The organism is Thiomicrospira sp. ALE5 (genome assembly GCF_900112445.1).
GTDB lineage: Bacteria > Pseudomonadota > Gammaproteobacteria > Thiomicrospirales > Thiomicrospiraceae > Thiomicrospira.
This window is the reverse complement of record NZ_FOYY01000003.1, coordinates 1-57,671: the sequence shown is the minus strand read 5'-3', so window position 1 is coordinate 57,671 and position 57,671 is coordinate 1. Positions and strand designations below refer to the sequence as shown.

Below are 57,671 nucleotides of genomic sequence, written 5' to 3'. Positions count from 1 at the left end.
GTTCATCGCCGCTTCAATAATCTTGCGCACCGCATTACGGCCTTTTTGATGGCCGACATAACGTGGCAAAAACCGTTTTTTAGCCCAACGACCATTACCATCCATAATAATGCCGATATGCTTTGGCAAGTGCACGTTCTCGTCAGATAAGAACTGATTGGATTGATTAGTCAAACAATGTCATCCTCGTTAACTAAATAAAACAACGGCCCAAATTTGGGCCGTTGTTGATTACGAACATAAGGATTATGCCTTAATTAGGCACAAAATTCGACTTAAATTTCTAACAAGGAGGCTTCCTTATCCGCAAGCAAACCATCCACTTCACCCACGTATTTATCGGTTAACTTTTGAATGTCGTCATCCGAACGGCGTGCTTCGTCTTCGGTAATTTCTTTGTCTTTTAACAAGTCTTTAACACTCCCGTTGGCATCGCGTCGAATATTGCGAATAGCAACCTTGGCATTTTCAGCCTCAGAGCGCGCCAACTTCGCAAATTCTTTACGGCGCTCTTCCGTTAACATCGGCATGGGAATCCGCATCATATTGCCGGTAGTGACCGGATTAATACCTAGGTCAGACATCATGATCGCTTTTTCAATTTTTTGTAACATTGGCTGCTCCCAAGGTTGAACAGCCAAGGTCCGTGCGTCTTCCACATTAATATTGGCGACTTGGCTCACCGGCACTTCAGTGCCGTAGTAATCAACCTTAACCGTATCTAAAATACTCGGGTGGGCACGGCCAGTACGAATTTTGGCAAAGTTACCAACCAGTGTTTCAACACTTTTTTGCATGCGTACTTCGGCATCTTGACGAATTTCCGACAACATTTAAACCTCTCCTTTTGACACCAAGGTGCCTTCATCTTCACCTGCCACAATACGCTCTAACGCACCTGGCTTTAACATATCAAAAACACGAATGGGCATAGCATGCTCACGACAAAGCGCAAAGGCCGCCAAATCCATTACCGCAATATCTTGTTGAATAACCTGCTCATAAGTAAGTGTCTGCAAGCGTTCTGCATCGCTATACTTATTTGGATCCCGAGTATAAATACCGTCTACCTTGGTCGCTTTTAAAACAACATCGGCCTGTATCTCAATGCCACGTAATGCCGCCGCCGTATCGGTGGTAAAAAATGGATTACCAGACCCCCCAGCAAAAATCACCACATCGCCGGCAGCCAAGGCTTTTTTAGCCAGATCCGCATTAAAGGTTTCGGCAAGTGCCTCCATCGACCATGCACTCATTAGTCGTGCCTGCACACCGTGCGCTTGCAACACATCACGCAACGCTACGCCATTCATTAAGGTTGCTAGCATCCCCATTTGATCTGCCGTGCTGCGCGCAATTTTGGACGATTGCACTTGTGCGCCTCGAAACACATTACCGCCGCCAATGACCAGACCCACCTCGACGCCCTGAGCTCGAATCGCCTTGACTTGATCAGCCACCTGCTCAATCACCTGCATATCCCAACCAAAATCCTGACGACCCATCAGCACTTCGCCACTAAACTTCAATAAGATACGCTGGTAAGCAGACATACTTGATCCTTTTATCTTTAATTCTTAACCCGTTTCTAAATCACTACAGCTAAATGCACGACACTAACCGCGCCTATCATTTAGCTTTAACGACTTTACAAAGTTGATTACTAAAAATGCGCCAAGTACAGAGCAACAAAAGCTGTTGCAACGACTCAGCGCATTCAAACTAGAAAAAATTAACCCTGTACAGCTTTAGCAGCCAAGGCAACTTCTTCTGCAAAGTTAACTTCTTGCTTCTCAATACCCTCACCCACTTCTAAGCGAATAAAGCGAGTCACTGAGGCACTATTTTGCTTTAAAAGCGCTTCAATTGTTTGATCTGGGTCCTTAACAAACGGCTGACCCAACAATGTAACCTCTTGCAAGAACTTGCGGATACGACCATCAATCATTTTTTCAATGATTTCCATTGGCTTACCGCTTTCTTTTGCTTGATCGGTTAAGATTTCGCGCTCTTTTTGCACCACAGCCTGGTCAAGATCATCAGCAGAAATAGCTTGCGGCTTAGTAGCCGCAACATGCATAGCCACATCGCGAATCAAGGTTTCATTACCCTGATCCATTGCGACAACCACACCAATTTTCTCACCATGCTGGTAACTGCCAATTTCGCCCGAATCCGTTGCAACCAACTCAATTCGACGAACTTGCATGTTTTCACCAATCTTCGCAACCAACTGACGACGTGTTTCGTCAACTGTTTTACCTGAAGCCATGTTTAGATTGGCTAGCTCATCTGCCGATACAACCTGATTGGCCAACGCGATCGCCGCCACTTCATCAGCAAAACCTTTGAATTCATCACCTTTAGCAACAAAGTCAGTTTCGCAGTTAACTTCAACAATGGCTGCCGATTTTTTATCGTCAGCAATGGCAATCGCAATCACACCTTCTGCAGCAACACGACCGGCCTTTTTATCAGCACCCGCCATACCCTTAACGCGCAAAAACTCATTTGCTGCGTCCAAATCACCCTGCGTTTCATCTAGGGCTCTTTTACAATCCATCATACCGGCACCGGTACGCTCACGTAGTTCTTTAACTAAAGCGGCAGAAACAGCCATATCTCTTCCTTTTCGATTTGATTATTAAAATGGATTAAGCGGTCGCTTCCGCTTCTTCAGTCGCTTCTACAAATTCATCCGCTGCACCTGTAGTAATAGACGCTTTTGCTTCCAATACCGCGTCTGCCATTGACTCTAGGTACAATTTGATCGCACGGATCGCATCATCGTTACCTGGAATAATATAATCAACATTATCAGGATTGTTGTTAGTATCAACCACACCAATAACCGGAATACCTAGTTTCTTAGCTTCTAAAATAGCGATGTCTTCATTACCTGTGTCGATAACAAAAATGGCATCAGGCATAGCGCGCATGTCTTTGATACCGCCTAAAGACAACTCTAATTTTTCCATTTCACGGGTTAGGGTTAACACTTCACGCTTGGTAATTTTCTCAAACGTGCCATCTTGTGACATAGCTTCAAGTTCTTTCAGACGCTTGATTGACTGCTTGATGGTTTTAAAGTTAGTTAACATACCACCTAACCAACGGTGGTTAACATAAGGCATACCACAACGAGTCGCTTCTTGAGCAACGACTTCACGCGCAGCGCGCTTGGTGCCAACAAATAGGATTTTGCCTTTGTTTGCGACCACTGAACCTGCAAAGTTCAATGCATCGTTAAACATAGGTAAGGTTTTTTCTAGGTTAACAATATGAATTTTATTGCGCGCGCCAAAGATATACTGGCCCATTTTTGGGTTCCAGTAGCGAGTTTGGTGTCCAAAGTGACACCCAGCTTCTAACATTTGACGCATAGTAACTTTTGCCATGATTTTCTCCAATTTGGGGTTAGGCCTCCGTGCTTCCATCTTGCTCGAACTTCAATCAGCACATAACTGAATTTAAGCACCCCGAACAAGGTTACAAAACACGTGTGTTTTAAAATTAAGAATACGCTTACAAAGCGCGGCGCATTTATACCACAACCTCCCAATTTAGGCAAGGAATCTGCTAGACTTGGCGGATAAATTAATTCATGCCGTTGCATGCGTCATCGCACTGACACGGCACTCAGACTTAACATACAGACTTAAGGGACCAAGATAGGATATGTCGATCAAGTTAAAATCTGCCGAACAACAAGCCAAAATGCGCACAGCCGGACGCCTCGCCGCCGAAGTTTTAGAATATCTAACCCCGTTTGTAAAAGTGGGCGTGACCACAGAAGAACTTAACCAACTTGCCCATAACTATATGATTGATGTTCAAGACAGTGTACCTGCAACGCTCGGCTATCATGGTTACCCCAAATCCATTTGCACCTCTATAAATCATGTGGTTTGTCATGGCATTCCGAACGATAAAAAGCTTAAAAAAGGTGACATTATTAATATAGATGTCACCATCATCAAAGATGGCTTTCATGGCGACACCAGTAAAATGTTTGTTTTAGAAGGTGCCAAACCCTTTGCCCATCGCATCTGCCAAGTCGCTTACGAATGTTTGTGGAAAGGCATTGATCAGGTTAAACCCAATGCGTCACTTTATGATGTAGCGAAAGCCATAGAGGACCACGCCCACCGAGCCGACTGCTCGGTGGTAAAAGATTACTGCGGTCATGGCATTGGTGAAGACTTTCACGAATCCCCCCAAGTATTACACTATGCTGCAGAGGAACTTAAAGACATTATTTTAAAACCAGGCATGACCTTTACTATCGAACCGATGGTTAACCTTGGCAAGCATGAAGTCAAACTACTTGGTGACAACTGGACAGTCATCACCAAAGACCGCAAACTATCAGCACAATGGGAACATACACTGCTCGTCACACCCGAAGGTGTTGAAGTTTTAACTCTCCGCCAGCACGAGCAACGCCCCTCATTTAACTAAAAGGTTAATAAATGACATCGTCCAATCCACCTGTTAGTTTCATGCAAGCACTCAACGATCCACAGCATGCCGCTAAAGTGGGGCGCGACATGCTAAAACAGTTTAACGACACCCAGTTTGAACGTTTTGATCAAGGTCAACCCGTATCGGCACTCGTACTGGAACGGGCTACCTTTATTGATCAAATCCTCAAGAAAATATGGCACCATTATTTTAATGACGCGCCCTATGCCTTACTGGCTGTTGGCGGCTATGGCCGCGGTGAACTCCACCCCTATTCTGATGTCGATATTCTTATCCTCAGACCGCCGCTCGACGCTGACCCTGCACAGCTAGAACAGCAAAACGAACAACTCAGTGACTTTATCCGTTTTTTATGGGACCTCGGCCTTGAAGTTGGCCATGCTATTCGTACGCTCGAAGACTGCTACAACGAAGGCCTAAGCGATATTACCACGGCAACAAACCTGTTAGAAGCGCGCTGGATTACAGGGCATTACTCGCTTTTTGAACAACTACAAGACCTTTGGCATGATAAGCAGTTTTGGCCCAGTCAAACCTTTTATCAAGCCAAAATTGATGAACAAACTGCACGACACCGCCGATTTAACGACACGGTTTACCAACTTGAACCCAATCTAAAAGAAAGCCCGGGGGGGCTGCGCGACATACAAACCATTATTTGGGTCGCAAAACGCCATTACCATGCCTCTAGCCTGCATCAGTTGGTACAAAATGCGTTTATTACCCCCGAAGAATACCGCGAATTAGATGCCGCTTACAAGTTCCTAAATCGGGCTCGCTTTATCCTGCATCGACTGAAAAAACGACGCGAAGACCGACTGTTATTTGACAACCAACAACAAATAGCGCAGGTGCTCGGTTACGAAAACACCGACGAAAAGCTAGCTGTTGAACAATTTATGAATAGCTATTATCGCAATGTCCAAGTCGTGGTCAAACTCAATGAAATTCTACTCCAACACTTTTTAGAAGACATTTTTAATGACACCTATGCCCGTATTGTCGCCATCAATAGTCGCTTTCAATTACGCAACGGCTATTTAGATGTTTGTTACGATCAAGTATTTAATGAATTTCCCACCGCTCTGCTCGAAATCTTTATCATTCTAGAAGACAATCCCTCCATTCAAGGGATTCGAGCACGCACCATTCGACTATTACGCAACGCCCTCCATTTAATCGACCCATCCTTTCGCCAAGACCCGATAAATAAAGCGCTATTTATGGCGATTTTTAGACAACCCAAGGGAGTCAATGCGGCGTTAAAACGCATGCACAGTTACGGCTTATTGGCAGCCTACATCCCAGCTTTTCAAAAGATTAGCGGCCTGATGCAATTTAATATTTTTCACGCCTATACGGTGGACGAGCACACACTATTGGTGATCCGCAACTTACGTCGTTTTTTTATAAAAGACTATGCCTACGAATTTCCAACCGCCCACCAAGTTGCCAACAATATTGCCAAACCGGAAGTGCTCTTTTTAGCGGCACTCTTTCACGATATTGCCAAAGGCCGCAAAGGTGCCCATGAAATCTTGGGGGAAGTCGATGCACGCGAATTCGCTGTAGCACATAATCTACCCGAACGCGACACGGAGCTTATTGCTTGGTTAGTTCGCTACCATCTAGAATTTTCAACTATTGCGCAACGAAAAGACCTAACCGACCCCGAAGTCATTGAAGGATTCCGTCAGTTTGTTGGCACACAAGAACGTCTCGATTATCTATATCTACTCACCCTTGCTGATGTGCGTTCAACATCGAAAGAAGTCTGGAATGACTGGAAAAACGTGCTGTTTTTGGAACTCTACAACGAAACCGCCACAGCCCTTGATAAGGCCGAAGAAATTCCGCGTGATAAGGCCAAAAAAGCACTGATTCATCAAGAGCGCGCTAGGGAAATGCTGCACAAACAAGGCTTAAAACCACAAGATTACCAAGGCTTGTGGCAAGCACTTAAAGACACGGCCTTTTTTAATCGCCACTCGCCAAAAGACCTCACCCGACTCACCAGTTTACTTGCTGTTCAAATTGACCAAGCAACCATTATTGCTATTAATGGCACCAGTCATCGCGGTGCATCCGAATTAATACTCTTAGCTAAAAATCGAGACTTTATGTTTGCCCAAATCACCCAAGTATTTGAAAGCTTGGGTTTAACGGTTGTTGAAGCAAAAGTCTATACTAGTAACGACAACCGCACCCTTGTACTGTTTTATTTTTTAGACCGCCACAATCAACCTGTTCAATCTGAAGAAGACCTAGCCCGCATTCGTTACAGCCTAGAAGAACAATTGGCAACAGAAGGCGGCTTATCACCGGTTGTCAACCACAGTCACTCGCGGCGCATAAAATACTTTAGCACCCCCACCGAGATTCACTTTAAAGCCCTGTCCACACAGCTGACCGAACTCACCGTGATTACTAAGGACATACCAGGCCTGCTATCGAAAGTGGGACGAGCCCTGCGAGATGGCAAAATACGTCTGCACGACGCAAAAATTGTCACTATCGGAGAAAAAGCCGAAGATATTTTCCTAGTCAGTGATATTAACAACCAAGCCTTGGGGGCAGCACAGCAAAATGCCTTCACTGAACGGTTAATGGAATATCTAGGATAATAAATCGCGCGTAGGGCGAAATGAGAAATACAGAAAGGCTAAAACAAAATTGGTCGGGACAGTAGGATTTGAACCTACGACCCCCGCCACCCCATGACGGTGCTCTACCAGGCTGAGCCATGCCCCGAACGTGCGTGAATTATAACGACTTTAACCTGAATAGCAAGCCTGAGGTGATCGTTTTTACAATTTTGGTGCATCATAATCCTGCGGCTCATCAGAATAAACACACACATTCCAGTCCGCCGCTAAGCCATCCTCCGCCAAACAGTATGTAGCAAAAAAATCCTGAATCTCATTACGCTGGCAATGGGCTTCAAAACATGCCATATCAGACCAAATCTCATTAAACACAATCGGAAAACTTTTGCCCTCAGCAAACGGACTCGTAATTTGACGCGTGACTCGATATTGAATACAACCCTCTTCACGTAGCGTATTCGGTTCAAGCTGTTGCAACACACGAAACAACGCCGCCTCTTTACCGGGCTTAGGTAAAAACTGCGCAATACAATAAACTCGTTTAGACATTTGCTCTCCTGTTAATTTGTTAATTTTTAATTTTTGCTAGTGTCCAAGGCGTTCGCGTTGATAACTACCATCTTGGACACGCTGGCACCAGGCCTGGTTATCAAGATACCATTGCACGGTTTTGCGAATGCCTGATTCGAAAGTTTCTTGCGGTGTCCAGCCGAGTTCACGCTGGATTTTACTGGCGTCGATGGCATAACGCATATCGTGGCCAGGTCTATCGGTAACGTATTTTATCAAAGCTGCGTAGCTGTCAGCATTGCCCGGCTGGCACGAATAACTGTCAATATTGGGATTATTTTCGCTGGGATACAATTCTTCTAGCACCGCGCAAATGGTTTTAACCACTTCGATATTTTGTTTTTCATTATGGCCACCGATGTTATAGGTTTCGCCTATTTTACCTTGGGTAGCAACGAGGACTAGAGCACGGGCATGGTCTTCGACATACAGCCAATCACGAATTTGATTACCTTTGCCATATACGGGCAGGGGTTTGCCTTCAAGGGCATTCAAAATGATCAACGGAATCAGTTTTTCTGGGAAATGATAAGAGCCATAGTTGTTAGAGCAATTGGTCACCAGAGTTGGCAAATTGTAGGTTCTAAGCCAAGCGCGCACCAAATGATCCGAGGCGGCTTTGCTGGCACTGTAGGGCGAGCTGGGCGCGTAGGCGGTGGTTTCCTGGAACAACGGCAGTGGTTGTTCTTCAGAGGTTGCTTCGCTGCGCTCGCAATGACCTCCGCTTTCTGTCGCGAGCACAGCGTGGCGATCTAACTCGTCAGGGTGGGGTAAATCGCCATAAACTTCATCCGTCGAAATATGATGAAAACGGAAATGGGCTTTTTTATCACCTTGCAGGCCTGCCCAATAAGCCCTAGCCTGCTCCAACAAGGTATAAGTACCAACAATATTGGTTTGAATAAACGCGCCCGGCCCATCAATAGAACGGTCAACGTGCGACTCCGCCGCCATGTGCATCACAATATCAGGTTGGTGTTGGCTGAATACGCGCTTAAGTTCTGCGGCATCGCAAATATCCACCTGTTCAAAGGCGTAACGCTCATGATCACTAACGCTTTGCAGTGATTCGAGGTTGCCAGCATAAGTCAATTTATCAACATTTACCACAGAATGATCGGTGTCATTAATAATATGACGCACCCCCGCACTACCAATAAAGCCGGCACCGCCAGTAACCAAGATTTTGATACTCATATTCTTGCTCTCATGTTCAAATAGCCCATTAAGACTATACAGAAATCAATTTTTCTATCTCAGCAACCTTATGCCAAACGAGAGCTTGGTCACCCTTGCTTTCCACATTCAAACGCAGTAAGGGTTCAGTATTCGAAGCCCGAATATTCAAACGCCAATGACCAAAATCCAATCCCAAGCCATCGGTATCATCTTGTACCGGATTCAAGGCGGCAAAATGCGCCTGAACGCGGGCTAACACCGCTGCCACATCAGCCACTTTGTAATTCAATTCGCCACTACAGGGATAGGCCGCGACCCGTTCAGCCACTAACGCGCTGAGGGGTTGGCCGGATACCGACATCAACTGGGTAATCAATAGCCACGGAATCATCCCCGAATCGCAGTAGAAAAAATCCTTAAAGTAATGATGCGCGGACATCTCGCCGCCATACAAGGCATCTTCCAACCGCATCCGCTCTTTAATAAAAGCATGGCCGGTTTTAGATTGAATCGGCACGCCACCGGCATCCGTTACCTGCTCAATGGTGTTCCAGGTTAAACGCGGATCATAAATAATCTTGGCACCGGGCTGTTTGGCCAATAACGTTTTAGCTAACAGGCCGACCAGATAATAGCCCTCAACAAACTCACCGGTTTCATCAAACAAAAAACAGCGATCAAAATCCCCATCCCACGCAATGCCAAGATCGGCGTTATGCTCACGCACTGCGGTTGCCGTCATCTCACGCATAGTAGGTAGCAAAGGATTCGGCACGCCGTTAGGGAAGTTGCCATCCGGGGTGTCATTCACAAACACACACTCAAACGGCAACTGCGCGGCAATATCTCGGATGACCGCCCCTGCGGCACCATTACCACAATCCATCACCACTTTGAGCGGCTTTAAACTGGTCAAGTCAACATAACTAATTAAATGATTAATATAGCGCGCTTTACTGAAATAAGGTGTCACCAGGCCTGGTTGTTCGGCCGCGTCGCCCAAATCATCGGCCAAAATCCGCGCGGCAAAGCGTGCCAAGCCCGAATCGCGCGAAATCGGTTGCGCGTCCTTGGCTACCAACTTCATACCATTATAACCCTTAGGGTTATGGCTGGCGGTGACCATAATGCCACCATCGGCATTAAAATCCACGGTATTAAAATAGACTTCCTCGGTGCCACACAAACCCAGCGACAACACTTCTGCGCCAGCCTCCGTTAAGCCACGCGTTAACGCTGCCGCTAAACCTTCACTTTCCAAACGAATGTCATAACCCAGCACCACGCGCTTGGCCTGCAATTCATCAGCAAATACTCGACCCAACTTATAAGCCATGTCTTCATTTAAATCCTCAGGCACTTTGCCTCGAATATCATAAGCCTTAAATGCACATAAATTCTTCATTACAACTCTCTAAACTAGACTAGTGATTTCAAGTATAAAGACAATTCGCAAGATATGAAACAAGCTAAATGGATTAGCCAAGTTTAACAAAATTAAACAAAAAAACCGGCACCTTTAAAGGATGCCGGTTTTTTAAGATTGGTAGCGGGGGCAGGATTTGAACCTACGACCTTTGGGTTATGAGCCCAACGAGCTACCAGACTGCTCCACCCCGCGTTAATTGATGTGCGTATTATAGGGGATGAAGCAGAGATTGCAACCCCTATAATGAATTTAATTTATGATTGGCTTTCTGCCTGCTTGCGAGCTGCTTTTTGGTGTTTATCTAGGTACATCTTAAAATTGAAACGATAGATAAATCCTGGGAAGGCAAAAATCATAAACAAAAATAGGTTTACGACATAAAACTCCCATTCTTGTGGTGCAATATTGCCCATCGCTGCATATTCAATCATATAGGCGAAGCCACCCATTACTAAAAACAATACAAACCACTCAGCAATGTAGACTGGAATTGTTTTTTCGTTTTTTAACGGTATAGCTAAAAATAGTCGCTGAGTAAACAGGAACGGCAGATTAGCCATCACGATTGCTAAAACTAATAATATCCATACTGATTGTTCTAAGCTCATCTAATGGTTCCCTTTTATTTAACCCAAAACGCTATTGTAGGCGACACCCATTAACAATGCAGGCATTAAACCTAACAATAAAAGTGAAACCGAATAGGCACTGACACCAATAGCCACATCCTTAGCGGCTACAGGAAGCAATGACTTATCTTCGTTACTGTCAAAGTACATCGCTTTAATCACCTTCAAGTAATAGAAGGCGCCGATAACGGCAGTCACTACACCTATAAGAGCTAACCACAAGAAGCCTGCTGAGATCACTTCTTCTAACACAACAAGTTTAGCATAGAACCCAATAAACGGTGGGATACCAGCCATAGAGAACAAGACTATCAACATCATAGCGGCTAACCAAGGATTGCGCTGATTTAAACCTTTAAAGTCGGCAATCTCTTCAAATTGGTTGCCGGTGCGCGCAAGGGCTATTATTAGGCCAAAGGCCGCCACACTACTAATTGCGTAAACCAATACATAGAACATAGCCGCTGAATAGCCTTCTGGGGTCGCTGCAATAAAGCCCATTAATAGAAAACCAATATGCGTAATACCAGAGTAGGCTAGCAGACGCTTGAAATTAGTTTGCATAAGCGCAATCAACGTACCAATGACCATCGAAAGCACCGACATGATGATTAACAGTTGTTGCCAATCGACTACCAAGCCTGGTAAACCATCTACCAGCAAGCGATACACAATGGCAAATGCGGCAATTTTTGGTGCCGAGGCAATAAATAGCGTCACCGCGGTGGGTGAGCCTTGATACACATCGGGTACCCACATGTGGAAAGGAACCGCGCCTAACTTAAAGCCTAAACCTATCACAATAAACACGACACCAAAGGCTAATACGGTTGCATTTACGTCTCCCGATGCAATTACTTCTTTAACGTCTGGAATCGTTAGCGTGCCAGTGGCACCATAAATCATTGATAGACCGTATAGTAATAAGCCGGTTGCCATTGCACCTAATACAAAATACTTGAGGGCGGCTTCAGTGGCTGCTGAAGAATCACGCTGCATAGCAATCATTGCATACATGGCTAATGACATGATTTCTAGGCCTACAAATAAGGTAATAAAGTTGTAGGATGAAACCATGACAAACATACCTAGTATGGCAAATAAACCTAGCGTGAAGAATTCACCTTTATAGAAGTTATTAAGACGCATGTAATCGCGTGAGAATAAAAACACGCCAAGCGAAACAATCACGATAAATAGCTTGAGTACATCACCAAAGGCATCACGAATAAAGCTGTCATGGAAGGTAACCTGCGTTTCGGTTGTGAAACTGAACAGAATCAGGATGCCGACAATAACCAAAGCAATCTGGGATGCCCAATAGGTTGCATTAGGGTGTTTTTTTGACCAAAAGGTATCGGCGATCAAAATAAACGAGGCTAATGCCAGAAGCACCATTTCAGGGATGGCGGGACTAAATGCTGGAATTTCAAAATGCATAGTGACGTTACCTAATCTTAGTGTTCTGTTAAATTAAAGCTTACTGGTTGTTGCCTGGATAAGCAGGTTATCAACCGAGGCATGCATGACTTCAAGTAATGGATTTGGCCAAACACCCAGCAGCACAATCACAAATGCTAGGGTGGCCATAATCGCAAACTCACGGCGGTTAAGATCTTGTAGCTGGGCGACGTTATCATTCGCCACCTTGCCAAACACCACACGTTTTATCATCCACAAGGTATAGGCCGCGCCCACAATCAAGGTGGTTGCCGCTAATATGCCAAACCAAACGTTTGCTTTGAATGCACTTAGGATAACCATAAATTCCCCGACAAAACCAGAGGTACCTGGTAAGCCGGCATTGGCCATGGCAAAAAGGACTGCAAAGAAAGCGAACCACGGCATGGTGTTAACAACCCCGCCATAAGCACTGATATCACGTGTGTGCATTCGGTCATAAAGCACCCCTATCGCCAAGAACATCGCGCCAGAGATAAAGCCATGCGAAATCATCTGCACCATCGCCCCTTCCATACCCAAGGCGGCACCTTGGGTATCACCGGTTTTGGCCACGATTGAATACACCAGGAACATACCGAGGGTAACAAAGCCCATGTGTGCAATCGAAGAATACGCAACCAGCTTTTTCATATCTCTTTGGATAAGTGCAATAAAGCCGATATAGACGATAGCAATTAATGATAACAGGATGATTAACCAATCAAGTGTGGCTGAGGCATCCGGGGTAATCGGCAAGCTGAAGCGAACAAACCCGTAACCACCCATTTTCAGCATAATTGCGGCCAGTACCACCGACCCTGCCGTAGGTGCTTCAACGTGCGCATCGGGTAGCCAGGTATGGACAGGGAACATAGGGATTTTGACTGCAAAGGCAACCAAAAAGGCCAAGAATATTAGGATTTGCGCAGTAATGCCTAGTGGCATCGCATGGAAATCAAGAATCGAGAAGCTTCCGATTTGGAAGTACATATATAGGAATGCGATGAACATAAACACCGATCCCAAAAAGGTGTATAGGAAAAACTTCATCGTAGCGTATACACGATTTGGACCACCCCAGATACCAATGACGATGAACATTGGAATCAACAAGGCTTCCCAAAACACATAGAACAAAATCGAATCTAGTGCTGTAAATACACCTATCATGATACCTTGCATAATCATGAAGGCACCCATGTACTGTTCGACGCGCGTTTTAATAACAGACCAGGCTGATGCTATGACCAGTATTTGGGTAAAGGTAGTCAATAGCACCAATGGCATTGATAAGCCATCGACGCCTAGAAAGTACTGGATGTTGTATTGTGGGATCCAGTCCATGCGCTCAACAAACTGCATGTCTGCAGTCGTCATATCAAACGCAAAATACAGCGGTAAGGATAAGATAAATGTGAGTACAGCCGCGCCAAATGAAAACCACTTGGCAAAGTTTGGATTATTCCGACCCGCAAACAGGACAATAAGCCCGGCGATGATCGGAAGCCAAATCAGCGTACTAAGAATTGGGTAGCCTACAGACATGAATACGATTTCCTTTTCTTATTCTTATACTTACCAAAGAGCCCAGATCAGCAGACCTAACAGGCCAAAGATCATAACAAACGCATAATGATACATATAACCCGTCTGCGACTCACGTGACATAGTTGCAAGGTTTGCAATGTGTTTAACGGTACCATTAACCATACCCGTATCAATCACTTTGGTATCGATTGATTTCCATAAATAATGTCCCAGCTTAATTGACCCTTTAGTGAACACTATGTCGTTAAAGCGGTCAAAACCATAGGCATTTTCCAACATACCCTTAGCACGCGGTAGGCTGGCAGCTATCTTCGCTGGAATATCTGGACGCTTCAGATAGAAGAACCATGCTAATGCCACACCGGCAAGGGCCAGCCAGACTGGCACCGACATAAAGCCATGCAAGATAAATCCAACAACAGAATCAAAATACTGATCATGGACACGTGCCAGTACATCGTTTTGTGCCAAGACGAAAATGGAGTCTGAGAAGTAGCTACCATCGAGTATCGATTCAACCATAAATAGACCAAGCAATACAGAGGGGATCGCCAACAGAATCAATGGCACTGTTACAACCTTCGGTGATTCATGGATAGTGTGCGTACGTACATACTCACTTTCTTGACCGTGGAAGACAAGGAAGAACATTCTAAAGCTGTAGAAGGCCGTAACAAACACACCCATTAAGAGCAAGGCATAAGCAAACCCGGAGCCGGCGATGTCACTCTCACCTACTGCAAGCAGTATGGAGTCTTTTGAGAAGAAGCCAGCGAACCCAGGGAAACCGATCAATGCCAAAGATCCGATGAGCAACGCAAAATAGGTGATTGGCATGTGTTTTCTTAGCCCACCCATTTGACGAATGTCTTGGATATGGTGCATGGCGATAATAACAGAACCTGCCGCCAAGAATAACAAGGCTTTAAAAAAGGCATGGGTTAATACATGAAACATAGAAGCCGCATAGGCTGAAGCACCTAACGCCGCTGTCATGTAACCTAGCTGTGACAAAGTTGAATAGGCAACCACCCGCTTAATGTCGTTTTGAATAATACCTAACAAGCCCATCATAAAGGCGGTTAACGCGCCGACAATTAGAATGAATTGTAGTGCCGCCTCAGACATTTCGTAAGCAGGCGACAAACGAGCAACCATAAAGATACCTGCGGTTACCATGGTAGCGGCATGAATAAGTGCTGAAATTGGTGTTGGGCCTTCCATTGATTCAGGCAGCCACACATGTAATGGCATTTGCGCTGATTTACCCATGGCACCAATAAATAGCAAAATCACCATCACTGTAATAACAGACCATTCGACGCCCGGGATAAACTGCACCATGGTGTGTTCATGTTCGGCTAGGCGATCAAAGAATTCTTGATAATCCATGGTATTGAAGTATACGAATACCATCGCAATACCCAAAATGAAACCAAAGTCACCCACGCGGTTTACAAGAAAAGCTTTAAGGTTTGCTGTAATAGCCGATTCGCGCTTCATGTAGAAGCCAATCAATAGATAAGAGACTAGGCCTACTGCTTCCCAACCAAAAAATAACTGTAAGAAGTTATTGGCCATAACCAATGACAACATTGAGAAGGTAAATAGCGATAAATAACTAAAGAAGCGCTGGTAGTAAGGGTTGTCATGCGGATAGTCTTCATCATGATCCATGTAGCCAATAGTGTATATATGCACCATTAAGGATACAAAGGTGACCACCAGCATCATGGTCGCACTGAGTTTGTCAATCAAGAAGCCGATTTCAAAACGGATACCGTCACTGACCATCCAGGTATAAAGCGAGGCATTATAGGGGTCAGCACCCTGGAATATATAGAGGTAAAAAACGTAAACAGACAAAACTGTTGATATTGCCACCGAGCCGATGGTGACGCTTTGTGCACCCACTCGACCCACTTGGCGACCAAACAAGCCTGCTACTGCCGCACCAAATAAAGGTGCTAGCAGAATAATCGTTAATATGGTATGTAAATGCTGTTCCATGCTCTACCCCTTCAATGAACCTAGATCGTCAACATTGATACTATTTCGATTTCGAAACACGAGGACGATAATGGCAAGGCCAATAGCTGCTTCGGCAGCGGCGACCGTAAGAATAAAGAACACGAAAATCTGTCCTGAAATATCATTCAAGAAGAAAGAAAACGCGATAAGGTTTGTATTCACAGCAAGTAGCATTAACTCGATAGCCATTAATAACACGATGACGTTTTTACGGTTAAGAAAAATACCTGCTAGGCTTAATGTAAATAAAATGGCACTAAATACCAAATAATCGGACAATGCGACCATCTTTATTCATCCCCTTCTTGTTTTGGTGCAACAGGTTTTTCTTTAACAGCGTTCATCTTGACCATCTCAAAACGCTCTTTTGGATTGACACGAACTTGCTTATCTATGTTTTGATACTTCACTTCATGTGGTGGGCGACGACGAATAGTCAGGGCAATGGCCGCAACAATCCCGACTAATAACAATACCGCTGCTAATATAAATGCATAAGCATGTACGGTATAAAGCTGTAAACCAAGTGCTTCGGTATTACTATAGTCGGCTGCAAATCTAACTGGTTCACCGGTTTTATCCAAACCAAACTGATGTGGGCCTAACACCATATACAACATGGCGAAAATGGCCACTGCCGCTAACACACCTATTGGTAAATAACGTGTAAAACCTTCTCTTAGTTTGACAAGGTTGACATCCAACATCATTACCACAAAGAGGAATAAGACCATTACCGCACCGGCATAAACTAGTATTAATACAATACCGAGGAATTCGGCCTGCATCATTATCCACACTCCGGCTGTCGCGATAAACGTTAACACAAGCCACAAGGCCGCTTTGACAGGGTTATTCACTGAGATCATCATAATAGATGCCAGCACGGCTATTCCGGCCAGTACATAAAAAATTAACTGTTCAAATGTCATATATTATTTTTCCTATTCCTCACCAGGCCTGCTTAACGGAATTTCGCATCAGCTTGACGATCCGCTGCAATTTGCGCTTCATACTTATCACCAAAAGCAAGTAACTTGTCTTTGGTCATAATATTTTCACCACGCTCATGAAACTCATATTCAAATACGCGTGTTTCTACAACCGCATCTACCGGACAGGCTTCTTCACAAAAACCACAGTAGATGCACTTGAACATGTCAATGTCATAACGCGTTGTGCGACGAGTCCCATCATCACGTTCTTCCGCTTCAATTGTTATGGCGTTGGCCGGACATACGGCTTCACACAATTTACAAGCAATACAGCGCTCTTCACCGTTAGCGTAGCGACGCAATGCATGATGGCCACGAAAACGAGGTGATAAAGGGGTTTTTTCTTCTGGGTAACGTACGGTGATTTTCTTTTTAAAGAAATATTTACCCGTTACGGCGAGTCCCTTAAAGAGTTCGGTTAAACCAAATGTTTTCACCTGATGTTTTAAGAATGCAACCATGGTAACCCCCTATTAATTGAACCAAGGACCGATGCTGAAATAGTGCATGATCGCAACAACGAATACCCAAACTATGGTCAGTGGAATAAGCACCTTCCAACCTAAACGCATTAGCTGGTCATAGCGGTAGCGCGGAAAAGTTGCACGGAACCACAAGAAACAGAACATTAAAAATGCTACTTTTAAGAACAACCAAATGAAACCCGGTATCCATGCGGTGAGTGGATCGAGTAACCAGATACCTTCAAAAGGTGAATACCAGCCACCTAGGAACATAATAGCGGTCATAAAGGCAATCAATAACATCATGGCGTATTCGGCTAACATAAATACACCAAAGCCCATTGATGAATATTCAACATGGAAGCCTGCCACAATTTCTGCTTCACCTTCAACGACGTCAAACGGGGTACGGTTGGTCTCAGCTAAGCCGGAGATAAAATAAACAGCCAACATAGGTAATAATGGGATCCAGTACCAGTTCCAGAACCCCCCTTGCTGACCATGAACGATTTCGGTTAAGTTCATTGTTCCGGCTACCATTAATACAGTGACGAGCGCAAAGCCCATCGCAATTTCATAAGAGACTTTTTGGGCCGATGCACGAAGTGCGCCTAGGAAAGCGTACTTTGAGTTGGATGCCCAACCTGCAATAATCACGCCGTAAACTACGATAGAACTCACGGCCAGCACGTACATCACACCGACATTGATGTCAGATACGACGACGCCTTCATCAAACGGGATAACCGCCCAGGCCGCAATAACAGGTGCCAGTGCTAGCACTGGTGCGACTAAGAATAAAAATAGGTTGGATTGGTGCGGGCGAATAAATTCCTTCATGATAAGTTTTAATGCATCCGCAAAGGGTTGCAAAATACCATAGGGTCCAACACGGTTCGGCCCCATTCGCACCTGCATAAAGCCGATTACCTTTCGCTCTGCCAAGGTAATAAATGCTACCGCTATCATGATGGGCATAATGACCACAACGACTTGAATGACCAGCGTAATTAAGATGGCCAACCAATCGTATAAAAAAAGACTTAGCCAATTTTGAATCGCATTAAACATGTAGGTGTCCTTTTATTAGATTGTACGCACCGGCGCTTGCGCATCCGGTGTCGCTTGCAGTGCAGGGGCACGACGCACCATGCTGTCAATCGCATAACAACCCATGTAAGCCGGCGTTAAATTCATAGTCGGTTCCGGCTTGGTTAGGTCAATTTGACTAGAGTCTACCGAGCTTGGTTCTGGCATCTTGGTACTCAGCTCATCCAAGACTTCTTGACTTGATACATAGTCAAACCCGTCAAGTTGGCATACATTGCCGAGTACGCGCAGAATTTTCCATAAGGGTTTTGATTCAGCTGTAGCATTTGCCACAATCTTAAAGCTTTGCTGGTCGCCTTGTAGATTAATATAAGAACCCGCATTTTCTGCAAATACCGCCATAGGTAGCTGCAAACTAGCATGATGTTGAGACGTTTCACTACTGAAGGGGCTGATGTGAATCCAGTCTTCAACTTGCTTAACAAGCGCCATGGCCGCATTCGGATCTATGGCATCCGCTTCTGGCTCAACACCCAAGGTAACAAGTAGTTTTTTATTAGCAAATCGATCAGTAAGCGTTGTTGCTTGATGCGGTTGCAAATCGCCAAGTAGTCGATGTGCACCTTGTGTATTTGCAAACATGGCTAAATCAGCCAGCGCAGTACCGGTTAAATCAGTCAGCATACTGGCGAGTTTAAGTAGTAACGCATAATCTTTATCTGACTGTGCCATTTGACCCAGCATAATCATGCCATCTTGGGCAGCATCAAGTTGCTCAACAGCCTTGTGCATATCATCTGTCACGGGCACATCGCCAATTTCGGCCGGTACCGCTTGGTTTTTACGTTCACAAGCGGCTTTAACCAGGCCTGCTAGTCCATTAAATAGTGATGGATCAACCATGTCTGCCGATACGACCATATTTTGATCTAGTTTAGTGGTTGCCAAGCAACTGACCTTAGCGCCCGCCAACTGGGCTTTTCGTAAGCGGTTGTTTAACAATGGTAATTCTTTGCGTAAATAGCATCCCACTAGTAATGCCGCATCAAGTTGCTCAATGCTAGCGAAGCTGCGGTTCAAGCCTTGGTTAAGCCCCGCTTTATCCGCACGGAAATCCTGCTGATTTAAACGATATTCGATTTGATTCATCCCTAAACCAGTAAAGAGCTTACGGGCAAGATACATCTCTTCTAATGTCGCACTTGGGGATATAAGTACCACAACATCTTTTGATTGATTTTTGTATTTAGATAAAGTTGTGACTGCTTTTTCTAATGCCGCTTCCCATTCTAGGGCTTGCCATTCGCCCTGCTCTTTTGTCGTGGGCTGTAGCATGCGGTCTTGATGTGCTATGGCTTCATAGGAAAAGCGATCACGGTCCGAAATCCAGGTCTCGTTAATCGCCTCATTTTCTTGAGGAACTACGCGCATCACCTCACCATTACGCGTGTGGACTAGAATGTTAGAGCCAATAGAATCATGCGGTGCGATTGACGGAGTGGCTTTCATTTCCCAAGAACGGGCTTTATAGCGGTAAGGTTTTGATGTAAGCGCACCCACGGGACAAAGGTCAATCATGTTCCCAGACAATTCTGAGGAAATAGACTTTTCAATATACGTGCCAATTTCCATCCATTCAGATCGTCCGGTTGCGCCTAACTCTTTTAGACCGGCAATTTCTTGACCAAAACGTACACAACGCGTGCAATGGATACAACGTGTCATATCTGTTTGAATTAACGAGCCGACGTTACGATCACCAACAATGCGTTTACCCTCAGAATATTGGGATACATCATCACCATAATCCATCGCAACATCTTGCAGCTCACATTCACCACCCTGGTCGCAGATTGGGCAATCTAATGGGTGATTAATAAGCAAAAACTCCATCACCGCTTTTTGTGCCGCCACGGCTTTGGGTGATTTAGTATTGACTTTCATACCATCCGCTACAGGCGTAGCACAAGCTGGGACAGCTTTGGGAGCCCCTTCTACCTCGACGAGGCACATACGACAGTTTGCCGCGATGGACAGTTTCTTGTGATAGCAAAAACGAGGAATCGAAATTTTCGCGCCATCTGCGACATCGATGAGCATATCACCTTCGCTCGCATTAACAATTTGACCGTTGATTTCAATTTTAATCATAGTAATTAACCTGTTAGTGAGTCTGCTCTTACGTTATGCGCGATCAAAAATACTGCAACCATGATCAATGTAATGGCGGAATTCATGCTCATAGTGCTCTAGAAAACTCGCCACTGGAATAGCCGCCGCATCGCCGAGTCCACATATTACGCGACCCATAATTTTTCCTGACACGTCTTTTAATGTTTCGATATCTTCAGGTCGGCCTTTACCCTGTACGATACGATGAACCATACGATACATCCAACCTGTGCCTTCACGACACGGCGTACATTGACCACAAGATTCATCATAGTAGAACCAGGTTAAACGTTCGAGTGCTTTAACCATATCGGTATGATCATCCATAATAATCACTGAACCGGCACCCAAAAAAGAACCTGCTTTGGCAATGGAGTCATAATCCATTGTCATAGCTAATGCCTTTTCAGCCGGTAATACTGCCGTCGATGATCCTCCAGGGATAACGCCCTTGAGTTGACGGCCTTTCCACATCCCGCCCGCTTCTGCTAGCAAATCTTTAAAAGGCGTACCCATTGGGATTTCATAGTTACCCGGTTTATTAATGTGACCAGACATAGAGAAAAGTTTGGTTCCTCCTGCATTGGCAACCCCAATATCACGGAACCACTCACCACCTTTGGCCAGGATCATGGGTACAGATGCCAAGGTTTCAGTGTTATTGATGGTGGTTGGTTTGCCATACAAACCATAGCTAGCTGGGAAAGGGGGTTTAAATCGGGGCTGACCCTTTTTACCTTCGATCGATTCAATTAACGCCGTTTCTTCGCCACAAATATAGGCACCTGCACCTAAGTGTGCATACAAGTCAAAACTATGGCCTGAGCCTAATATATTTTCGCCAAGCAGGCCTGCTTCTCTTGCTTGATCAACCGCACCGGTAAAACGCTTGTAAGGCTCCCAAAACTCACCACGAATATAGTTATACCCGGCATTCGCACCTATCACATACCCTGCGATCATCATACCTTCGATAAGTTGATGAGGGTTGTAGCGCATAATGTCACGGTCTTTAAAGGTACCCGGCTCACTCTCATCGGAATTACATAATAAGTATTTAGGGCCAGGCGCATGGCGATTCATAAAGCTCCACTTTAGCCCTGTTGGAAAGCCTGCCCCACCCCGACCACGCAGGTTGGACGTTTTAACCTCATCAATAATTTCTTGTGGGGTTAAATCACCGGCTAGTACGCGCTTCCATACTTCATAACCGCCCTGTGACATATACACATTAATATCCCAAGATTGGTCAAGGTGATTATTTCTGTAACAACATTGGTTTAGTTCAATACTCATCACTTACTCCAAATTGTCCAGGATTTCATCTACACGGGCTTCGGTTAAGTCTTCATAGAAGACCTTGCCAATTTGCATCATTGGCGCACCACCACAAGCACCCAGACATTCAACTTTCTTGATTGAAAATTTGCCGTCTGGCGTGACTTCACCGACTTTGACATTTAACTTATTTTCGAGGTAATGCAACAACTCATCTGAGCCGCGCAACATACACGAAATATTGGTACACAAACAAATTTTGTGGCGTCCCACCGGCTTGTGTTCGTAGTTGGAGTAAAAGGTTGCTACTTCGTATACCGAAATAGGCGTCATGTCGAGATAGTCGGCGACCTGATCCATCATGTCTTTGGTTAAGTGACCGCCTTGCGTCTCCTGCACAATACGAAGTGCGGCAATGACGGCTGATTGTTTTTGATCATCAGGATAGCGTGCTAACCAACGGTCAATACGCGTTTTAACCTCTCCTTGGATCACATTATCTGTTGTTGCTGCTGCATGAGTTTGGCTCATCGGTCAATCTCTCCAAATACAATATCCTGGGTACCAATGATAGTAACAACATCGGCAATCATGTGGCCTTTAGCCATTTCATCGAGCGCCGCAAGGTGCGGAAAACCCGGTGCACGTATTTTTAAGCGATAAGGTTTATTGGCTCCGTCGGATACCAAATAAACACCAAACTCACCTTTTGGATGTTCTACAGCACTGTAAACTTCACCGGGGGGTGTAATAAAGCCTTCGGTAAAGAGTTTAAAGTGATGAATCAACGCTTCCATATTCGATTTGGCGTCAACGCGTGAGGGGGGTGTAACTTTATGATTATCAGCAATGACAGGACCAGGGTTAGCCTTTAGCCACTGCACACATTGTTTAATGATTTTATTTGACTCGCGCATTTCTGCAACACGCACTAGGTAGCGATCATAGCTGTCACCTGTTTTACCAACAGGGATATCAAAATCTAGCTTATCGTAGACTTCATAGGGTTGTTTTTTGCGCAGGTCCCAAGCAATACCTGATCCACGTAGCATTGGGCCAGAAAACCCTAATTGTAATGCACGCTCAGGTGAAACAATACCGATATCAACGGTACGCTGCTTCCAGATACGGTTATCCGTTAATAGGGTTTCATATTCATCAACATAACCCGGAAAACGTTCTGTAAAGGCTTCAATAAAGTCAAGCAGGCTGCCTTCACGTGTTTCATTTAGCTTATCAAGGTCTTTACCCTTGTGCCACGGCGATTCCGAGTACTTTGCCATGGTTTCAGGAAGGTCACGATACACACCACCAGGACGGTAGTAGGTCGCATGCATACGTGCACCTGATACGGCTTCATAGCAATCCATTAGGTCTTCGCGTTCACGGAAAGCATATAAAAACACTGTCATTGCGCCTATATCAAGGGCGTGAGCCCCTAGCCACATTAAGTGGTTTAGAATGCGGGTAATTTCGTCAAACATGACACGAATATATTGCGCTCGCTCGGGCACTTCAACGCCTAATAGTTTCTCGATTGCGAGCACGTAACCATGTTCGTTAGCCATCATCGAAACATAATCTAAGCGATCCATGTAGCCAATAGATTGATTATATGGTTTGTATTCTACTAGCTTTTCCGTTCCACGATGTAGCAAGCCAATATGCGGATCTGACCGTACGATTGTTTCACCATCAAGCTCAAGAACAAGTCGTAATACACCATGAGCTGATGGATGTTGCGGGCCAAAATTTAGCGTATAGTTTTTAATTTCAGGCATTGATAATTCCCTTGCAATTAATGGCGAACGACACGAGGAACGTTGACACGGTTTTCAATCGAAACCGGCTCATAAACAACACGCCCTTTTTCACTGTCATAACGCATTTCAACATGACCGACCAAAGGGAAATCCTTGCGTAACGGATGACCAACAAAACCATAATCTGTCAAAATACGACGCAAATCAGGGTGACCGACAAAAATAATACCGAACAGATCAAACGCTTCACGTTCAAACCAATTTGCTACATTCCAGATATCTGACACTGTATCCACCATAGGCTGAGTTGAATCTGCTGGATAGGTTTTGACGCGAAGTCTGAGATTGTCATTAATAGATAATAAATGATAGACCACGCAAAAACGTTTAGGAGCATCCAAACCTTCGGGTTGATGAATAGGTTCAAAATCAAACACCCCACGGCTAAAACCCGTGTTTACAGCCTGATCAGACTCCCAATTTGTCTGGCCAAATGACAGGTAATCTACACCACACACATCCATTAGCATCTCAAAACCAAGCTGATCACGTAAACTAAGCATCACTCTGTGTAGGTTTTGCGGACTAACCGTCAGGGTTAACTCGTCAAATTCATGATTAAGCTGTTCGTATTGTTCTGCCAGAGTTTCTTCAATGCGCGTTTGCAAATCTTGAACGGATTGTTTCATAAGCTTACCTAAGGTGAGTACTTGAATTGCTAGCGAGCAATCGTATTAGTCTTACGGATTTTTTTCTGCAACTGCAAAATGCCGTACAACAAGGCTTCCGCTGTAGGCGGACAGCCCGGGACATATACATCCACAGGTACGATTCGGTCGCCCCCTCTTACACCCGCATAGGAATAGTGATAATAACCACCGCCATTGGCACAGGAGCCCATTGAGATAACCCAACGCGGCTCAGCCATTTGGTCATATACCTTGCGTAAAGCAGGCGCCATCTTATTAACCAGTGTGCCTGCCACTATCATGACATCAGATTGACGAGGACTGGGTCTAAAAATGATCCCAAACCGATCTAGATCGTAGCGCGATGCACCGGCATGCATCATTTCAACTGCACAACAAGCGAGACCAAATGTCATTGGCCATAGGGAACCTGTTCGTGCCCAGTTGATGAGTTTATCGGCAGATGTTGTTACAACGCCTTCCTTTAATACGCCTTCTATTCCCATTCTAGCGCCCCTTTTCTCCATTCATAAATAAAGCCGACCACCAACAGGGTTAAAAACACCCCCATTGATAACAGACCAAACAGACCAATGTCATCAAGCACAATAGCCCATGGGAACAAGAAAGCGATTTCGAGGTCGAATATTATAAAAAGAATGGCAACGAGGTAAAAACGCACATCAAACTTCATGCGCGAATCCTCAAAAGCTTCAAATCCACACTCATAAGGTGAGTTTTTTTCAGCATCTGGCTTATTTGGCGCTAACACAAAACTCATCACTAGTGGGCCAATCCCAAAAAGAATCCCTACTACGGCAAACACCAAAATAGGTAAATAATTTTCTAGCATAGGTTGTTCACCTCTTCTAGTTTATATGAAAGGCATAAGCCCAAAAAATGGTGCCGATGGCCGGACTCGAACCGGCACAGCTTTCGCCACTACCCCCTCAAGATAGCGTGTCTACCAATTTCACCACATCGGCATGTTTGTAATGTTTAATCTGGTACAACTGGCCCACGATCAGCCGGGCGCTCTTGTGAAGCAGGTTGTTCAGTTACCACGCTTTGGTAACCTTTTGCTTGTTTGCTTGCAATGTAGGCAAGAGACAAACTGGTAATAAAGAACAGCGTAGCAAGTACGGCTGTCATTTTGGATAAAAAGGTCGCACTGCCACGGCTACCAAAAACAGATTGAGAGGAGCCACCAAAATTGGCGCCTGCATCTGCACCTTTACCGTGTTGCAGCAACACTAAAACGATGAGCCCAAAAGCTAAGACAATATGGACTGCAAGTACTATTTCAAACATGATTGCGCGGCCGCCTTACAAATTGCAAAAAAATCATTAGGATTAAGAGATGCGCCACCAATCAAACCACCGTCAATATCCGGCTGTGCGAACAATGTTTCCGCGTTATCAGGTTTAACACTGCCACCATATTGGATAATAACCGCGTTAGCGACATCAGCATTATGTTGTGCTAGTTGATGGCGAATAAAGGCGTGTACGGTTTGCGCTTGATCAGGTGTTGCTGTTTTACCCGTGCCAATGGCCCATACTGGCTCATAAGCAATGACGATATTTTTGAAAGCCTCAACACCAACCTTATTAATAACCGCATCTAACTGGGTTTTAACAACTTGTTCAGTTCGATCGGTTTCGCGCTCTGCTAAGGTTTCTCCAACACACAAAATAGGTGTTATATTGCTAGCCAACAAGACAGCCACTTTATCTGCAATCTGCGCATCGGTTTCATCGTATATTGCACGACGCTCTGAGTGGCCAACAATGGCATAAGAAATCATCAGGTCACTCAGCATATCTACCGAAATTTCGCCTGTGAAAGCACCAAAGCCGGCTTGATCACAAACATTTTGAACACCGACCTTAACATCAGATGACGCTAATAGGGATTGTACTGTGCCGACATATAGACTTGGTGGACAAATTGCAATCTGCACATTATTTAACGACTGAGCTTTCTGTGTAAACTGCCCCAAGTGGTCTTGAATCATAGCTTTGGAGCCATGCATTTTCCAGTTTCCTGCTACAAATGGGATTCTCACGCATCCATCTCCAATTTAAAGGTTGCATAATATTACTGGCTTTGTTGTTAAATTACAATCTTGACAACTTATGAAAAACCTTTTTCAACACAATTTGCCAGCAATCTTGCCTGTTTATCCACTAAATCTGCGTTCTGACCTTCGACCATTACTCTAACCAATGGTTCTGTTCCGGAAGCACGAATGAGTAAACGTGCCTCATACTGATATTGCTTTTCAAAACCCGCTATTGCTTGCAGTAGCGGTGGATAGGATTCGGGGTCATATTGATTTGAAACCTTTACATTGATCATTCGCATCGGGAATTTTGTTAAGCCATCCAACAACACACCCCAACCACCTTGTTCACAGTAAATAGATAAGAATTGCAATGCCGCAATAATCCCGTCACCTGTTGATGATTTGTCGAGACATAATATATGCCCTGAACCCTCGGCACCTAATAACAATGACTGCTCCTTGAGCTTTGCCATGACGTATCGGTCACCTACGTTAGCGCGATGCAGTTTTTTACCTATTGCCGCGAGTGCTTGCTCTATACCCAAATTTGTCATAAGCGTACCTACCACTGCTCGATGATCGGGGTACTTGTATCGCGCTAACAGATAAAGGATGTCATCACCGTCCACGATTCGACCTGTATTAGTGACCAACATAAGACGATCACCATCTCCGTCTAATGCAATACCTATATCGGCCCCGGACACTTGCACCGTTTCAACCAGCTTATCAAGATGGGTGGCACCACATTGTTGATTTATGTTTAACCCATTTGGTTCCACACCTATTCGGGTTACTTTTGCACCCAGTTCTTCAAACACAGCCGGCGCAATGTGGTAGGTCGCTCCATGCGCACAATCAACTACTAGGTGCAAACCTTCTAACGAAGCCTGCCCGTCAAAGGTACTTTTACAAAACTCAATATAACGTCCAGGTGCATCATTAATACGTTGAGCCTTGCCTAACTCAGCGAGGTGTGTTGCTTGCTCGGGATGACAAATAGACTGACCAAAAGCCGCTTCAATTGCTAATTCCAGCTCATCAGATACCTTCAATCCCTGTGCGTCAAAGAATTTAATACCGTTGTCGTAATGTGGGTTATGAGATGCACTGATTACAATACCCAGATCAGCACGAAAGGTTCGCGTTAAATAGGCAATCGCAGGTGTTGGCATAGGGCCAAGTAGCAAAACATCAATACCCGCATAGATTAACCCTGCTTCAAGAGCGGATTCAAACATATAGCCTGATATGCGCGTATCCTTGCCAATCAACACACGGCTTGCGCCACGTTGCTTTAGAACTTGCCCTGTTGCCCAGCCAAGTTTTAGCACTTGATCTGGCGTCATTAAACCTTGACCTACGCGACTTCTTATACCGTCCGTACCAAAATAACGTTTTTTCATTGTAAACCTTCCTGATCTAGCCATGGCGTTAGCGCTGCAACCAACTGCCAGGCCTGCTTTGTTTCCACCACATCATGCACCCGGATAATATGTGCTCCTTGCGACAACGCAATGACGGCCGCAATAACACTTGGCAACATTCGCTGCTCAACCGGCAGGCCATTAAGCAACCCACCTAGCATTGACTTGCGAGAAACACCTACTAGCAATGGCCGCTGCAATCCATGCAGCTCTTTGAGGCGTCTAAAGAGTTGCGTATTATGCTCTAGGGTTTTACCAAAACCAAACCCTGGATCCAAACAAATACGTTCAGCATTTATACCATACTGATCACACGCCTGCATTCGTTCAGCTAAAAATTGATAAACATCGGATACGACATCCTGATAGCTTGGAGACTGCTGCATGGTTTTTACTTCGCCCTGCTTATGCATTAGACAAATTGCCGCATTTGGGTACTCACTTAATGCCATTAACGCACCTTCAGCTTGCAGTGCATTCACATCATTAATCATATCTACCCCTAAAGCTAAACTTTGACGCATAACCTCAGGCTTATAAGTATCCACTGAGATATAGCAACTTGTCATTTCTTTGGCCATTTCTATAGCAGGCAACACGCGATCAAGCTCAGCATTCAGACTTACCGGCTCGGCACCAGGCCTGGTAGACTCGCCACCGATATCAATAATATCAACACCCTGACTGGCGCATAGCTCAAGCTGTCGCTTTAATTGATCTTGTTGTAATAACTTACCACCGTCACTAAAAGAGTCTGGCGTGACATTCAAAATCGCCATTAACATTGGCTTAGGGGCGTTCAGTTTTTTAATCAGTGACATGTTTAACTCCATAAAAAAATAGCCCTCGACAAGGAGGGCTATTTTAAACCAGCTTAGCAAGATGCACTACTAGGTGTGCTTAGGATGCCCTTCTGGATCACTTGACGAATCAGAAGATGAATCTAGGGTATCATCCAACTTTGCTTCTACCGCTTCATCAGTAGACGCCTCGGCTACTTCACCTTCAAGCGTATCGTCAGATGTATCTGATTCAGTCCAATCCGCAGGCTTACCTGGTTCTCGTCCTTCCATTATGTTTTTAATTTGTTGTGCATCTATTGTTTCGTATTGCATCAACGCATCAGCCATAATGTCGAGCTTATCTTTATGCTCAGTCAGAATACGCTCTGACCGTTTATAGTTTTCGTCAATGACACGACGCACTTCGGCATCAATAACCTTTGCGGTTTCATCAGATACAGCCGTAGTACGACTTGAACTGCCCAAAAAACCATGCTGCTCTTCTTCTTCATACAGCAATGGCCCAAGCTTATCTGATAAGCCCCATTTCATTACCATACTGCGAGCAAGCTTGGTCGCACGCTCAATGTCATTCGATGCACCAGTAGTCACTGCGTCATGGCCAAAAATCATTTCTTCGGCAATTCGACCACCATAGAGACTTGAAAGTTGGCTCTCTAGTTTGCGCTTAGAATAGCTCCACGAGTCTTCTTCCGGAAGGTACATCGTGACACCCAAAGCACGACCACGAGGTATGATAGATACCTTGTAAACAGGATCGTGCTCTGGCACAAGGTAACCTACAATGGCATGACCTGCTTCATGATAGGCAGTAAGGCGTTTTTCATCGTCACTCATCACCATTGAACGACGCTCAACACCCATTAAGATCTTGTCTTTTGCTTTTTCGAAATGACCTTGCGTGACTAAACGATCACCTAGACGTGCTGCAAATAAAGCCGCTTCGTTGACTAGGTTAGCCAAGTCTGCCCCTGAAAAACCAGGTGTGCCGCGCGCTATTAGTGCTGGTTTAACATCTTCTGCAACCGGTACTTTTCGCATGTGTACTTTCAGGATTTGTTCACGACCACGAACATCAGGTAAACCAACGGTTACCTGACGGTCAAAACGGCCTGGACGTAACAATGCTGGATCGAGCACGTCTGGGCGGTTCGTTGCGGCGATAACAATGATACCTTCATGCCCTTCAAAACCATCCATTTCTACGAGCATCTGGTTAAGGGTTTGCTCACGTTCATCGTTGCCACCGCCCATGCCAGCGCCGCGACTACGACCCACTGCATCAATCTCATCTATGAAAATAATACAAGGCGCATGCGCTTTGGCTTGCTCGAACATATCACGAACACGTGAAGCACCCACACCAACAAACATTTCAACGAAATCCGAACCAGAGATCGTAAAAAAGGGTACTTTTGCTTCGCCAGCAATAGCTTTTGCCAGCAACGTCTTACCCGTTCCAGGCGGGCCAACCATCAATACTCCACGCGGTATTTGACCACCAAGATTTTGGTATTTTGTCGGATCACTTAGAAAATCTACTAACTCTGCCACTTCCTCTTTCGCTTCATCGGCACCGGCTACATCGTTAAAGTTAACTTTAACTTGGTCTTCAGAAAGCATTCGTGCCTTACTTTTGCCAAACGACATGGGGCCACCTTTGCCACCAAGTCCACCGCCCATCGAGCGCATGAAAAATATCCATAGTGCAATTAAAAGTAACATTGGGAACCATGAAATGAAAATTTGCAACAACAAACTTTGCTTTTCAGGCGGCTGTGAACTGACCGCAACCTTGTTTTGTAGCAGATCGCCCATTAAGCCTGGATCACCTGGGTTATAGGTCGTGAAAGATTCACCATTGATATAAACACCGCGAATTGTCGACCCTTCGATATTGACACGACTCACCTCACCATTACGCACTTGATCTATAAATGCTGAATAATCGAGGCGGGTGTTATTTTTCTGTGTATTTTCCCCAAAATGGTTGAACACAGACATTAACACGAGTGCAACCGCAGCCCATATTAGAATGTTTTTTAGCATATCGTTTTTCATTAACTATGTCCTTAGGTGCCGATATAGGGCGTTCTTAACGCTTTTAAGTTTTAAATGATAGCATGAGCAGAGACGCCCCGCAAAAACTAAAGGGTGTAAACTTAGCGCAATTAACGTTTTTTTTGACCCAATAAATAAATTTCACTACTACGTGCCCTTGATGCTTGAGGCTTACGCGTAACCACTTTAGTATATTGTTGGCGCATTTGTGCCAGGAGCAATTCATATCCCTCACCCTGAAAAACCTTCATAAGAACATTGCCACCCGGTTTCAATACTCGGTCTGCCAAATCAAGCGTTAACTCCACCAAATACATGGCACGTGGAATGTCCACCGCCTTATTGCCACTAAAATTGGGGGCCATATCTGACATAACCAAATCTACAGGACGATTTTTAATCAAGGTCAATAATTGCTCAAACACCGCATCATCAGTAAAGTCACCTTGTAAAAAAGTGACACCTGCATAGGGCTCTACTGGCAAAATATCAAGCGCTAATACCTCACCACCAGGACTGATATGCTGGGCAGTGTATTGCGACCAACCACCCGGCGCTGCGCCTAAATCTAGCACTAACATACCAGGCTTAAGGAGCTGGTCTTTCTCGTTAAGTTCTTTTAGTTTGAAAATAGCACGTGAACGCCAACCTTCTTTTTGCGCCTGCAAAACATAAGGATCATCAAAATGTTCTTGCAGCCAGCGTGAGCTTGATTTTGATCTAGCCATAAAATTCCTATTTGCAATATCAATTTAGATTAAGATTTTTAAGACAATTTGCTATAAGATAACGACAATTTTTACGAAAGGTAACCTAATGACAACTCTTACTAAAACACAAGTCAAATATCTTAAAGGACTGGGACATCATCTAAATCCGGTTATTTTGGTTGGCGCGCAAGGCATCACTGAGAACCTACTTAAAGAACTTAACAATGCATTAAATCATCACGAGCTGATTAAGGTTAAGATCGCTCATGACGATCGAGAAGCACGACGCGAGATGAACGATGAAATTCTTAAAGCAAGTAAAGCGGTATTAGTGGGCGCGATTGGTAAGACATTTATTTTGTACCGCCCCCACCCTAAAGAACCCAAGCTATCCCTGCCTCGCTAGACTATCGCTAAGCTATTTTGCAACCAATGCATCCAATCCGCGTGACAAATCGGCCTTGATGTCATCAAGGTCTTCTAACCCGACTGAAATACGTACAAGATTATCAGTAATACCGGTTGCTAAGCGTTGAGCGGGTTCAACTCGACAATGTGTTGTCGTCGCTGGATGGGTGATACTGGTTTTAACATCACCTAAATTTGCGGTTATAGATAAAAACTGTGTTGCATCTATCACTGACCAAGCCGCGGCCTGATCTCCCGTAACCCTAAAGCTCAACAAACCACCACCACCTGACTGTTGACGCATTGCGAGTTCATGCTGCGGATGTGACGCTAAGCCAGGATAGAAAACCTGCTCTACTGCGGGATGTTCACTTAACCACTCCGCCAAAGACTGTGCCGCTGCGCTATGGGCTTTCATTCTAAGAGAAAGTGTTTCTAAGCCTTTTAAAAACACCCATGCATTAAACGGGCTCATACTTGGACCAGCCGTGCGAATGACTCCCCGCACCGCTTCACCCACTGCGTCGTGACTCCCTATAACCGCACCGCCCAAGCAACGACCCTGCCCATCTAAAAATTTGGTGGCAGAATGAATAACAATGTCTGCCCCCAGTGCTATCGGGCATTGCAAAATAGGCGTACAAAAACAATTATCAACCACCAGCAAAGCTTGGTGTTGCTTAGCCAGGCCTGCTAAAAAGCCAATATCGGCCACGTCGGTCAGCGGGTTTGAAGGGGTTTCTAAAAATAGCATTTTGGTATTCGGCTGAATCGCAGCCGACCAGGCCTGCTGATCCGTTTGAGCTACAAACGAAACCTCGATACCAAAGTTAGCTAGGTATTTGGTAAATAGCACTTTAGTAGTACCAAAAATACTGCTCGATGACAGCAGATGATCTCCCGCTTTTAACAACCCCATGCAACAGGCCAAAATTGCCGACATCCCTGATGCTGTCGCAACACAGGCCTCGCCTCCTTCTAAAACCGCCAGTTTATTTTCAAAGGTACGCACGGTTGGGTTGGTAAAACGTGAATAAACATTACCTGGCGTGTCTCCACTAAATCGCTGCGCCGCTTCTTGAGCACTGCGATAAACAAAGCTTGAGGTCGGAAAAATAGCTTCTGAGTTCTCTTGCTCATGGGTTCGCTCATAACCCATGCGAATAGCCAGTGTATCTAAAGACCAGTCTTCCATCTAACCCCCTTGATTGTGTAGGCCAATTGCCTCTGGGGTGGGCGTTTTTTGCTGTGTTTTAGCATCGTCATTACGGCTTTTGTCAATCGAGGCTAAGTACTCTGGAGTGATGTCGCCGGTGACATAAACGCCACTAAAACAAGAAGTATCAAAGGATGAAATTAATTCACTCCCTGCACCGACAGCTTCAACCAGATCGTCTAAATCTTGGTAGATTAGTTTGTCTGCGCCAATGAAGGCGGCCACTTCTTCAGTACTGCGGTTATTTGCCACCAGTTCTGAGGCCGAAGGCATATCAATACCATATACATAAGGATAACGCACCGCAGGCGCTGCAGAAGCAAAATAGACATTTTTAGCGCCTGCATCACGTGCCATTTGGACAATTTCACCCGATGTGGTGCCACGCACAATTGAATCATCAACCAACAACACATTCTTACCCTCAAATTCAAGGTCAATCGCATTGAGCTTTTGTCGAACTGATTTTTTACGTTGGGTCTGACCCGGCATAATAAAGGTTCGACCAATGTAGCGGTTTTTAATAAACCCTTCACGATAAGGCACATTTAACATTGCAGCCAGTTGTAAAGCGGATGTTCGACTGGTATCGGGGATGGGCATGACGACATCAATATCATGACCCTGCCACTCACGCTGAATTTTTTCGGCAAGCTTTTCGCCCATGCGCAACCGAGATTTATAAACTGAAATATCGTCAATCATTGAATCTGGGCGGGCAAAATAAACAAACTCAAAAATACAGGGGGAATAAACCGGCTTATCATGGCACTGTTCAAAAAAGATCTGCCCGTCAGGTGTCACCACTACCGCTTCGCCTGGCGCCACATCACGATAGCGAGTAAAGCCAAGCCCATCAAGCGCGACACTTTCTGATGCGATCATATAGTCCATACTACCAGCGGCATTAACGCGTTTACCCACAATCAACGGTCGTAACGCATAAGGATCGCGGAAGGCAAGCAAACCTACACCCGATACAATACCGATTGCGGCATAACCCCCTCTCACTCGCTTGTGTACAGTTCGAACTGCATTAAAAATATCTTTTTGATCAACAAACAATTTCTTTTGGTTCATCAATTCGTGCGCAAATACGTTCAACAACACTTCTGAGTCAGAATTGGTATTAAGGTGACGTAAGTCTTGCTGATAAATTTCTTGGCTTAATTGTTCTGCATTGGTCAAATTACCGTTATGACCCATCACAATCCCATAGGGAGAGTTGACGTAAAAAGGTTGTGCCTCAGAACTTGATGACGAGCCAGCCGTCGGGTAACGTACATGACCTATCCCCGTGCTACCATGAAGATCACGCATGTGACGGGTGCGAAAAACATCTTTTACTAGACCGTTGTCTTTTCGCTGATAAAAACGTCCGGCTTGATGGGTGACAATGCCTGCCGCATCTTGTCCACGGTGCTGCAATATGGTTAGTGCATCATAAATCTCTTGATTGACTGGCGCACCCGCTGCTGAAACGATCCCAACTACTCCACACATTTGTCCTGCTCACTTGCTTGAAGATTAAAAATTATGGCGTGCATTTTACTTGATTATGATCACACCCGGCTTACTGATTTGTTCGATCTAAAATAATAGACTCTACCCGCAATTCTACATCTAAGATGGCTTTTACCCTTTCTGCTTGGCTACGGCTCTGATAGGGGCCAACACGTACCGTGTAAAAGCGACCTGATGAGGTGGTAAAGCTACCAATCGATGTTGGGTAACTTGTTTGCAGGCGTTGCTCTAGGCGCACGGCATTGTCTGGGTTTTGATAACTAATGAGGCGCACATAAAATCCTGGTTCGGTAATGTCGGTTATCCTAGGGTCGGCCAGATTCGGCGTTGAAGTGGTCGGCTTATTTGAACGGGTGCGAGTGCTGGTTTCGGTGACCTCAGCCACTTGAGCAGACTCGGACGGCTTGGTCGGGGTAGCCGTCATGCTAGAAGGCGTAACAAGTTGGTCAAAATCAATATCGTCAAGGCTATCGACGGTTGCTTTAGTGCCAGCGTGAGCTAAGCTAGGATACTCTACTGGGTTGGCATACCATTGTGGCACCCACCATATCAGCGCCCCTAACCAAATCACCGCACCCGTTAAACGATTCTTTGTCAACTTATCCACTTTGCTGAAGCTCCGTCATTAAGGCGCCTACCGTAACAAATGAACCAAAGGCTACCACACGCGTTTGAGCTAGGTTTTGCACCATCGTTATGGCTTCGCTAGCTGTTTTGGCTATTGTGCAAATAGCTAGCTCATCGCCCTGGATAACAGCCGTATCATTTAAGTGTCGCTGCATGACACTTGGTTCGAGTGCTCTAGGCTCTGGTGAAAGATCCAATAAAACCCATCGATCAATATGCGACCACATTTGCGCAATCATACTTTGTACATCTTTATCAGCTAACGCGGCAAAAACACCAATAGGCTTAGTTAAAAGCTGGCTATTTTGCTGTGACACTTTGCGTGCAAGCTGCGCAACGGCTTGCGGGTTGTGAGCCACATCAAATAACCAGTCCTGGTGACCTAGCCGCATAAACTGCATACGACCCGGGTGTGTTACCGCTTTTAAACCAGCTTCAATGGCAGACCTACTAATGTCAAATGCTGTTTGCGCTTGTAGCCAAGCTAGCACGCCAGCCGCATTTTGTAATTGAAAATCACCCGCTAGCGCGGGTAAGATTAAATCAACATCATTGTAAGATTTTTGTGAACTGGCATCGCATAGGTCTTTAAAACGCCAGTGCGCTTCGCGCGGCTGAAAACTAAAATCCCGGCCTAAACATTTTAAATAGACCTGTTGTTTTTTAGCCTGCTCCAATAACCGTTTTGGCGGTTGTGGATCCGAACAAACGCATAGTTTATTTGCTCGCATAACGCCGGCTTTTTCATAGCCTATATCTTCGCGATTATCACCTAAATAGTCTTGATGATCCAAATCAATAGCGGTGATAATGCAACTTGAATTATCGACCGCATTAACTGCATCCAAACGCCCCCCTAAACCTACTTCTAGAATGACTAAATCGAGTGGCTGTTGATGGAAGTACCATATTGCGGCCAAGGTGGTGAACTCAAAAAAACTTAATGATATGTCTTGGCGTGCTTGTTCAACAGCAACAAAAGCAGCAACCCACTCTTCATCACTCAAGCACTGGCCATTCACTTGTGCACGCTCATTAAAACGAATCAAGTGTGGCGAGGTATAACAGCCAACACGATACCCAGCCGCCTGCATAATGGCACTTAGCATTGCGACACTTGAGCCCTTGCCATTTGTACCCGCAACGACCACTCGTTGTGTACCAGGTTTAATTTCGACGACACCTAGGTTATGCGCAACCTGCCCCACCCGAGCCAATCCCATATCAATGGTTTTGGCATGAAGCTGCATAAGATAATCTAACCACACCGATAATGATGATGTGGCATCCGCTACACTAGGCGCATCGGCAGACACTTTCATCTATCGATTTAGCAACATTCTAGCTTGAGTTGCAATAGTTTTTGCCAGTTTATGGCGGTGAACAATTTTATCAATTGCACCGTGTTTCAATAAAAACTCACTCCGCTGAAACCCTTCCGGCAAGGTTTCTCGCACCGTTTGCTCAATAACACGTGGCCCAGCAAAACCAATCAGCGCCTTAGGTTCAGCAATGTTAATATCTCCTAGCATTGCAAAACTAGCTGACACGCCCCCCATAGTTGGGTCAGTAAGCACAGAAAAATAGGGCAGTTTTTCTTCTCGAAGTTTACCCAGAGCCGCACTGGTTTTTGCCATCTGCATCAATGAAAACAAGGCCTCTTGCATACGTGCGCCACCGCTGGCCGAAAAACAAACCAAGGGGGCTCGACGATTAATCGCTTCCTCAACGGCCATAACAAACTTGTGCCCCACAACCGAACCCATCGAGCCACCCATAAATTGAAAATCAAACGAGGCGGCCACCACATCTAAACCATCAATTTGACCTACCTGTACAATGAGGGCATCTTTTTCACCGGTGTTCTTTTGTGCTTGCGTGAATCGATCTTTATATTTTTTTTGATCTTTAAATTTAAGCGCGTCTACTGGACCAATTTGTGCCCCCAACTCTGTTACTGGACTGCCCTCATCAAAAAAATAAGTTAGACGTTTACGACCAGAAACACGCATGTGATGATCACATTTTGGACAAACCTGTTGATTTCTTTCCACCTCGCTGCGGTAAAGCACACTTTCACATTTTGGGCATTTAACCCACAGCCCTTCTGGTACAGATTTTTTACGTTCCGCTACCTGCTTGATACTAGGTAGGATTTTTTCAAACCAACTCATAGCGATTCTCCTTTGTCGGCTGCATCAATCGCTTGACGAAATTCAGCCATCTTAGGTGTTAGGGCGGCGAGGACCTCATCTAAGCCAGCTTGTTGATATTGCTCAATAATATTCACTAAAACAGATCCTATAATGACCGCTTCACCGTGCTGCGCCATTTTATATGCCGCTTGCGCATCCCTGACACCAAAACCGATGCCAACAGGCAAATCCACATGCTGCTTAAGCGCTGCTACATGCGAAGCAACATCACCCGCATCTGCTTGACCCACGCCCGTGACACCCTTTAATGATACATAATATACAAAACCTTTACCTTGTTCAGCAATTGCGCCAAGGCGAGTCGAAGGTGTTGTCGGCGACACTAAAAACACACAAGCTAAGCCTTGTTCTGCTAGGGTTTGATGATAACCCACACTCTCTTCGGGCGGCATATCAACCGTTAAGACTCCATCTAAACCCGCCGCAACGGCTGACTTGGCAAACTCAGCCTCTCCCATCGCCTCGATGGGATTTAAATAACCCATTAAGATAACGGGCGTTTGATCATCTCGTTCACGAAACTTGGTCACCATCGCCAAAACATTGCGCAAAGTAACGCGGTGTGCTAGCGCTCTTTCTACAGCTTTTTGAATAGTTGGACCATCCGCTAGGGGATCAGAAAAAGGCACACCTAACTCAAGCAGGTCGGCACCTTGGGCAACTAGATGGTGCATTAAGGCAACCGTCATATCCGGATGCGGATCACCCGCTGTTATGTACGGGATTAGCGCAGTTTTTTGTTGTGCTTGCAGAGATGCAAAGCGTGCTTCAATTCGATTCACAAACAGTCCTTTAAAATTCAAAACCTTCGATCTTGGCAATCGTATTCATGTCTTTATCGCCTCGACCGGATAAATTGATAATAATCCGTTGAGTCTTTGCCATGGTTGGTGCCAATTTCATCACGTAGGCTAGCGCATGGCTGGTTTCTAATGCCGATATGATCCCTTCCATTTGCGTGACATCACGCCAACCAGCCATGGCCTCGTCATCGGTGGCTGCAACAAACTCTGCGCGGCCAATATCTTTTAACCATGCTAGCTCTGGTCCCACACCGGGATAATCCAAGCCTGCTGAAATGGAATGTGTGCCCATAATTTGACCCGCCTCATCTTGCATCAAGTAAGTTCGGTTACCATGAAGTACACCCGGCGTGCCTTTACAAAGCGGCGCAGCATGACGTTGTGTATCTAAACCATCACCACCAGCCTCTACCCCAATAATCCGTACCGATTCGTCGGGTAAAAATGCATGAAATAAACCCATAGCATTGGAACCGCCCCCAACACAAGCCATGACTACATCAGGCAAAGCGCCTTCTTGATCAAGCATTTGTTGGCGAGCTTCTTGGCCAATAATAGCCTGAAAATCCCTCACCATCATTGGATAGGGGTGCGGCCCTGCAACCGTGCCAATAATATAAAAGGTATTGTCAACATTCGTTACCCAGTCGCGCATCGCTTCATTCAAAGCGTCTTTTAGTGTACGCGTGCCCGACTCTACTGGAACCACTGTAGCACCCAACATTTTCATACGCGCGACATTCGGTGCCTGTCGAACAACATCGTCAGCCCCCATATAAACCACACACTCTAAACCCAGCCGTGCTGCAACAGTGGCACTGGCCACACCATGCTGCCCCGCACCTGTTTCAGCAATAATGCGTGTTTTTCCCAAACGTTTAGCCAATAGTGCTTGGCCAATCGTGTTATTAATTTTATGCGCACCCGTATGATTGAGGTCTTCGCGTTTTAAAAATATTTGTGCGCCACCTAAATGGTCTGACCAGCGTTTAGCGTGATACAACGGGGTCGGCCTACCAATGTAATCCTGATAGTCTTTTAATAATTCCGCTTTAAAAGCTGGATCGTCTTTGACCATTTCATATTGATCACGTAACGCTTCAAGTGGCGCCATCAATGTTTCTGGTGCAAAAATACCGCCAAAAGGACCAAAGTGTCCGTGCTTATCTGGATATTGTGAAAAATCAATCGTTTGTATATTTGAATTACTCACCTACAGCCCCTAAACATTTACATTACTGATAAATTGTTGCATCTTTTCCGCTGACTTTATACCTTTACTTGCCTCGATACCACCACTAACATCGACGCCATATACGTTTGTTTGCCTAATGGCCATTTGAACATTACCTGCGTGCAATCCGCCAGCAAGTATTATTGGTCTCGTTTGCTGCTCAGAACTAGGCAACCAATCCCAATTAAAGGTTTCACCGGTTCCTCCCGGCACACCTGGTTTGTAGGTATCAAGCAACCATGCTCGTGCATGTTGATACTCATTATTTAACCTTAACCAATCCATGCTTTCATGCATCGCTAAAGCTTTAATGTATGGACGGCTAAACTGATGACAAAAGTCACCCGACTCGTCACCATGAAACTGTAATAAATCTACACCGACATGATCAACCACCTGCTGGACTAAATCTATCGAAGGGTTTACGAACAATGCCGTGGTTGTAACAAAGGCTGGCAGGCTACTAATAATATCCTTGGCCTGGTCAGGTGTCACTGCTCTAGGACTAGGCGGATAAAAAACCAAGCCTAGTGCATCAACACCGTATTGCGCGGCCAATAATGCATCTTCTGTACGCGTAATACCACAAAACTTAACCCGAGTTCGCTTAGCTACCATAACACCTCACCAAGGGATAATTGCGGTAAAGAAAATGATTGTGGATAAAAGGCTTTTATAAAATACAAACCTTCTGCTGGAGCGGTGGCATAGGCTTTAGTTCTATCTTTCATAGCTAAAAGCTCCCCGGCCCACTCTATGGGCTTCTCACCCCGCCCAATTTGCATTAGGGTCCCGGCAATATTTCTAACCATGTGATGCACAAACGCATTTGCTTTTATATCGATATGCACAAAATCTTGATGCCTCGACACGCTAAGCATTTGCAGCTCTCGTCGTCCATGTCGAGCTTGACATTGCGATGCCCGAAAAGAGCTAAAATCCTGCTCCCCTATAAGAGCGGAACCCGCATGGTGCATCGCTTGCTCATTTAATGGGTGGCGCTCCCAATACACACGCCCATGTAATAAAGCACTGGGCTGTAACCTATTGTAGATCACGTAGCGATACTGGCGCGCTTGTGCACTAAACCGAGCATGAAAATTTTCATCCACCTGCTGAGCCCAAACAACCCTAATATCTCTTGGTAACAGGGTGTTGGCACCTTGCATCCATGCCGTTTTTGGTCTTTCACGATCTGTATCAAAGTGCACCACTTGACCGAAGCCATGAACGCCAGCGTCTGTTCGACCGGCACAATGAACATCAATCTGGGCATGAGCAATCTGACCCAAGGCTTTTTCAAGCTGTCCTTGTACCGAGTTACAATGGCCTTGGCGCTGCCAGCCACAATAGTCTGTACCGACATACTCCACCCCTAAGGCCCAGCGATTCATCACAAATAATGCGCTATGAGTAATTCTGCAATTTGTACGGTATTAGTGGCGGCACCCTTACGGACATTATCAGCCACAACCCAGAGATTGATGCCTGTATCAATCGTAATGTCTTCTCTAATACGCCCAACATAGACTGGGTTAGTATTAGCTGCATCGGACACCGCCGTTGGATACCCTCCATCTTTATGCTCGTCAATGACAACAACACCCTCGGTTTGCTGAAATAATTCACGTACTTGAGCTGCGGTTATTTTTGCTTTGGTTTCGATATGAACTGCTTCACTATGACCATAAAAGACTGGCACACGCACTGCAGTAGGATTAACTAGGACTGACTCATCACCCAGAATCTTCCTCGTTTCCCACACCATCTTCATTTCTTCTTTGGTGTAACCGTTATCCATAAATACATCAATCTGAGGGATACAGTTAAAAGCGATTTGTTTTGGGTATACGTCCGTTGTGATAGGTTTGAGATTAAGCAAATTAGCTGTTTGCGTTGCAAGTTCTTCAATCGCTTCTTTGCCTGTACCCGATACGGCCTGATAAGTCGCGACATTGATACGCTCAATTCCAACCGCATCATAGATAGGTTTTAACGCAACTAACATCTGGATGGTAGAGCAGTTTGGATTAGCAATAATGCCACGCGTTTTGTAATCCGCAACCGCATCAGGGTTCACTTCTGGCACAACAAGTGGAATATCGTCGTCATAACGGAACTGCGATGTATTATCGACCACAACACAGCCAGCTGCAGCGGCTTTTGGGGCATAAATAGCGGAAACACTTGCACCAGGTGAAAACAGACCTATTTGAGCTTGACTAAAGTCAAATGTCTCTAAATCTCTAACCGTATACCATTCGCCTTTAAATTCGATACGCTTTCCTACAGAACGTGCACTTGCCAACAAATATAGTTCACCAACGGGAAAATCACGCTCTTCTAACACTTTTAGTATAGTTTCACCCACTGCACCTGTCGCGCCAACGACCGCAATATTATATTTTTTCATTTTGAATCCTTTTCATCTTGTACTTCTGTATCCTGATTAACATGGGGCAGTAACTTAGCTAGATCCTCAGTGGCTTCAGCTTCTAATCCATGACTGTTGCCTAGAAAGCGGCCGCCCTTTTCAATGATTAAATCGCCACTGAGAAGATCGCCATAGAGTTGACCTTGGCAGAGCACTTCTACTTCTTGAGCACTGACAGAGCCTTTTAATATTCCATTTATATAGACTTTTTGCGCATTAATCTGCCCAATTACACTTCCTGATAATCCAATGATGACTTCGTGTTGGCTATAAACCTGCCCTTCGACGACACCATCAATAAGCAAAGGCCCTTTTAGATCAACTAATTCGCCTCGGACTCGAACCCCTTCTGCGATAATAGTCTTTCCGTTTTTTGAACTTGTTGATGAACGGCTTGAACTAAAGATCCCCATGGTACTCCTTCAACTTGCTCAAAGATATTTTCATAATTTTCTAAATTCCACTCAACAAAAGGGGCTGGGTCAAGTTTGCGCTGAATAAAGGTAACTTCATAATGTAAATGCGGCCCTGTTGACACACCTGTATTACCTATCGTACCAATCAAGTCACCACTGTGAACATATTGCCCAGCTCGCACATTCATGGTATCTAAATGCGCATAAAATGTTCTAAAACCAAAAGCATGGCTCAGAATAATCAGGTTCCCGTAGCCACTACCCTTATTATAACTAGCGTACTCTACTATACCATCTGCTGTTGCAATAACACCATCACCACGACTACCCCGATAATCAATACCAGAGTGAAATTCACGCGTGCCTCGCACAGGGTGCTGACGCCAACCATAACCACTTGAAACACCTTGAAAATTACTGACAGGCCTTCCTGTAGGTAGGGCTTGAAGAAGAAATTGCTTCTCCAGTGCGCTAAGTTGAAGCAATTTTACACGCTCTTCAATTGGATATTCGTCTTGCCCATGTGGGGAACCAACCAAATCTTCCAAGCTGCGTAAAGTTTCGTCCAAAAAAACAACCTGCCGCTCCGTGGTGCTGAGCTCATAAAGTAACTGCTGTTTTTGCTCTGCAATACGATCACGCTGTACTTGGTATTGCGCCATCCTAGCTAGATAAGCAGACTCTGATTGATACTGCTGGTATTTAATTTGCTCGTATTGCTGATAAGTCCAAATAAAACCCAACACGACCAATAATGACATGAACAGACTGACCGCAAGCACCAACAAAACGAACTTTTTTAAAAAAGCGGATACCGAATAGTGTTTCGCACCTCGAATATCTGAAACAGTAATGCTGATTCTATTTTTCATGCGACCGACTTAAATGCGCTCAAAGCTTGGCAACGACTGCATCACCCATTTCTGAAGTTGATACGCGCGTCATACCCTTTGAATAAATATCACCTGTTCGCAATCCTTGATCTAATACAGCACTTACGGCTTGCTCTATTTTTACAGCCAAATCTTCACGCCCTAAACTATAGCGCAGCATCATGGCAGCGGATAAAATGGTAGCTAATGGATTGGCAAGATTTTGGCCTGCAATATCTGGAGCCGAACCATGGCTTGGCTCATACATACCCTTATTGTTTGCATCTAACGATGCCGATGGCAACATACCAATTGAACCAGTCAACATTGAAGCCTCATCAGATAAAATATCGCCAAACATATTGCCCGTTACAATGACATCAAACTGTTTTGGGTTACGCACAAGCTGCATGGCCGCATTGTCAACATACATGTGTGACAGTTCAACTTCAGGGTACTCTTTAGCAAGATCTGTCATCACTTCACGCCAAAGCTCAGTCACCTCAAGTACATTGGCTTTATCCACAGAGCAAACCTTCTTGTTTCGCTTCATCGCCGCTTGGAAAGCAACATGACCAATACGCTTAATTTCAGATTCAGAATAGACATAGGTGTTATAGCCTTGACGCTCGCCGTTTTCCAAAGTTCGTATACCACGAGGTTGACCAAAATAAATACCCCCTGTTAACTCGCGCACAATCAAGATATCAAGTCCGCTGACCACGTCTGGCTTTAACGTCGATGCATCAGCTAACTGTGGATACAAGAACGCAGGACGCAAATTGGCAAATAACTCCAAGTTGGATCGAATGCCAAGTAGGCCTTTCTCAGGACGTACCGAAATATCCAACGATTCCCACTGATAACCCCCTACTGCACCCAACAAAATAGCATCTGCCGCCAACGCTGCTTTTAAAGTTGCATCAGGAAGCGGATGACCATGCACATCATAAGCAGCGCCACCCACAAGGCCCTCGGTCATAGCGATATCTAAATTGTGATGCTGTTTAAGCGCATCCAGCACTTTAACCGCCTGAGCAACAATCTCTGGACCAATGCCATCACCTGGCAACAATAAAACTTGCTTTGTCATATCAACCTCAAAAATTTAAAAATTAAGATAAGTTTGGCGTTACAAATAGCCATGGTGCCTGCTGTTGACGCTTCGCTTCATATTGAGCTATTTCATCACGGTGAACTAAGGTCAAACCAATATCATCTAGGCCGTTTAATAAACAGTGTTTACGAAAACTGTCTACCTCAAAACCAATTTGCTGCCCTTTAGGCGTGGTAATGGTTTGGCTCGCCAAATCAACGTCTAATTGATAACCTTCATGTGCTTCAACTTCATTAAATAGTTGCTCGACGTGATCATCTGACAAAACAATCGGCAAAATGCCGTTTTTAAAACTATTATTAAAAAATATATCAGCAAAACTGGGGGCAATAATGACATCGAATCCATAGTCTTTTAATGCCCAAGGAGCATGTTCGCGACTTGATCCGCAGCCAAAATTCTCTCGCGCCAAGAGAATTTTAGCCCCTTGGTAACGCGCTTGGTTTAAAACAAAATCGGGGTTGACTGGACGCGCTGCACAATCTTGCTCAGGCTGTCCTACATCCAGATAACGCCATTCATCAAACAAGTTAGGCCCAAAGCCACTGCGCTTAATAGACTTTAAAAACTGTTTAGGGATAATCGCATCCGTATCAACATTGGCACGGTCTAGTGGTGCCACAATCGCATTCAAATGGGTAAACTGAGTTAAGCTCATTATTTTCTCCTAGACCATCTCTCTAACGTCAACAAAATGTCCGGCAATCGCCGCAGCCGCTGCCATAACAGGGCTAACTAGATGGGTTCGCCCACCCGCACCTTGGCGTCCCTCAAAATTCCTGTTAGAGGTTGATGCACAGTGCTTCTGAGCAGGAAGACGGTCGGCATTCATCGCTAAACACATTGAGCATCCAGGGTTTCGCCACTCAAAGCCTGCATCGATAAAAATCTTATCCAAGCCTTCTTGTTCAGCTTGTTGCTTAACCAGGCCTGATCCCGGCACAACAAGTGCCTGCTCAACAGTTGTTGCCACTTTTTTACCTTTTACCGCCGACGCCGCGGCACGCAGATCTTCGATGCGCGAATTGGTACAGGAGCCAATAAAAATATAATCTAATTGAATATCTCGAATGGGTGTATTGGCGGTAAGACCCATATAATCAAGGGCACGCTGCATTCCTTTTGCTTTGACAGGATCTGCCTCCGTTGCCGGATCAGGCACCTTATCATTTACACCCACTACCATCTCTGGTGAGGTGCCCCATGATACCTGGGGTTGAATCGCTGAGCCATCTAGTACTACGACTTTGTCAAAGTGTGCCCCCTCATCTGAATGCAGCGTCTGCCAATGCGCAACGGCCTCATCCCAGTGTTCATCTGCCGGTGCAAAAGGCCGTCCTTTTACATATTCAATTGTTTTGTCATCAACCGCGACCAGGCCTGCTCGTGCGCCGGCCTCAATCGACATATTACACACAGTCATTCGCCCTTCTATTGACATATCACGCAATACTTGGCCACCAAATTCCATGGTATAACCTGTACCGCCGGCTGTGCCAATTTCACCGATAATCGCTAATACCACATCCTTAGGCCCAACACCTGGCTGCAATTGACCATCAACGCGTACAAGCATGTTTTTATTTTTCTTTTGAATGAGGCATTGTGTTGCCAGTACATGCTCAACCTCAGATGTACCAATACCGTGAGCCAATGCGCCAAGCGCCCCGTGAGTGGACGTATGAGAATCACCGCAGACAATTGTCATGCCTGGAAGCGTAGCACCATTTTCAGGCCCAACAACATGCACAATCCCCTGACGCACATGCCCCATACCAAACTCTGTAATACCAAACTCCTGGGTATTACGATGCAATGTCTGTACTTGAATACGCGAAATAGGATCAACAATACCCTCTGCGCCACCTGCTACGGGCGTGGTTGGCACATTATGATCGGCTGTTGCCAAATTCGCACTGATACGCCAAGGGGTGCGACCTGCCAAACGCAGCCCTTCAAAAGCTTGAGGCGACGTCACCTCGTGCAACAATTGGCGATCGATATAAATTAATGCCGTTCCATCTTCTTCTTGACGCACAACATGCTCGTCCCACAACTTATCGTAAAGTGTTTTTGCAGACATAACCTATTCCCATCTTGACTTGTGCGATCTATCGCCGCGTTGTGTATAGCTTAAAAGTTAACTATTTATTATAACATTTTGTGATTTCAGCAAAAGATTAAAATATAATCCTTAGCCTTAGTTATTGGGCTGTTATTTATGAGTTATCAAATCAAAGAAGCATTTTATACTTTGCAAGGTGAAGGCTTTCACAGTGGACGACCTGCGATTTTTTGCCGCTTTACGCAGTGCAATTTGTGGACAGGGCGCGAGATTGACCGCGCACAGGCTGTTTGTCAGTTTTGTGATACGGATTTCATTGGTACTGACGGGCAAAATGGCGGGCGTTTCGACACCCCCTCTGCGCTTGTAAATCACTTACTCACATTATGGCCCCAAACCGCAGCAGCCAAACCCTTTATCGTTTTAACAGGTGGAGAGCCTTTATTACAAGTTGACCAACAACTCATCGACGCTTTACACCAACGGAACTTTGAAATTGCCCTGGAAACAAATGGTACAAAAACACCCCCTAAAGGCATTGATTGGATTTGCGTCAGCCCTAAAGCCAATGCGCCATGGCTGCTAACTGAAGGCGATGAGCTTAAGCTTGTTTTTCCACAACCCAATCTTATGCCAGAAGACATTGCCTATACAAGTCACTTCAAATATTGTTACTTACAACCCATGGACGGTGTAAACACCACTAACAATACCCGCTTAGCGGTTGAATACTGCTTAAACAACCCTTCATGGCAACTCAGCCTACAAACCCACAAAATACTCGGCATAGACTAGTCTACGCCAAAACATCAAGCAATATAATGGAGGCATCCTAGATGGACTGGAATCAAAAGTACCAAGGGCAAGACTACTTTTACGGCACTAAACCCAACGACTTTTTAAAATCCCAAGCCACCCTCTGGCAGTCACCCAAAAAAATTCTATGCATCGCCGAAGGTGAAGGACGCAACGCTACTTATTTAGCGTCCCTTGGCCATCGGGTTTTTGCCATTGACAGTTCAAGCGTTGCGCGCGAAAAGGCGCTTAAACTTGCCGCATCATCACAGGTCACAATTGACTACCAACTCGCCGACCTCGCAAACTTTGACTTCGGGCAACAACAGTGGGATGCGGTGGTCAGTATTTTTTGCCACCTGCCATCTTCGTTACGCCACAAAGTACATCAACGGGTTGAAGCAGGCTTGGTGCAAGGTGGCACCTTTTTGCTCGAAGCTTACACACCCAACCAGTTAGCATTTGGAACGGGAGGACCAAAAGATACCAACCTTCTTTATACGCCCGATCAAATCACAAACGACTTTAGCCAGATTAACTGGTCACTAGCTCATGAAGTGCAACGTAACATTCAAGAAGGCACTGGGCATCAGGGAATGAGTGCGGTTATTCAGTTCCTTGGCTCCAAGAAATAATGAATAAATCTTAAGCAATACAAACCCCAAGCCAAACGTTAAACCGGGTAGATATTGCACACCCCTTTTAGCGTGCGTGGCAGACTTAGGCCACGCTTTGCTCTCTCTGCAGTTGCTTCATTCAGCTGACTTACGCTAAAGGTTTTAGCATAATTTGATGTGGCCAGTACAAGCTTGCAACCCTCCTCAAAAACTGTTGCACAAACGAGCTTTTCACCTTTAGGCAGCTGCATTAACTTATTACCCTTGCCCTTGTTTAGACGCGGAAGGGCATCCTCTCCAAAGATTAACAATCTTGGCTCAGCTGAAACAACAGCCACAGAACCACCCTTAATTACTTTTGCAACCGCAATTAATTCATCGCCGTCGGACAAGTTTAAAATCAACTTACCCGATTTGGTTTTGGAAAGCAGCTGGTTAAAAGGCACCACAAATCCATAACCATGCGACCCAGATACAAAAACTTCATCACCTGGATCAGCGACAAGCATCGCCACTATCCTAGCATTAGCTGGCAAGCTAAATCGTCCACTTAATGGCTCACCATGACTTCTAGCTGAAGGCAAGGAATGACATGCCGCAGCATAGGCTCGCCCAGTAGAGTCAAAAAACACCACCGTTTGACGAGAGTTCGCCTGACACTGAGTTAAGAAGGCATCGCCTGACTTATAGGTTAATTTATCGCCTTCGACATCACTGCCTTTTGCCGCTCTGACCCAACCATTAACTGATAAAACAAGCGTTAAGGTTTCCGAGGGCAACAAATCTTGTTCACTCATCGCTGTTGCAACAGGCGCAGAATCAAGCGGCGAGCGGCGAGGATCACCGTGCAAGTCGGCATCAGCTGTTAACTCCTCTTTTAACAAAGACTTTAATCGCCGATTACTCGCCAATACAGCCTGCAGCTCATCGCGCTCCGCAGCTAACTCAGCTTGCTCACCAGTAATCTTTATCTCCTCAAGCTTAGCCAAATGACGCAGCTTAAGCTCCAAGATTGCTTCTGCCTGAGTATCGGTTAAACTAAAACGGGATATTAGCTCAGGCTTAGGCTGATCATATTCACGAATAATGGCAATAACTTCATCAATATTAAGAAACGCAATCAATAGACCATCTAAAATATGAAGACGCGATAATATTTTATCCAAACGAAACTGTAGACGACGTCGCAGTGTAGTTGTTCGATAGGTTAACCACTCAGTTAAAATTCCCCGTAACGTTTTAACCTGCGGACGGCCATTTAAACCAATAACATTAAGGTTGACTCGGTAAGACTTTTCGAGATCCGTCGTCGCACATAGGTGTAAAAATACATCATTTACATCTACTCGCTTTGAGCGTAGCTCAATGACCAATCGTGTTGGCGATTCATGGTCGGATTCATCTCTCAAGTCAACAATCATCGGCAGTTTTTTGGCCCGCATCTGGCTTGCAATCTGCTCTAACACCTTGGCACCCGACACCTGAAACGGCAACGCATCAATGACTAAATTCACGCTATCCTCTATTACATAGTTAGCTCTTTGGCGCAATGAGCCTTGCCCATGAGTATAGATACGCGCAATATCTTCTGCGGGTGTAATAATATGCGCAGAATTGGGGTAATCCGGCCCGGGTACTAACTTAAATAGTGCTTCATCACTCAAATCGTCATTATCAAGTAAAGCAATACAACCAGCCACCAATTCACGTAAATTATGCGGTGGGATATCGGTTGCCATACCCACCGCAATACCCGAGGTACCATTCAGCAAAATATGTGGCACACGTGCAGGCAATACCTCTGGCTCATTAAGCGAACCATCAAAGTTTGCCACCCAATCAACCGTTCCCTGCCCCAATTCTTTTAGAAGCAAATCGGAAAATGCAGACAATTTTGACTCTGTGTAACGCATTGCAGCAAAAGACTTAGGATCATCTATTGACCCCCAATTGCCTTGTCCATCAACCAAAGGGTAACGAAATGAAAAATCCTGTGCCATTAGCACCATCGCTTCATAGCATGCGCTATCCCCATGAGGATGGAACTTACCCAGCACATCACCTACTGTTCTAGCCGATTTTTTATATTTTGCAGAGGACTTTAAACCCAATTCCGACATGGCATAAATAATCCGCCGCTGAACAGGTTTCAAACCATCACATATACTTGGTAACGCACGATCTAAAATGACATACATCGCATAATCGAGATAGGCTTTTTCGGTAAAAAAAGCCACATTTTGCTGCTCAATACCGTCGTAGTTGATGGTTTGTTGACTCACAAATCTACTCCTTTGTCACTTTACCAATCGCACAACTGACAAAAGATTTCGCTTTCGCTGTTGCCGCATCCAAACCTTTAACGCTGCCTGTCTTTGGGTAGCCCATCTTAGCCAAAGCACTTAACACCTGCTCATACACAAGCTCACTATCAGCATTAAATTCTACCCGACCAACTTCCAGCTCAACTTTTATATCTGAAACACCGCTTATATTGTGCATATTTTTTTTAATTTGATTAGCGCACCCGCCACACTTAATATTCTCAACCTCAATCGAATAAAACATACCCCTCCCTCATACCTGCACAACCCAAAAAATTAATATTTCAAGGTTAACATAACTACAGAATCTAGATCATACAGTCATGCTATTATATGATTTAATTGCATTTACTAGTAAAAATTCGCATTAACGAGGCAACATAAGTATGGCGACCAAGAACACTAAACACGTAACCACTACTGAGGCCTGTAACCTGATTGGCGTTTCCAAAACGGTTATTAAACGTTTGGCGGATGAAGGTGTGCTAAAAATTTGGAAAACACCCGGCGGGCACAGGCGGCTTTTACGTTCATCCGTCGATGATTACATAATGAAAAATGGTCGCGTTTATGTTAACGGAGATGATGAAACACTTAAGGTGCTTGTGGTTTGCAATGATAAGGCATTAGTAAGTACCATCGAGAACTTAGCAAACAAACTTACATTTTCGATTACGACTTTAGTTGTGAGCGACGAATATCAAGCATTAATTATGGCGGGAAAATATATCCCAGAAATCATCTTGTTTGATCTAAACGAAGACCATGACAACATCTATAAAGTGATTGAAGCGATTCAAACCCATCAATTAACCAAAAACGCTACCATAATATCTATGTCAGACTCAGCTACAGCAGATGTCAAACGTGAGGGTTTACCTCAAAACATTACGGTCATGCATAAGCCTGTTCAACCAGATATCTTAAAACAGTTTTTAACTTACGAATATAATCTCAAAAAAACCTAACAACATGCCAAGCCTTACAAGGAGGCTTGGCATCATTGAGTTGGTATTATGCACTTAATGGTGCTTTACCCGCCTTTTCAAATTCAGCTACGGCTGCTGACATAGCTTCATCTAGAATCTCAAAGCCCTCTTCAAGCTCAGTTTCACTAATGACCAACGGCCCTAAAAACTTGAGCACCTGATCACTTGCACCTGCTGTTTCCATCATCAAACCGCGCGCAAATGCCTGTCGAGACACTTCATTACAAAAGTCTTCAACTAACGACTCTAATCCCCAAATCATACCGAGACCACGGACATCCGAAATCCAATTTGGATAACGAGCCTGAATACGCTTGAATGCCTGTTCAACTTTTTCACCCTTAGCACGAATAGAACGACTAAAATCGTCATTGCGCCACAGTTCTAAAGCTGCTGTGCCAGCCACAAAGGCATAACTATTACCTCTAAATGTGCCTGTATGCTCACCTGGTGACCAAACATCAACATCCGGCTTCATTAACACAATTGACATAGGCATACCCGTGCCAATCGACTTAGAAAGCGTGATGATATCAGGCTGAATACCAGCGCGCTCGAAGGAGAAGAAATCGCCCGTTCGACCATTACCTACCTGAATCTCATCCATAATTAATAAGATATCTAACTCTTTACATAAGTCTGAGAGTTTTTGTAACCATTCAACACTGGCTACGTTAATCCCGCCTTCCCCTTGAATTGACTCAACGATAATCGCTGCAGGTAAATCATACCCTGAACTACCATCCGACAAGTAATGCCGTAACATATCGACACTATCCATATCATGGTCAAAATAATTGTCGTATGGCATTTTGTTAACATTACGGGGCACACCGTAATAATCATCATGATAGAACTCATTCCCCGTTACAGCCAAGGCACCTAAACTGTGACCATGATAGGCATTAGTGAATGCAATAACATTTGATCGCTGCTTCATTTTGCGCGCTAACTTTAATGCCGTTTCAACACCATTAGCACCCGTTGGACCAACAAACTGAACCTTATAATCCATTTTACGCGGCTTTAGGATAATTGACTGAAATGCTGATATAAAATCATGCTTAGCCACAGTCGCTTTATCTAACGCATTGGTAATGCCGTTGCGCTGTATGTAATTAATTAAAGCTTGGTTGATAAGCGGGTGATTATGACCATAGTTCAGCGAACCTGCTCCGCCAAAAAAATCGATATATCGCTTACCTTCTACATCGACAATAGTGGCACTGGTCGCCGTGTCAAATACGGCAGGAAATGAGCGAATGTAACCGCGCACGTTTGATTCATATTGTTCAAATAATGAAATATCCATTTTATACTCTTTAATTTTTTAGTTAAGTTAATTATTTTGTCTATTAAAAATAGAGGAGATTATAACGTAAGGTCAATCACAACGTAGGGCTCAGGATCGTGATCGGCCCCTAAGTGTTCTTCGGTCAAAAAAGAATGCGTAGATAGTTTGCCACCAAGTGCAGCGGCATAGCTCTCGAATAAAGCATTTGATGCTGTATTGTAAGGGGAAATAGTACAAACCACCTTATCGATCTCTTCAAACCAAGGCTGCGACGCAAAATGCAACAACAACTTTTTGGCCAACCCATTACCACGCGCTTCTGAAGCAACAGCTATTTGCCAAACGAACAAAGTACTCGGTTCTTTGGGTAGTCTATAGGCTGTCACAAACCCCAGAGGACAATTATTGTCGTCATGAGCTAATGCACAGGTCTGAGAAAAATGATCGGCTAAAAGGAAATATAGATAACTCGAATTAATATCAAGGGTATTGGATGACTTAACGAGTTCTGAAATCGCTTGACCATCAGCAAGCGTGGTAGGTCTAATCGTAATGTTCATAAACATTTACGTTTTAACGACACATCAAAAGCAAAAACTGCACTCAGGATGTGGACCGGAAAAAAACGTCTCCTCTTATATGTTTTAAATTTTGTTTCTCTACTAACTTAACACAGGTAAATCAAATAATGCAAGACTAACTAAAACATGACACTCAGATAATGGGCTTTAATCATGATCGATGCCCATGCCACAATTGAGCTAGTTACAACTTAAAAAGTAATTATTTAATAAGCCTTCCGCATTACTTTGAGAAAAATTCCAAAATCGGCTAAAATCACGCCTTTAATTAAATCTTGTATAGCGAACAGCATGAACCTATTTGCGTTAGGCGTGAACCATGAAACGGCACCAGTAGAAATACGTGAAACTATTTCTTTTTCAGCCGAAAGTGTTTTCAATGCTTTACAAGAATTAAAACAATCTGGTGCGGTGAATGAATGCGTAATTCTATCAACCTGCAACCGCACAGAAGTTTATTTCACCCTTGAGCGACCAGAATCTGAACCTGTCATTATTTGGCTGCATCAGTTTTTTTCCTTACAAACCAACCAACTGGCGCCTTATCTCTATTTACACCAGGATCTTGCTGCCGTTCAGCACATTATGCGCGTTGCCAGTGGCCTCAATTCATTAGTATTGGGTGAACCGCAAATTTTTGGCCAGCTTAAGGATGCATATAATCTAGCGCACAAATCCTCCAGCATTCATCATACGCTAGGCAATTTATTTCAAGCCGTATTCAGAGCAACTAAGCAAGTTCGGACAGATACTGCCATAGGTAATAGCCCTGTATCTGTTGCATTCGCAGCCGTCTCGCTTGCGAAACAGTTTTTTGGCGATCTATCTCAACAGACAGCGTTATTAATTGGTGCCGGAGAAACCATCGAGTTAGTTGCAAGACACCTACATGAAGCAAATGCTCAACGCATTGTGATTGCAAATAGAACATTTAGTAAAGCACATAGTCTTGCTGAGAGCTTAAATGGCTATGCCATTGAGTTAGATGAACTCGATGCTCACTTACACGAGGCTGATATTATTATTGGTTCGACCGGTAGTCCATCAACGTTGGTCAGTTATGATAGTGTTAAGAAGGCACTGAAAAAGAGGCGTAATCGTCCGATGTTTATGATTGATATTGCCGTACCACGTGATATCGACAGTCGTGTTAACCAATTCGATGATGTATATCTTTACACAGTGGATGATTTAACAGACATCATAGAACAAAACAAACAATCCAGAAAAGATGCAGCTGAAGCAGCTGAAGATATTATTCAGTTACACGCTGAGCGGTTCATGTGCCAACAACAGGCTATTCAATGTATTAATCCGCTGATTCGCAGTTACCGCATGCAAGCTGACATTTATAAGAATAAACTATTAGAACAATCATTACATGAGCTAGATCTTGGCCAAGATCCCAAACAGGTTATCAAAAAGTTGGCACACCAACTGACCAACAAATTGACCCACCAACCAAGCTACCAATTACACAAGGCCGGTGAACAAGGTGATCAAGACATCATTCACTATGCTGAGCGTCTTCTCATAGAAGATAAGCAAAATGAAATTATTGCTCGTTAAACTTAAAAAGCACTTTACCTAATGAAAGACTCGATACAACGAAAACTGCAAACACTAGTAGAACGTCTCGAAGAAGTCGGCGCTCTGCTTTCGGACCCTTCGGTCGTCAATAACCAAACAGAATTCCGCAACCTATCCAAAGAACATGCACACCTGGAACCGGTTGTATCAAGCTATCAAGCTTACTTGGGTGCGGAAGCTGATCTACAAGAAGCCAAAGACATGATTGCTTCAGGAGATCGCGAACTTAAAGAGTTAGCTCAAGAAGAATATCCGATATTGGAAGAGCAACTGGCTACACTCGAGCTTTCACTTCAGAAAATGCTGCTGCCACGCGACCCAAATGATGACGCCAATATTTTCCTAGAAATCCGGGCAGGTACAGGGGGCGATGAAGCCGCTATTTTTGCTGGCGACCTTTTTAAAATGTATGCTCGCTACGCTGAAAGCCAGCGGTGGCAAATTGAAGTCATTAACACCAGTGATGGAGAACATGGTGGTTATAAAGAAATAATTGCACGCATTATTGGCGATGGTGCCTATTCAAAATTAAAATTTGAGTCAGGCGCACATCGGGTGCAACGTGTACCTACTACAGAAACTCAAGGTCGCGTTCACACCTCAGCTGCCACTGTTGCTATTATGCCGGAAGCGGCAGATGTTGAACAGGTTGAACTCAATCCAGCAGATTTAAAAGTGGATACCTTTCGGGCGTCAGGTGCTGGTGGTCAGCATGTAAACAAAACCGATTCGGCCATTCGCATAACCCACATCCCAACCGGCACTATTGTTGAATGTCAGGATGAACGCTCCCAACACAAAAATCGTGCAAGAGCCATGTCGCTATTGGCAGCACGTATTATGGATGCAAAACGCCAAGCACATGATCAAGAAATTGCCCAAGCTCGTAAATCCTTAGTAGGTTCAGGTGATCGTTCAGAGCGCATAAGAACCTACAACTACCCGCAAGGACGAGTGACTGACCATCGTATCAACCTTACACTTTATAAATTAGATGATGTCATGAATGGCGGACTCGCTCAGGTAATCGACCCATTAATCCATGAATATCAAGCAGAACAGCTAGCTGAGCTTAGTAAGCAAGATTAATATGCTGGACAAACCTGCAGCAAAAATGTCTATCTCTTGTGCCCTAGAATGGGCACAATCTAAACTGCTTGCCACCCAAACCCTCTCAAACTTTGAAGCTAAGTTTGAAGCTGAGTTTCTACTAACTGAGTTACTCAATGTCAATCGCGCACACCTGATTGCCTGGCCAGAATCTATCTTATCTGCTGAAAATAAAGCAGCTTATATTAATGCGGTAAATGGTCGTGTCAGCGGCCAGCCCATAGCCTATATTCTTGGTTATCGTGAGTTTTGGGGGTTAAAACTAAAAACGACCCCTAACACCTTAATACCAAGGCCAGATACTGAAATACTGGTTAATGAGACACTCAAAAAAATAACGTCTGAGACACAACGTATAATTGATCTTGGCACAGGAACTGGGGCAATAGCTATTGCTTTAGCAAAAGAAACCCAAGGAAACCAGAACCTTGAGATTATAGCAACAGACCTAGATTCTGCGACCCTTGCCACTGCCCAACACAACGCCTTAGAACATCAGGCCTCTATTAGCCTTATTCAAAGTGATTGGTTAAAACCATTTAGTTACAGCTCGCAATTTGATATTGTTGTGAGCAACCCACCCTATATCGAAGAAGATGACCAGCATCTCTACAAAGGCGATTTAAGGTTTGAACCCATAAGAGCCTTAACATCAGGTCATGATGGACTTACTGCCATCACAACTATTATAAAAGAATGCCAAGACAGGTTAAAAAAGGACGGCTGGCTATTGCTTGAACATGGTTATGCACAGGGCGAAAATATAAGAAGCTTATTGAATAGCCATGGGTATAAATCAATAGAAACTATTAAAGATTACGCCAACCTAGATCGGGTAACAATCGCGCAGCGGTAATGGAGCTTCAATGATCAACGAACTTAATGATGAACAGCTTGAACGTTATGGACGACATATTCTACTTGATGAAATTGGCTATGAAGGGCAACTCACCCTTGCCAACAAACGAGTTGCGATTGTAGGTCTAGGCGGGCTAGGCTCTCCTGTCGCGCTATACATGGCCTCAGCAGGAATTGGTGAACTAACACTGATTGACTTTGATTCAGTTGAATTATCAAATCTACAACGTCAACTTATCCATAATGAACAAAGAATAGGTGTAAATAAAGCTATCTCCGCCAAACAAAGTATTTCAATACTTAACCAGGAAACCCGTGTCAATACGATTACAGATAAGCTAGATGATAGTAAACTTGAAGAAGTTATCATTCATCACGATCTAATATTAGACTGCACTGATAACTTCGACAGTCGTTACCAACTTAACCGACTCTGCTATCAACATAAAACCCCATTAGTTTCAGGTGCTGCAATTAGGTGGGAAGGGCAAATTAGTACCTATGACTTCAGCAAGAAAGAACAACCCTGTTATCAATGCCTGTTTCCAAGGAAGATTAACACCCCTAGCAATGAGTCTTGTACACAAAGTGGGGTAGTTGCACCACTACTTGGCATTATCGGCTCCATGCAAGCAATAGAAGCTATCAAATGCTTGCTAAATCTCCCAACCCTCAATGGCAAACTAACCATTATTGACGGCTTAACAATGCAAATTAGACAATTCAACCTAATTAAAGATCCAAACTGCCCAACTTGTAACAATAAATAGCTTGCAAGATAAATCACATAGAATAGGACTTAGGCATGTTCAGATAATAAAACCAGACAGAAAAAAAGGCAAAAAAAAACCCCTCATATGAGGGGTTTGAGATGTGGAGCTTGGCGATGACCTACTCTCGCATGGGGAGACCCCACACTACCATCGGCGCTGGAACGTTTCACTTCTGAGTTCGAGAAGGGATCAGGTGGTTCCATTCCGCTATGGTCGCCAAGCAATTCGGTTTTGTAAACGCCTTCGGCCTTTACTAAAATTCTTTGCTTAGGAATTGATCTCTTCAATTCGATAACATGCCTTGATTATCTCAAGCTCACATGCCAGTTAAGTCACTTTTGAGTTGTATAGTTAAGCCTCACGAGTAATTAGTACAAGTTAGCTTCACACATTACTGCGCTTCCACA

At 44.6% G+C, this 57,671-nt stretch carries 58 protein-coding genes, 3 tRNA genes and 1 rRNA gene (1 of these 62 running past the window's edge); 10 read left to right on the top strand and 52 right to left on the bottom strand.

Annotated features, from left to right (window positions below; genetic code table 11):
• From BM293_RS00325 to rpsB, 5 genes are all read right to left on the bottom strand, one after another.
• Window positions 1–174, bottom strand: partial view of an isoprenyl transferase gene (locus BM293_RS00325; protein ID WP_143607716.1) — the start only. The gene continues 579 nt to the left of window position 1, outside the view; the window shows 174 of its 753 coding nt (coding positions 1–174); the start codon lies at window positions 172–174; the stop codon falls past the left edge of the window.
• Window positions 175–275: 101 nt separating this feature from the next.
• Entirely contained in the window at window positions 276–833 is a 558-nt protein-coding gene (gene frr / locus BM293_RS00320) for a ribosome recycling factor (RefSeq protein ID WP_093445988.1), read from the bottom strand.
• Window positions 834–1,553, bottom strand: a complete 720-nt coding sequence (pyrH, locus tag BM293_RS00315; RefSeq protein WP_093445986.1) for a UMP kinase — start codon at window positions 1,551–1,553, stop codon at window positions 834–836.
• 179 nt (window positions 1,554–1,732) lie between these two features.
• Window positions 1,733–2,620 carry a translation elongation factor Ts gene (gene tsf, locus BM293_RS00310; protein ID WP_093445985.1) on the bottom strand — a complete coding sequence of 296 codons (888 nt, stop codon included), beginning with the start codon at window positions 2,618–2,620 and terminating at the stop codon, window positions 1,733–1,735.
• 34 nt (window positions 2,621–2,654) lie between these two features.
• A complete protein-coding gene (gene rpsB, locus BM293_RS00305; RefSeq protein WP_093445983.1) occupies window positions 2,655–3,398 on the bottom strand; it encodes a 30S ribosomal protein S2 in 744 nt (247 codons plus the stop codon).
• A 280-nt stretch (window positions 3,399–3,678) separates the two neighbouring features.
• Here rpsB and map point away from each other — a divergent pair, with 280 nt between their 5' ends.
• A complete protein-coding gene (gene map, locus BM293_RS00300; RefSeq protein WP_093445981.1) occupies window positions 3,679–4,461 on the top strand; it encodes a type I methionyl aminopeptidase in 783 nt (260 codons plus the stop codon).
• Window positions 4,462–4,472: 11 nt separating this feature from the next.
• Entirely contained in the window at window positions 4,473–7,109 is a 2,637-nt protein-coding gene (glnD, locus tag BM293_RS00295; RefSeq protein WP_093445980.1) for a [protein-PII] uridylyltransferase, read from the top strand.
• 50 nt (window positions 7,110–7,159) lie between these two features.
• Here the strand turns inward: glnD and BM293_RS00290 are convergent.
• The 27 genes from BM293_RS00290 to rlmE form a co-directional block, all read right to left on the bottom strand.
• Window positions 7,160–7,236: transfer RNA gene (locus BM293_RS00290), tRNA-Pro, on the bottom strand.
• 56 nt (window positions 7,237–7,292) lie between these two features.
• On the bottom strand, window positions 7,293–7,640 hold the full coding sequence (locus tag BM293_RS00285) for a putative quinol monooxygenase (protein WP_093445978.1): 348 nt from the start codon (window positions 7,638–7,640) through the stop codon (window positions 7,293–7,295).
• A 36-nt stretch (window positions 7,641–7,676) separates the two neighbouring features.
• On the bottom strand, window positions 7,677–8,858 hold the full coding sequence (locus tag BM293_RS00280; protein WP_093445977.1) for a dTDP-glucose 4,6-dehydratase: 1,182 nt from the start codon (window positions 8,856–8,858) through the stop codon (window positions 7,677–7,679).
• Between the two features lie 34 nt (window positions 8,859–8,892).
• Window positions 8,893–10,245 (bottom strand): phosphohexomutase domain-containing protein, encoded by a 1,353-nt coding sequence (locus BM293_RS00275; protein ID WP_093445975.1) that lies wholly within the window; start codon window positions 10,243–10,245, stop codon window positions 8,893–8,895.
• A 139-nt stretch (window positions 10,246–10,384) separates the two neighbouring features.
• Window positions 10,385–10,461, bottom strand: a tRNA-Met gene (locus tag BM293_RS00270).
• 62 nt (window positions 10,462–10,523) lie between these two features.
• Entirely contained in the window at window positions 10,524–10,877 is a 354-nt protein-coding gene (locus BM293_RS00265; protein ID WP_093445974.1) for a DUF2818 family protein, read from the bottom strand.
• Between the two features lie 18 nt (window positions 10,878–10,895).
• Window positions 10,896–12,338 carry an NADH-quinone oxidoreductase subunit NuoN gene (gene nuoN / locus BM293_RS00260; protein ID WP_093445972.1) on the bottom strand — a complete coding sequence of 481 codons (1,443 nt, stop codon included), beginning with the start codon at window positions 12,336–12,338 and terminating at the stop codon, window positions 10,896–10,898.
• 33 nt (window positions 12,339–12,371) lie between these two features.
• Window positions 12,372–13,886, bottom strand: coding sequence for an NADH-quinone oxidoreductase subunit M (locus tag BM293_RS00255; RefSeq protein ID WP_093445971.1), 1,515 nt, complete (start codon window positions 13,884–13,886; stop codon window positions 12,372–12,374).
• A 30-nt stretch (window positions 13,887–13,916) separates the two neighbouring features.
• On the bottom strand, window positions 13,917–15,899 hold the full coding sequence (nuoL, locus tag BM293_RS00250; protein ID WP_093445969.1) for an NADH-quinone oxidoreductase subunit L: 1,983 nt from the start codon (window positions 15,897–15,899) through the stop codon (window positions 13,917–13,919).
• Window positions 15,900–15,902: 3 nt separating this feature from the next.
• Complete coding sequence (gene nuoK / locus BM293_RS00245; protein ID WP_093445968.1) at window positions 15,903–16,208, bottom strand: NADH-quinone oxidoreductase subunit NuoK; 306 nt, start codon at window positions 16,206–16,208, stop codon at window positions 15,903–15,905.
• A gap of 2 nt (window positions 16,209–16,210) precedes the next feature.
• Entirely contained in the window at window positions 16,211–16,852 is a 642-nt protein-coding gene (locus BM293_RS00240) for an NADH-quinone oxidoreductase subunit J (RefSeq protein ID WP_093445966.1), read from the bottom strand.
• A 32-nt stretch (window positions 16,853–16,884) separates the two neighbouring features.
• Complete coding sequence (gene nuoI / locus BM293_RS00235) at window positions 16,885–17,376, bottom strand: NADH-quinone oxidoreductase subunit NuoI (RefSeq protein ID WP_093445964.1); 492 nt, start codon at window positions 17,374–17,376, stop codon at window positions 16,885–16,887.
• Between the two features lie 12 nt (window positions 17,377–17,388).
• Window positions 17,389–18,450: an NADH-quinone oxidoreductase subunit NuoH gene (nuoH, locus tag BM293_RS00230; RefSeq protein WP_093445963.1), complete on the bottom strand. Its 1,062-nt coding sequence runs from the start codon at window positions 18,448–18,450 to the stop codon at window positions 17,389–17,391.
• Between the two features lie 15 nt (window positions 18,451–18,465).
• A complete protein-coding gene (nuoG, locus tag BM293_RS00225) occupies window positions 18,466–20,580 on the bottom strand; it encodes an NADH-quinone oxidoreductase subunit NuoG (RefSeq protein WP_093445961.1) in 2,115 nt (704 codons plus the stop codon).
• Window positions 20,581–20,613: 33 nt separating this feature from the next.
• Entirely contained in the window at window positions 20,614–21,897 is a 1,284-nt protein-coding gene (gene nuoF, locus BM293_RS00220) for an NADH-quinone oxidoreductase subunit NuoF (protein ID WP_093445960.1), read from the bottom strand.
• Window positions 21,898–21,900: 3 nt separating this feature from the next.
• Window positions 21,901–22,410 (bottom strand): NADH-quinone oxidoreductase subunit NuoE family protein, encoded by a 510-nt coding sequence (nuoE, locus tag BM293_RS00215; RefSeq protein WP_093445958.1) that lies wholly within the window; start codon window positions 22,408–22,410, stop codon window positions 21,901–21,903.
• Window positions 22,407–23,660, bottom strand: a complete 1,254-nt coding sequence (locus BM293_RS00210) for an NADH-quinone oxidoreductase subunit D (RefSeq protein ID WP_093445957.1) — start codon at window positions 23,658–23,660, stop codon at window positions 22,407–22,409. The genes nuoE and BM293_RS00210 overlap by 4 nt, the downstream gene beginning before the upstream one ends.
• 17 nt (window positions 23,661–23,677) lie before the next feature.
• Window positions 23,678–24,331 (bottom strand): NADH-quinone oxidoreductase subunit C, encoded by a 654-nt coding sequence (locus tag BM293_RS00205; protein WP_093445955.1) that lies wholly within the window; start codon window positions 24,329–24,331, stop codon window positions 23,678–23,680.
• 29 nt (window positions 24,332–24,360) lie between these two features.
• Entirely contained in the window at window positions 24,361–24,837 is a 477-nt protein-coding gene (locus BM293_RS00200) for a NuoB/complex I 20 kDa subunit family protein (RefSeq protein ID WP_093445954.1), read from the bottom strand.
• Complete coding sequence (locus tag BM293_RS00195; RefSeq protein ID WP_093445952.1) at window positions 24,828–25,184, bottom strand: NADH-quinone oxidoreductase subunit A; 357 nt, start codon at window positions 25,182–25,184, stop codon at window positions 24,828–24,830. Before BM293_RS00195 ends, BM293_RS00200 begins: the two co-directional genes overlap by 10 nt.
• A gap of 48 nt (window positions 25,185–25,232) precedes the next feature.
• Window positions 25,233–25,317, bottom strand: a tRNA-Leu gene (locus BM293_RS00190).
• Window positions 25,318–25,330: 13 nt separating this feature from the next.
• Window positions 25,331–25,642 carry a preprotein translocase subunit SecG gene (gene secG / locus BM293_RS00185; protein WP_093445951.1) on the bottom strand — a complete coding sequence of 104 codons (312 nt, stop codon included), beginning with the start codon at window positions 25,640–25,642 and terminating at the stop codon, window positions 25,331–25,333.
• A complete protein-coding gene (gene tpiA, locus BM293_RS00180) occupies window positions 25,630–26,400 on the bottom strand; it encodes a triose-phosphate isomerase (RefSeq protein ID WP_093445949.1) in 771 nt (256 codons plus the stop codon). The genes secG and tpiA overlap by 13 nt, the downstream gene beginning before the upstream one ends.
• A gap of 68 nt (window positions 26,401–26,468) precedes the next feature.
• Entirely contained in the window at window positions 26,469–27,806 is a 1,338-nt protein-coding gene (glmM, locus tag BM293_RS00175; RefSeq protein ID WP_093445948.1) for a phosphoglucosamine mutase, read from the bottom strand.
• Window positions 27,803–28,648 carry a dihydropteroate synthase gene (gene folP, locus BM293_RS00170; RefSeq protein ID WP_093445946.1) on the bottom strand — a complete coding sequence of 282 codons (846 nt, stop codon included), beginning with the start codon at window positions 28,646–28,648 and terminating at the stop codon, window positions 27,803–27,805. Before folP ends, glmM begins: the two co-directional genes overlap by 4 nt.
• Before the next feature lie 69 nt (window positions 28,649–28,717).
• Entirely contained in the window at window positions 28,718–30,691 is a 1,974-nt protein-coding gene (gene ftsH / locus BM293_RS00165) for an ATP-dependent zinc metalloprotease FtsH (RefSeq protein WP_093445945.1), read from the bottom strand.
• A gap of 110 nt (window positions 30,692–30,801) precedes the next feature.
• Complete coding sequence (gene rlmE / locus BM293_RS00160; protein WP_093445943.1) at window positions 30,802–31,419, bottom strand: 23S rRNA (uridine(2552)-2'-O)-methyltransferase RlmE; 618 nt, start codon at window positions 31,417–31,419, stop codon at window positions 30,802–30,804.
• A gap of 88 nt (window positions 31,420–31,507) precedes the next feature.
• On the opposite strand from rlmE, the gene yhbY reads away from it, so the two are divergent.
• Entirely contained in the window at window positions 31,508–31,807 is a 300-nt protein-coding gene (gene yhbY, locus BM293_RS00155; RefSeq protein WP_093445942.1) for a ribosome assembly RNA-binding protein YhbY, read from the top strand.
• 12 nt (window positions 31,808–31,819) lie between these two features.
• On the opposite strand, the gene BM293_RS00150 is transcribed toward yhbY, so the two are convergent.
• The 15 genes from BM293_RS00150 to leuC all read right to left on the bottom strand — a co-directional run bounded on the left by BM293_RS00150 (window position 31,820) and on the right by leuC (window position 46,351).
• Window positions 31,820–33,004, bottom strand: a complete 1,185-nt coding sequence (locus BM293_RS00150) for an O-succinylhomoserine sulfhydrylase (RefSeq protein WP_093445940.1) — start codon at window positions 33,002–33,004, stop codon at window positions 31,820–31,822.
• Window positions 33,005–34,528: an amidophosphoribosyltransferase gene (gene purF, locus BM293_RS00145; RefSeq protein WP_093445939.1), complete on the bottom strand. Its 1,524-nt coding sequence runs from the start codon at window positions 34,526–34,528 to the stop codon at window positions 33,005–33,007. It abuts the gene before it with no gap.
• A gap of 70 nt (window positions 34,529–34,598) precedes the next feature.
• On the bottom strand, window positions 34,599–35,156 hold the full coding sequence (locus tag BM293_RS00140; RefSeq protein WP_093445937.1) for an SPOR domain-containing protein: 558 nt from the start codon (window positions 35,154–35,156) through the stop codon (window positions 34,599–34,601).
• Window positions 35,149–36,498 (bottom strand): bifunctional folylpolyglutamate synthase/dihydrofolate synthase, encoded by a 1,350-nt coding sequence (locus tag BM293_RS00135; protein WP_093445936.1) that lies wholly within the window; start codon window positions 36,496–36,498, stop codon window positions 35,149–35,151. Before BM293_RS00135 ends, BM293_RS00140 begins: the two co-directional genes overlap by 8 nt.
• Window positions 36,499–37,350, bottom strand: a complete 852-nt coding sequence (gene accD, locus BM293_RS00130; RefSeq protein ID WP_093445934.1) for an acetyl-CoA carboxylase, carboxyltransferase subunit beta — start codon at window positions 37,348–37,350, stop codon at window positions 36,499–36,501. It abuts the gene before it with no gap.
• Window positions 37,347–38,174, bottom strand: a complete 828-nt coding sequence (gene trpA, locus BM293_RS00125; protein ID WP_093445933.1) for a tryptophan synthase subunit alpha — start codon at window positions 38,172–38,174, stop codon at window positions 37,347–37,349. The genes accD and trpA overlap by 4 nt, the downstream gene beginning before the upstream one ends.
• A gap of 10 nt (window positions 38,175–38,184) precedes the next feature.
• On the bottom strand, window positions 38,185–39,408 hold the full coding sequence (gene trpB / locus BM293_RS00120) for a tryptophan synthase subunit beta (protein WP_093445931.1): 1,224 nt from the start codon (window positions 39,406–39,408) through the stop codon (window positions 38,185–38,187).
• 9 nt (window positions 39,409–39,417) lie between these two features.
• Window positions 39,418–40,047, bottom strand: coding sequence for a phosphoribosylanthranilate isomerase (locus BM293_RS00115; protein WP_093445929.1), 630 nt, complete (start codon window positions 40,045–40,047; stop codon window positions 39,418–39,420).
• Window positions 40,041–40,823 carry a tRNA pseudouridine(38-40) synthase TruA gene (gene truA, locus BM293_RS00110; RefSeq protein WP_093445928.1) on the bottom strand — a complete coding sequence of 261 codons (783 nt, stop codon included), beginning with the start codon at window positions 40,821–40,823 and terminating at the stop codon, window positions 40,041–40,043. Before truA ends, BM293_RS00115 begins: the two co-directional genes overlap by 7 nt.
• Window positions 40,823–41,842 (bottom strand): aspartate-semialdehyde dehydrogenase, encoded by a 1,020-nt coding sequence (locus BM293_RS00105; RefSeq protein ID WP_093445926.1) that lies wholly within the window; start codon window positions 41,840–41,842, stop codon window positions 40,823–40,825. The genes truA and BM293_RS00105 overlap by 1 nt, the downstream gene beginning before the upstream one ends.
• Complete coding sequence (locus tag BM293_RS00100) at window positions 41,839–42,168, bottom strand: bactofilin family protein (protein WP_234968839.1); 330 nt, start codon at window positions 42,166–42,168, stop codon at window positions 41,839–41,841. The genes BM293_RS00105 and BM293_RS00100 overlap by 4 nt, the downstream gene beginning before the upstream one ends.
• A gap of 17 nt (window positions 42,169–42,185) precedes the next feature.
• Window positions 42,186–43,151, bottom strand: a complete 966-nt coding sequence (locus BM293_RS00095; RefSeq protein WP_093445923.1) for a M23 family metallopeptidase — start codon at window positions 43,149–43,151, stop codon at window positions 42,186–42,188.
• Window positions 43,152–43,170: 19 nt separating this feature from the next.
• Entirely contained in the window at window positions 43,171–44,244 is a 1,074-nt protein-coding gene (leuB, locus tag BM293_RS00090) for a 3-isopropylmalate dehydrogenase (RefSeq protein ID WP_093445921.1), read from the bottom strand.
• A 22-nt stretch (window positions 44,245–44,266) separates the two neighbouring features.
• On the bottom strand, window positions 44,267–44,926 hold the full coding sequence (gene leuD / locus BM293_RS00085; RefSeq protein ID WP_093445920.1) for a 3-isopropylmalate dehydratase small subunit: 660 nt from the start codon (window positions 44,924–44,926) through the stop codon (window positions 44,267–44,269).
• Between the two features lie 9 nt (window positions 44,927–44,935).
• Complete coding sequence (gene leuC / locus BM293_RS00080; RefSeq protein ID WP_093445918.1) at window positions 44,936–46,351, bottom strand: 3-isopropylmalate dehydratase large subunit; 1,416 nt, start codon at window positions 46,349–46,351, stop codon at window positions 44,936–44,938.
• A 138-nt stretch (window positions 46,352–46,489) separates the two neighbouring features.
• Between leuC and queE the strand changes: the two genes are divergently transcribed.
• Window positions 46,490–47,128, top strand: a complete 639-nt coding sequence (queE, locus tag BM293_RS00075; RefSeq protein ID WP_093445917.1) for a 7-carboxy-7-deazaguanine synthase — start codon at window positions 46,490–46,492, stop codon at window positions 47,126–47,128.
• Between the two features lie 41 nt (window positions 47,129–47,169).
• The gene (locus BM293_RS00070; RefSeq protein ID WP_093445915.1) at window positions 47,170–47,763 is read left to right on the top strand and encodes a class I SAM-dependent methyltransferase; all 594 of its coding nucleotides are present in this window, start codon (window positions 47,170–47,172) and stop codon (window positions 47,761–47,763) included.
• A 38-nt stretch (window positions 47,764–47,801) separates the two neighbouring features.
• Here the strand turns inward: BM293_RS00070 and parC are convergent, their stop codons facing one another.
• Together parC and BM293_RS00060 are read right to left on the bottom strand one after the other, a co-directional pair.
• Entirely contained in the window at window positions 47,802–50,027 is a 2,226-nt protein-coding gene (parC, locus tag BM293_RS00065; RefSeq protein ID WP_093445913.1) for a DNA topoisomerase IV subunit A, read from the bottom strand.
• Between the two features lie 4 nt (window positions 50,028–50,031).
• Entirely contained in the window at window positions 50,032–50,313 is a 282-nt protein-coding gene (locus BM293_RS00060) for a heavy-metal-associated domain-containing protein (protein ID WP_093445911.1), read from the bottom strand.
• A gap of 142 nt (window positions 50,314–50,455) precedes the next feature.
• On the opposite strand from BM293_RS00060, the gene BM293_RS00055 reads away from it, so the two are divergent.
• Entirely contained in the window at window positions 50,456–51,037 is a 582-nt protein-coding gene (locus BM293_RS00055; protein ID WP_093445910.1) for an excisionase family DNA-binding protein, read from the top strand.
• A gap of 46 nt (window positions 51,038–51,083) precedes the next feature.
• Here the strand turns inward: BM293_RS00055 and ectB are convergent, their stop codons facing one another.
• Together ectB and ectA are read right to left on the bottom strand one after the other, a co-directional pair.
• Window positions 51,084–52,370, bottom strand: a complete 1,287-nt coding sequence (gene ectB, locus BM293_RS00050) for a diaminobutyrate--2-oxoglutarate transaminase (RefSeq protein WP_093445908.1) — start codon at window positions 52,368–52,370, stop codon at window positions 51,084–51,086.
• 59 nt (window positions 52,371–52,429) lie between these two features.
• Complete coding sequence (gene ectA, locus BM293_RS00045; protein ID WP_093445907.1) at window positions 52,430–52,918, bottom strand: diaminobutyrate acetyltransferase; 489 nt, start codon at window positions 52,916–52,918, stop codon at window positions 52,430–52,432.
• A 306-nt stretch (window positions 52,919–53,224) separates the two neighbouring features.
• Between ectA and hemA the strand changes: the two genes are divergently transcribed.
• Genes hemA through BM293_RS00025 form a run of 4 tightly spaced genes read left to right on the top strand, consistent with a single transcriptional unit; the run spans window position 53,225 to window position 57,261 of the window.
• On the top strand, window positions 53,225–54,502 hold the full coding sequence (hemA, locus tag BM293_RS00040; protein ID WP_093445905.1) for a glutamyl-tRNA reductase: 1,278 nt from the start codon (window positions 53,225–53,227) through the stop codon (window positions 54,500–54,502).
• Window positions 54,503–54,523: 21 nt separating this feature from the next.
• Entirely contained in the window at window positions 54,524–55,612 is a 1,089-nt protein-coding gene (gene prfA, locus BM293_RS00035) for a peptide chain release factor 1 (protein WP_093445904.1), read from the top strand.
• A gap of 1 nt (window position 55,613) precedes the next feature.
• Complete coding sequence (prmC, locus tag BM293_RS00030; RefSeq protein ID WP_200770578.1) at window positions 55,614–56,489, top strand: peptide chain release factor N(5)-glutamine methyltransferase; 876 nt, start codon at window positions 55,614–55,616, stop codon at window positions 56,487–56,489.
• A 10-nt stretch (window positions 56,490–56,499) separates the two neighbouring features.
• Complete coding sequence (locus BM293_RS00025) at window positions 56,500–57,261, top strand: HesA/MoeB/ThiF family protein (RefSeq protein WP_093445902.1); 762 nt, start codon at window positions 56,500–56,502, stop codon at window positions 57,259–57,261.
• 108 nt (window positions 57,262–57,369) lie between these two features.
• Here BM293_RS00025 and rrf read toward each other — a convergent pair.
• Window positions 57,370–57,485 (bottom strand): 5S ribosomal RNA (gene rrf / locus BM293_RS00020).
• Window positions 57,486–57,671: the final 186 nt, after the last annotated feature.

Coding starts and splice junctions, on each gene's coding strand:
- frr (WP_093445988.1), bottom strand. CDS start 833: ATGTTGTCGGAAATTCGTCAAGATGCCGAAGTACGCATGCAAAAAAGT.
- pyrH (WP_093445986.1), bottom strand. CDS start 1,553: ATGTCTGCTTACCAGCGTATCTTATTGAAGTTTAGTGGCGAAGTGCTG.
- tsf (WP_093445985.1), bottom strand. CDS start 2,620: ATGGCTGTTTCTGCCGCTTTAGTTAAAGAACTACGTGAGCGTACCGGT.
- rpsB (WP_093445983.1), bottom strand. CDS start 3,398: ATGGCAAAAGTTACTATGCGTCAAATGTTAGAAGCTGGGTGTCACTTT.
- map (WP_093445981.1), top strand. CDS start 3,679: ATGTCGATCAAGTTAAAATCTGCCGAACAACAAGCCAAAATGCGCACA.
- glnD (WP_093445980.1), top strand. CDS start 4,473: ATGACATCGTCCAATCCACCTGTTAGTTTCATGCAAGCACTCAACGAT.
- BM293_RS00285 (WP_093445978.1), bottom strand. CDS start 7,640: ATGTCTAAACGAGTTTATTGTATTGCGCAGTTTTTACCTAAGCCCGGT.
- BM293_RS00280 (WP_093445977.1), bottom strand. CDS start 8,858: ATGAGTATCAAAATCTTGGTTACTGGCGGTGCCGGCTTTATTGGTAGT.
- BM293_RS00275 (WP_093445975.1), bottom strand. CDS start 10,245: ATGAAGAATTTATGTGCATTTAAGGCTTATGATATTCGAGGCAAAGTG.
- BM293_RS00265 (WP_093445974.1), bottom strand. CDS start 10,877: ATGAGCTTAGAACAATCAGTATGGATATTATTAGTTTTAGCAATCGTG.
- nuoN (WP_093445972.1), bottom strand. CDS start 12,338: ATGCATTTTGAAATTCCAGCATTTAGTCCCGCCATCCCTGAAATGGTG.
- BM293_RS00255 (WP_093445971.1), bottom strand. CDS start 13,886: ATGTCTGTAGGCTACCCAATTCTTAGTACGCTGATTTGGCTTCCGATC.
- nuoL (WP_093445969.1), bottom strand. CDS start 15,899: ATGGAACAGCATTTACATACCATATTAACGATTATTCTGCTAGCACCT.
- nuoK (WP_093445968.1), bottom strand. CDS start 16,208: ATGGTCGCATTGTCCGATTATTTGGTATTTAGTGCCATTTTATTTACA.
- BM293_RS00240 (WP_093445966.1), bottom strand. CDS start 16,852: ATGACATTTGAACAGTTAATTTTTTATGTACTGGCCGGAATAGCCGTG.
- nuoI (WP_093445964.1), bottom strand. CDS start 17,376: ATGGTTGCATTCTTAAAACATCAGGTGAAAACATTTGGTTTAACCGAA.
- nuoH (WP_093445963.1), bottom strand. CDS start 18,450: ATGTTTAATGCGATTCAAAATTGGCTAAGTCTTTTTTTATACGATTGG.
- nuoG (WP_093445961.1), bottom strand. CDS start 20,580: ATGATTAAAATTGAAATCAACGGTCAAATTGTTAATGCGAGCGAAGGT.
- nuoF (WP_093445960.1), bottom strand. CDS start 21,897: ATGAGTATTGAACTAAACCAATGTTGTTACAGAAATAATCACCTTGAC.
- nuoE (WP_093445958.1), bottom strand. CDS start 22,410: ATGAGCCAAACTCATGCAGCAGCAACAACAGATAATGTGATCCAAGGA.
- BM293_RS00210 (WP_093445957.1), bottom strand. CDS start 23,660: ATGCCTGAAATTAAAAACTATACGCTAAATTTTGGCCCGCAACATCCA.
- BM293_RS00205 (WP_093445955.1), bottom strand. CDS start 24,331: ATGAAACAATCCGTTCAAGATTTGCAAACGCGCATTGAAGAAACTCTG.
- BM293_RS00200 (WP_093445954.1), bottom strand. CDS start 24,837: ATGGGAATAGAAGGCGTATTAAAGGAAGGCGTTGTAACAACATCTGCC.
- BM293_RS00195 (WP_093445952.1), bottom strand. CDS start 25,184: ATGCTAGAAAATTATTTACCTATTTTGGTGTTTGCCGTAGTAGGGATT.
- secG (WP_093445951.1), bottom strand. CDS start 25,642: ATGTTTGAAATAGTACTTGCAGTCCATATTGTCTTAGCTTTTGGGCTC.
- glmM (WP_093445948.1), bottom strand. CDS start 27,806: ATGAAAAAACGTTATTTTGGTACGGACGGTATAAGAAGTCGCGTAGGT.
- folP (WP_093445946.1), bottom strand. CDS start 28,648: ATGTCACTGATTAAAAAACTGAACGCCCCTAAGCCAATGTTAATGGCG.
- ftsH (WP_093445945.1), bottom strand. CDS start 30,691: ATGAAAAACGATATGCTAAAAAACATTCTAATATGGGCTGCGGTTGCA.
- rlmE (WP_093445943.1), bottom strand. CDS start 31,419: ATGGCTAGATCAAAATCAAGCTCACGCTGGCTGCAAGAACATTTTGAT.
- yhbY (WP_093445942.1), top strand. CDS start 31,508: ATGACAACTCTTACTAAAACACAAGTCAAATATCTTAAAGGACTGGGA.
- BM293_RS00150 (WP_093445940.1), bottom strand. CDS start 33,004: ATGGAAGACTGGTCTTTAGATACACTGGCTATTCGCATGGGTTATGAG.
- purF (WP_093445939.1), bottom strand. CDS start 34,528: ATGTGTGGAGTAGTTGGGATCGTTTCAGCAGCGGGTGCGCCAGTCAAT.
- BM293_RS00135 (WP_093445936.1), bottom strand. CDS start 36,498: ATGAAAGTGTCTGCCGATGCGCCTAGTGTAGCGGATGCCACATCATCA.
- accD (WP_093445934.1), bottom strand. CDS start 37,350: ATGAGTTGGTTTGAAAAAATCCTACCTAGTATCAAGCAGGTAGCGGAA.
- BM293_RS00115 (WP_093445929.1), bottom strand. CDS start 40,047: ATGGTAGCTAAGCGAACTCGGGTTAAGTTTTGTGGTATTACGCGTACA.
- truA (WP_093445928.1), bottom strand. CDS start 40,823: ATGAATCGCTGGGCCTTAGGGGTGGAGTATGTCGGTACAGACTATTGT.
- BM293_RS00105 (WP_093445926.1), bottom strand. CDS start 41,842: ATGAAAAAATATAATATTGCGGTCGTTGGCGCGACAGGTGCAGTGGGT.
- BM293_RS00095 (WP_093445923.1), bottom strand. CDS start 43,151: ATGAAAAATAGAATCAGCATTACTGTTTCAGATATTCGAGGTGCGAAA.
- leuB (WP_093445921.1), bottom strand. CDS start 44,244: ATGACAAAGCAAGTTTTATTGTTGCCAGGTGATGGCATTGGTCCAGAG.
- leuD (WP_093445920.1), bottom strand. CDS start 44,926: ATGAGCTTAACTCAGTTTACCCATTTGAATGCGATTGTGGCACCACTA.
- leuC (WP_093445918.1), bottom strand. CDS start 46,351: ATGTCTGCAAAAACACTTTACGATAAGTTGTGGGACGAGCATGTTGTG.
- queE (WP_093445917.1), top strand. CDS start 46,490: ATGAGTTATCAAATCAAAGAAGCATTTTATACTTTGCAAGGTGAAGGC.
- BM293_RS00070 (WP_093445915.1), top strand. CDS start 47,170: ATGGACTGGAATCAAAAGTACCAAGGGCAAGACTACTTTTACGGCACT.
- BM293_RS00060 (WP_093445911.1), bottom strand. CDS start 50,313: ATGTTTTATTCGATTGAGGTTGAGAATATTAAGTGTGGCGGGTGCGCT.
- BM293_RS00055 (WP_093445910.1), top strand. CDS start 50,456: ATGGCGACCAAGAACACTAAACACGTAACCACTACTGAGGCCTGTAAC.
- ectB (WP_093445908.1), bottom strand. CDS start 52,370: ATGGATATTTCATTATTTGAACAATATGAATCAAACGTGCGCGGTTAC.
- ectA (WP_093445907.1), bottom strand. CDS start 52,918: ATGTTTATGAACATTACGATTAGACCTACCACGCTTGCTGATGGTCAA.
- hemA (WP_093445905.1), top strand. CDS start 53,225: ATGAACCTATTTGCGTTAGGCGTGAACCATGAAACGGCACCAGTAGAA.
- prfA (WP_093445904.1), top strand. CDS start 54,524: ATGAAAGACTCGATACAACGAAAACTGCAAACACTAGTAGAACGTCTC.
- prmC (WP_200770578.1), top strand. CDS start 55,614: ATGCTGGACAAACCTGCAGCAAAAATGTCTATCTCTTGTGCCCTAGAA.
- BM293_RS00025 (WP_093445902.1), top strand. CDS start 56,500: ATGATCAACGAACTTAATGATGAACAGCTTGAACGTTATGGACGACAT.